We start from the raw sequence: 57,671 nt of genomic DNA on the forward strand, positions 1-57,671 counted from the left end.
GCGGTGTTTGGCGATACCACTCGATGACGAGTTCGGGTGCCTCTGGTCCGGTGGGTGGATCGATGCGGGTCGGGTCGAAGGTTGCCTGTAGTTGTTTGGCTGCAACGTCATCCGGAACATACTCGATTGTCGTGATATGTGGAACGCGTTCGAGGACATCTCGTTTCAGTTGCTCGTATAACTGTGCATTCGGATTTCCGCCTGGATGTGGGACGGACATCTGTCAGTTACTGGCCTCGGCACGGTCTGCGCTTGGGGCCAAAAAGTCCCACTCACGAATTGCAAATCCGACGATCTGGATTCGCTGTTGGAGATGCTCCCACTCTCGAGCGATTGCCCGTCGCTGCGCTTCTTCATCCGAGCTAAGGGTTTCGTCTGCAATCGTCGCCCGCAATTGATTCGGTGACTCGACTGCAAATGTCTCTTCCCAGTCCCGGATTTGGGCTTTCATCTCGGACAGCCGATCGGTTAATTCCTCAACTGTCCGGTGACCATCGCGAAGTCGGACGGCCTCTTGCATTGCCTGTCGACGATAGTCTGGAGAGTAGGTCGTGTGAGCACCACTCTCATCGCGGCGGAGCACGCCATCATCCACGAGTCGCTCAAGGACACGTTTGGTCGGCTCGTGTGACCACTCTGCCTCCGAGGCAATCCAATTCACGGTACGGGGTTCTGATACTTGGCGAGCCACCATCCGGACACGGTCTTCACCGGTCGTCTGACGCTCCATGAGCCCTGTGTCTGGTTCCTCTGAATTCTTGTCCATGTCTGTACGTATGAGTTGAATCTTCATATAGTTTGAGGGTAGTTCGACCTATATCGAAACGCTACAGATAGACCGTTCTATGAAAATCAGTGAGATCGACGCTCACCGGAGCAAGTGGTGCTAATCTCACGTGCCGATATCGGTCAGTATGAATGAATAGTGCTAATCGCACTTCTAGAGCCAACATAATACGATCTCGACGTGTGCAGAACGGACTCTCTCGTAGCAAGGGTCGAAAGGAGACTAGATCGGTCAATCGAATCGGTAAATCGCAATCCCATTGTGATTGCATTCTGGACACTCGCTCGTTTCGACTTCAACCGTGGTTCCACACTGGCGGCACTCAGCGATGACAGTGCTGTGCGACCGGCCAGTGAGTTGCGTCAGGAGGTCTTTCATGCGAACTCCGGCCTGTAATTGGTCTGTTGGTCGTCGATGACGTGGTTACAGTCCTCGCAAACTGTTTCGATCACGTTGGTAGTGACCAGGCCGCCACATCTGGGACACTGGTTGGTTATTTCGCTCGGTACGTCTTCGTCGAAGCCGGTTGCGTAGCTGTCGCTGCGTATCATCGAAATCATTCCTCATCGAGACGCTCTCAGTGGAACGCCCTGCACCCCTCAGGGGGCGAAAAAATCACTGTAGTATTGTTGTTCGAGAGTACCGGAAGAATGCAAATGAAACGGGGCTCTACCGTTCTGGAAATCAACTTACCGCGGCTAGAGAGAACAGTATTTGAATTATATATCCTCCTGCACCAACTAAGAATGAAAGTAATGCGAAAAACAACGGGTACTTAAGTTCATTGTTATTCTCATGATAATGTTCCAAAATATCTAGCTTTTTATGTAGTATCATATTTAAATACTCGCCCTCAGAAATAGAACTATCAATCACTTTCTCTTCAAACTCATCTTCATGAATGTTTTCTTCATGACTTCTATTGAAGAAATATACAAACAAAGAAATAAGAATTGATGTGACAATTAAAAACGAACCAAATATGAAATAAGGTTGGTCAAAAGAGAATAATCTATTGGGAGAACTTGTCAAAAGCACGAAAAGTGCTGGAAAAAGACCGTTCAAACCAAGCAATTGGAGCGCTCGATCATTTATTTTTTTTTCATATCTGTTGTATTCTCTGTCAATTTCCTCTCCAATATCAGTATTCGCTTGTTTTAATGCTTCAATGTGTGAACCATGTGGTTCTTCTCCTGTGTTCATAGTACGATCACTCTCTCCATAGTGACGTAAAAACTACCCAAAATTACTATCATTTTTTCACATCATTAATAAAGTCCCAAAATTGATTTCGGATACTCATCAAACATTTGGAAGCCATGAGAATCAGACTGGCCCAACTCCAAGAGAAGAGTGTACTCCATGATCTTCAGCACGCGGAAAATCTCGTCACGATCCTCCATGGTCGTGCTCGGTGAGGATTTTGGAATTCGCTATCTAGCGCGACGAATAGTATATCCTCTCATCGAAATACAGTCTCCCTGACCCGAACGGGCCACCGATCGAACCGTACGACGAGACGTTAACAAACGCATCTATTGCAACCTGGAGAGCGTGGGCGGCGGATATCATCGACGAATTCGGTTGACCGAGGATTCCTTCGCAACGACGTTCACCTCTTTATCCACGGCGGAAAGGCCTATTACAGTGAACTTTGTCCGTTTCTCGAAGACGAACCAGTCACCGTTTCTCTCCCAATAGAAGGGCTGATGATAGGAGAGATTCTTGCTTGGCATAACGACCGATATTAAACGAAACTGACGTTATTGCTCCTCACTGGCTGGGTCTGGAGTGGAGTTCGTGGCACTCGCTGAATCCTGCATCGGGCGACCTTGCATCCCTACCGACTGACGAAGGACTCTATCGAGTTTCACATCCCGACCACGACGGTCAACCGGTACTGCACGAACCCCGATGGGTTTGCGTACTCCCATTTATCCGAATCGACAGAGAGTCACTGCGGGTCTACGTCGAGCCACGCGGTGAGTTCTGTTTCGGAGGGTGTCTTCCACCGCTGCTTCAGTGTGCTGAGCGCAGGTGGAGACCGAATATTCACCCGTTAATTTAGCATATCTTAGAATTATTTTTATCTCCTGTTAAAATTAATTATTCGCTGCCCTCCTACTCTTTCCACAACTCGGTGATTCGCTCTTCGACCTCGTCGAGGACGAGCCGCAGCACATCGCGATGATCGGTCGGCCACGAAGCGTCGTCGGTGGGCGTCGGGGCAGCTGGTGGGGGATGGAAATGGTCTCGGGTGTTGTGAGGGTTCGGGTGGCGATCCCACCGACATTCCCAGACGTATTTTGGGTACACCTCTCGGTAGTGGATTTTGAAGTCGTCGTTCGTGTACCAGCGAACAGTCAGAGTCGCCTCCTCCACGGGTTTAGGATAGTACGATGGTGCGAGTGTCACACGGAGTTCAAAATGTCCTCTTGCGTCCGTGATAATCGCCTCTGCGACCTGATTCGTCGCTTGGAGACGTGTCTGGAGGAATTCGAGTACTAGGCGGTCGATAGGCGCAGGGCTCCCTCCATCCCCTGTGGGCGGCACCATCGATGTGGCTATCCGGATACCTGTTCGGGCTCGGTGCTCGCGCGTTGCAGGCGGGCGCGTCCGTAGCGCCTGCGCTCCTCGCGGTCGCTCGCCCCGGTCTCCGAGGTCGCTGTACACGTCGTCGATGGTTCGATCGCTGCTCACTTCCGCAGCGTCGTACGTCTCTTCGTACGCGTCGATCCGCGAGGTCAGTCTTGGACATACTGCTGGAGGTCTTCGACGGGGTTGTCGACCACAAGTTGGTTAATGCGATGCCACTCGAAGCAGGCGTTGTTGCGCTCGTACGCGGCCGGTTCCCATGAGCGAAGCAAGCGGAGACAAGTGAGACGGAGTCTCGCGTGGTCGTGGGATACCGAGCGGCCAAGGGCTTTCTTGGTACTTATACAAACATTCTGTCATGAAATCTTCTAAGCTAGTTGCCTTTTGACTGGTTTCTGAATTGCAATATGGATCTCCGAGAACTTCTAGCGATAGCCAATCTTGATCAAGATCGCTTCCAGGACGTGGTGTGTTCAACCAAAATAAGGCGATCCACCTCTTGGACGAATTTCTCACTATACAGATCTCCTGTGACGGTCATAGTATACGACCGAGATATCAATCGTGCTAGTCACGTAAAAATTCATCTCCAAGTAACAGAAACTAATGACTATGTCCATATCAGATCTCAGGCGAGAAATTCGGGAAATACGGGGAGTAACACGAGTCGCCGAACTCGCCGAAGGCCTTCTATTGATCAACGGGACGAAGACAGGACTAGTGGTATATGGGGGATCTAAGCAGACAAAGACTCACTCCGAGACACGATTAGAGGTAATCGCGGAGGAGTTTGACACAGCTGACTACTTGTTAGCGTCAATTGAGGGTGTAGCCATTGTCTTGGAGGGCACACTCAACGACTTTGAAATATCGTATCTCCCAACCTATACAGGTGATATCGGACGGGAGAACCTAATTGCGGCTGTAGACGAACTAATACGCTCCAGTGTGAAGCGAGAGACTCTTCCGATAGACTATTTCTCGGAAACTGAACGCGACGACGTCCTCGAACTCTTTGAACAAGTACTGACCGCAAACTTAACGGCTTACTACACTCCGCAGCCGGTTGCACATATTGCGGCAAACTGGGCAACGGCTGGAGAGCGAACATCCGTGATCGACACTGCATGTGGAAGCGGCGAACTACTCACCGCAGCAATTGACGCGATCGGTGAACCGTCGTACTCCCTAGGCATCGACCAGAATAGCCTTGCGTGTGCACTAGCCGAGACAAGGATCCGTGAACGGAAGGTTTCTAATTTCCAAATTAGTGGCAATGATTTCTTCGTTATGTTCGACGAGATAGCTCCTAACACTCAACGCTCTCTTGGTGAGTATGTTGCTTCTGACGGCGAGCCCACGTCGATTCCAAGAGACGGGTTTATTTTATCAAGATGAATGGAGCAAACCACGCCAGTAATTGATTTGACTAACTTGGTCAGGCCGACTATTCCTCGTATATGTACGCTGATCCCGCATGAGCCCATTCAAACCCGTTTTCATCAAAGGAAGCTCCAATAAGGGCCGTTTCGCCACCAGAGTCAAGAGCAACTGACAGTCCGAAGCGATCATTTTCGTCACCATCATCTGCGGTAAGCTTAGTCGTTTGGCTCCACTCATCATTGCGCTTCGCAAAGATATACGCCGAACCCGAGACAGCCCCGTTGTCATCGTCTTCGGAAGCCCCAATGAGGGCGGTCTCCCCACGGTCGTCAATTGCAACCGAACTGCCAAAACTGTCGCCTGGGTTGCCATCATCTGCGGTGAGGGTGGTCATCTTGCGCCACCCTTCATCAGTCTGCGTAAAGATATATGCCGAACTCCTCTCCGACGACTCGTTATCATCATCAACGGAAGCCCCAATGATGGCAGTTTTGCCGCCGCAATCAAGGGCAACTGAACGACCGAAGGCGACGACATAATCGCAATCACCTGCGGTGAGTTTAGCCGTCTGAATCCACTCATCACAATCTTTGGTAAAGATGTATGCCGCACCCGAGTTACTCCTGTTTTCATCGTCACGATAATCCCCAACGAGTGCAGTCCTACCATCGTTGTCGAGTGCGACTGACCCACCGAATGAATCGTAATCAGTCTCATCATCTGCGGTGAGCTTGGCCGTCTGACTCCACCCTGTATCAGTCTTCGTAAAGATGTACGCTGCGCCCGAATAACCCCCGTTGGGGTCGTCAATGGAAGCACCAATGAGTACAGTTTTGCCGTCACAAGCAAAGGCAACTGAAAGGCCGAAGGCGAAAACATGATTGTCTTCATCTACGGTGATTTTAGCCGTCTGGTTCCACCTATCATCAGTCTTCGTAAAGATATATGCCGAATCTGTATTACGGCCATTGGCTGCAACAAGAGCGGTTTTACCATCGTCATCGAGTGCCACCGACCAACCGAAAATATCGCCTGGATCGCCATCATCTGCGGTGAGTTTAGCTGTTTGGCTCCACTCCGAATTCATCTTCGTGAAGATGTAGGCTGCGCCCGAGTCCTCCCCGTTGTCGTCGTTATTAAATGCTCCAATGAGTGCAGTTTCACCATCGCCATCAAGAGAGACAGAATAACCAAATCTGTCGTCTTCAGCATTATCGGTGGGGACAAGTTTGACGAGTTGCTCCTCGACGTCGGTTTCCAAGCTGTCACGAGTGTTCGAGGTTTTTAATTGGCCAGCAGGTGTGGTCGAGTTCTTTCCTCCGGCAACACCTCCGAGTCCGAGGGAAACAACCCCGCAAAGTCCAGCTAAGAAGGATCGACGGTCAACGGGTATGCGAGATTCGGATTTGTCTGCGTTGGTGAACGGTGCGGTCTCGTGTTGGTTATCGCGAGATCTCATAGTTTGAAGCTATAACCTTCTGTAATAAGTTTTGTGATAGTGGAGAGTATCAAAATTTCAGATTCAGAATTCGGAATTTTCCAACACCTGGTCACTGGTATTTTCGCGCACTGGTATTCAGTTATATAGTAAACTTTTTGAGGATATTTCCCTCCGGGGATGGCTCACCCCTATTATGATGCTGGTCTGTCTATTCTCTATAAATTACGACCTCGTTCCGTATGGGCGCAATGAACTATTCAAAGAGTTACCCGAGGAGATCACCGAACTCCGCGATACATCGCAAGAGGTTGCCGAACTGATGGCAAGCAAAATACTGAGTCGTGCGTACAGCCAGGTCAAGTTAGTCGGGCTCTCGATTGATGTCAAGGGAGCACTCTACCATTGGGATACGCTGAATCCATCCTCATTTGCGTCGTTAGCACCGTTTGATGAACGCGAAGTGGACAGCAAGAATTCAGTCATCGTGTGGCGATCTTCTGATGAAGATCAGTCGGACGACTTTGAAACGTGGCTTGAGCCGCGACTCGATGGCTTAGATTGGGTTCATTCGGACTATTCGCCACTCAATCGAAATTAGATCACTTATAGAAGAGAATTGTATCGTTTCGCCTCTCTTGAATCCACTTCCGGCTCCCCGATCTGCGGTCGAATGGTTGTCGTGTTGATTTCAGGGAGTGTATAACAATATTCAATGCGGTCATTGGATGAGTTGCGAGCGTCGTCGGGGCCTCCCTGGTGCCATAAACTTGCCCCGCGGCGCTCGGGACAAGCATTGCAAACTGCGTGTTTCATGGCAGACTTCCGGACGACTGGCCGTGACGTCATTCCCACCACGGCCATCATGGTTCCCCGGTGGGGAAATCCGATGTGAGAACGGGTTGCTTGTTGGTAGAAGCACCATCGACGCTCCGACTCGTGTCGTCGATGGCGGCCACTTCGTGGCCCCGGTGGTTCGAATCCACCCCCGTTCGTATGGCTAGAATCCATTTTCCTCACCACCTCCTGTTGCACTAAGCAGTTGTGGACACATTTGCTACCGGCAGAAGGACGGCAGAGGGTATTGATTCGGCTATACTCGAAGCTCTCTCAGCACGACTCACCAGAAGTACGCATTGAATCTGCTAGGTATGCCGTCGCGATTCATTCTGATCGAACCATCACCATGTCCGAACCGAGTACCCAGGACGTCGCTGCCAATAGCCGATCGAGAGGTGCCAAATTCTTGAAGTCATTGCTCTTCACTCAAACAGTGCAGTATTCTTTACAACAGGGTGAGGAAGTGGAGAGGACCGACAAACTAGTATCCGAACCGCACTACTCCTGTAGTGAGGATTCCTGTTCCCCAGTCGAAACCGTCACCAGCATTTCCTTGAGCAGCGTGTCAACCTGCGGTGTGGCGCTGTAGGCGGCTTGCTGAGCGGATTGGTCATACTCGATTATCCCTGCATCAGCGAGTTTTGGGAGATGGATATGATGTACCGCGATTTCTGTATTCGTTTCCCTTTCTGCTGGGTCTAAGTCACTCCCTTGTGTAAGCTCCGTCACCAACGTAGAGGTAGACAGGGAAGACTCTGTGTTGGAAAGGCATTGTAGGAGCGCCCGGCGTTGGTGATCGGCGAGCAGCTCGTATAACTGGGAAATCTGTCCCTTTGTGGTGCTACGATCGCCAATCGCGTGTCTGTCCTCGTGCATACGTGACCCTCAATTGCCCACATATATAACTATTATTTCTAGCTATCTTGTTAGATTGCGAAATAACCAAGAAATGGTGGGAAATATCGCTCATCGACAGAGTGGGTTGTGAGATACCGCAAAATAGACGTTCGATACTAAGAAAAGAGCAATCGATGGAGCTGGCGATTAGCTCTCATGCTGCTCATCGGCACCCGCTTCGCTAAAGTGAAAATGGTCGAACGGCTGAACATACCGTGAGCGCATGATCTCGGAACTCTCGACCGTGATCCCTGACTCGTGGAGTGTGTCCGTGATACGGGTGATATCTTGGGTACTCGTGCCAACCACTTCCACGTAGATATTTCGTCGCCCAACCAACATCTCACGCACATCGACGACACCCTGTATCTCGAGCAGTTGCTGGACGTAATCGGCGCGCTCGGTTGCTGGCACAGTACAGACGAACAGGACACGAAGCGGGAGATTTGCTGCCTCGTAGTCGAATTATAGACAAATTATCAATATTAAACTTATTCTGTTCTATTATTTCTAAAGTAAACTCTGATATTTATCGGGGTGCATGGTAATTCTTAACACGATGGGGGCGGCAGCGACGAAATAGGCTGATTAACAGTGACGGAACGACCAGACGACAATATAACGAACGAAACGCCAATCAACTACCAGAAAAAAGCTATCCTTCCAGTACTGGTGATTTGCTTTGGAGTTCTCATCCATGCTGGACTCACCACTAGCACCACCACTGTCAGTTTTGCCGCGATAGTGCTTGGGTTCTTGTTGATGGTCGTCGGACCGTTCAGGAGCTGTTATGTTTCCAACAATAAGGATGACGAGTCCGACAATAGAGAAAAGATGGTAGAGTAAGTGGGACTTTTCGTATATAGCCGTCGAGAGAGAGCAAGCACCCCTGTGATGGTTTTCCTACATCTAACGATCAGGGAGTTCGGGCAAGGTTGTGAGTGGGACAATCGATGATGAGTTCAGGGAACTGCTTTCACCGATGGCGTGAATAAACGCTCTGCACTTTCACTTGAGACTAGAGTTCACTGTCTCATTCTGACTCCGTTGTCTGTAGAATAGTTGAAAAAGGGCTACTAGTTCGGGTCACTGAAAACAATATACTTCGGGTGATTCGTGAGTCCGAGTTTCCGGCAGTGACCGCTCGGTGGGTTGCAGTGCGTTTAGGATGAAACAGCGGCCAGTTCATCAGCGGCTTGAAGAGCTTCATGGGTGGAGTGAGGTGGAATGTGGGAAGTTGAGTCCGCGGGTGGTTATCTGGTGGTATTCGAATAATAGTCGTTCTGAAGCTGACAGAACAATATAACATACTGTGTAACTACCACCAGTTTGAGTGGGCGCAGTTACTAATGCACCCACAATATTGATTGTGAGCGGATTTGGCTAACACCCATTCGATGCTTGTACGGTTCGTGTTTTTCCGTCATCCGCGACCTGATGCTCACAGGAGGGTTGACAGTCAGTCGGTTCAAGCACTCCAAGCCATCCTGATACAATATCAGTGGCTCCACTGACTGCGAAGTAGAGTTTCCCATTTGCAATTGTTGGTGATAGACCCGGAGCACCTGCATCCACGGCAGAACTCCAACGTTCTTTGCCAGTTACTGTCTCAAGAGCATAAACGATATTTTGTGGGGGATGACTTCCCGACGGGGGCGTCCCCGGACAACTGTAATACCGAGCGGCGACGTAAACGGTATCCCCTGCGACCGTTGGTGCAGCATCTACATGTGCAGGTGTTTCAAATCGCCAGCGCTCGGCACCGGTTTCCCGATCGAGGGCATAGACCGTTCCTGCTGCATCTATTGGATGATCCGCATTATCAAGGAATGCGCTAAATGATGAGCGTGTACTAACATAGACATGGGAGTCGTCAACAGCAGGTGCACTGACATACGGTCGATTGCCTTCACCCCGGGCACGAACAGTCCTTTCCCACTGCTTGCTTCCATCTGTGGCCGAATACGCATAAACAGATAATGTCTGACGGGAGAACAACCCTCTCTCATAACTCCGATTTCCATCGGCGTCATCGCTCGTAAGATAGAGTGTGTTTGGAGTCACGGCGGCGTCCATCCAACTCTCTGGAGCAGGAACCCGCCACAGTTGTGTTCCATCAGCTGCATCCCGAGCAATGAGGTGAGTAGTCGGATCTCCACTGAGTGTTTCAGGGGATTGAGTAAACACGACACCATTGACGAGCCCGAGTAATTGTTCATTTAGTTCGCCGGTCCAGATCGTTTGTCCCGTTGTGGCATCAAGCGCATGAGAGCCAACATAAACTCGGCCATCACTGGCGTCAAGTATCGGAGGACGGACAATATCCTCTCGGAACCATTCGATAGTTCCGCTCTGCGCATCTAAAGCATAGATACCCCCGTAATTGTAATTTTCCCGTTCGCTTTCTTCTGAATGTTGTGATCCGCTAAAAAAGAGTCGTCCTCCACTAACTACGGGAGCGTGACGTGGAAAGCCAATACGAGTATTTGATTCTGGATTGTGCCTACGAATCCATTTTAGGGCACCTGTTTTTTCGTCAAATGCAGTAATATACCCAATCCTTAATACATAATCAGTCTCCCTTCCGATATAAACCGAACCATTGCTAATCGTAGGGCTCCCAGAGAGTTCGCTCGCCCCATAATTAGCTGACCATCCTGTGGTCACATACGGACCTCTTGGACCGTTGGTAGATGCTATCTGAGTTCTATCAACATCTTCACGAATACTGTCCTGTGAGATAGGGTTCTCATTCGTATCATCTGTCGCCAAAACTGGTGCAGTGTATTTGGCTGAAACTCCAAGTGCAGCTCCTCCTCCGATCATTTGAAGGAATGTACGTCGATTCACCATAGACGGATATTCGATTATCGAATCCCGTAATAAGCTTTCTGACAGAGAATGCTGCTTCTACATCGTTGTATGCGATTCAAAATCATCCATTCTGCCATATATGTCCCCACTCGGTCGAGGGGGCCCACTGGTGTCTCAGGTGTATCGTCGGTCGTTGTATCCGCGCTTTCCGTCAGCGTTCGCTGGTTGGTGATATCCGAGACCGGCACTTGGCGTGCCATAGATGAAAAGTACTGAGACGGTGGTTAGTTCGATAGTTCTTTTCGTCCGGTTCTTACGCATGACCAGCACGGGAAGTCACCGAGGCCGTCGCAGTCACAGTCGTCTGGTTCGGTTTCATCTTCGTCCTCGGAGGGGAAGGCGTTGAGCGTCCCGTCGTCGGTTGCGGTTTCGACGGCGGCCATGTGCTTGCAGTAGGCGTTGCGGTGGACGTGATGCGGGCACGTACAGGCCATCAGTTCGTTGGTCACGTCGTCGATGGAGACCACGTATTGGTGGTCTGCGGGGTTCTCGTGGCTCTCGTTGATCACTTCGACGAGTCCGGGGACATTGACGTCGAAGGAGAATTGTTCCCACTTTGTGCGTTTCTGTGCCGTCTCGTCAGCTTCAAGGGCTGCGGATTGCTTTGTACTCATGGTCTTTCCGGGTTTAGGAAGACCGGTGCCGGGTGTTAGAGCACCCGGCGCGTTTCTACACACGCCCGAGGGCACCGTTCTTCCTACCATATCCTATGTGGGATACGGTATTAAAGATTTCGGTATCCCATGTAGGAGTTGGTATTAAGTAGGTGGCTGCGATACTATGGGCTATGACCGAGAATGAGAGTGAACGGGACGAGCAGGGACGATTTGCGGAGCAAACGAGTGATGACGATATTCTTCGAGTGATTCGTGAGTCCGAGTTTCCAGCAGTGACCGCTCGGTGGGTTGCAGATACGGTTGGGATGAAGCGGCGGCCAGTACATCAGCGACTCGAAGAGCTACATGATCAGGGTAAGTTGGAACGTGGGAAATTGAGTCCACGGGTAGTTATCTGGTGGATTCCAAACAATGAGGAATAGATGGTCGGGGAAGAATCATCGATGCAGATACTAGTCCGGAGTTCGTTCAATTGATTGGCAGTCGGTTGTTTTTGCAGTCATTTAGTCGTCGAAAACTATTAGCCAAATGATAGTCTGGATCAAGAAGTGAAGAAAACCATTCTCGCACCGGGCCCAGGGAAGATCGATTCAGAAAAAAATCGACGAACCACCAAGCGCTCTGGCTGTTGCGATCCATCACTCGGACCATATCCAATTGGAAATCTCAGGGACGGGATGGACGAGTGGCGATCTAGAGGCCCAGGCACGGAATATTTTCGAGCTGTTTGAGCGATTCGTTTCCGAGTTCGACGGAGATATGCGGAGTATTGTTCGAAATCGGATCCACATTCGAGAACCACATTTGACGGCAAAGAATCGCCGTCTCATTCATGAGATTCGAGCCGATTTCTTTACTCGACCGTACTATCCTGCGAGCACGTTCGTTGAGGTTTCCGATTTAGCGCATGATGACGCTTTGATCGAAATCGAAGCTAATGCAGTGATTCCGAACGATGATTGGGAAGCGGAAGTTCGGATGGACGAGTGATAATCAGTGAAATGAACAAGGAAATTGGAGTGTCGCCAAACTACGACCAGCGGACGTTCGCATCGTCGTCGAACGTATAGTACTGTTCGTACCAGACGATCTCGATGTCATCAATCGACACGTCGTCGTCAACAGCGTAGATGACTACCCCTTCTTCGGTGATTCCGGGTTGAAGTTCGGCCCATTCGTAAGCTTCGAACTCCTCACCGATGTAGAGATCCGGATTGTATTGCGTGTTGTCAGCAATTGCTTTGACACTGAAGTCATTCGGTCCGTACGCCGGTTCATTTCCGGTGTTCTCCGCGGTGACTGTTACGAATAGCCACTTCTCGCCCGGCGGTGCATCGTAGTCGCTGTAGCCGTCGTAGTACGATTCTTCAAATCGAAGATCATCCACAGTGATCTTCATACCGTTCGTCATCATGTGCGTCTCGCCGAATGAGAGAGACCCTGTGTTCGACTCTGTCGGCGACGAGTCCGAGTCGTCTGACCGATCAGTCGTTGTCGATTCTACCATGGTCGTGGTTTCGGATTGCGTGCTCGTCGAGGTTGGTTTTGCAGTAGTGGACTTCGGAGTGGTTGTCGTCTGGGGCTTAGGCTTCGAGCCGAAGTTGACTTGTCCTTCCCAGACATCAACGAGATCATCTCCAAGGACATCTTTATCGAGGAGTTCGACGCGAATATCCTTCGTACCGTAGTACACCTGGAGATCGCTTTCGTCAAGGTGGATCGTGTAGGTGCCGGACTCTTTTTGTGGGAGTTCCTGTGTCTCGATAATCCAGTCACCATCAATGTCGACAGCGAGTGCTGGTTCGCCAGAGCCATCCACATCAGTATCTGGCATGCGTGTATCGACGGTTACTTCCAAATCGAAGTTCTGGAGACCAGAACTGTCGGAATTCGGTTGTTTGTTGATGATCTTGACGTCAAACTGCCGATTCGTGATAGTCGTGTCGACAGTTGTCTGTGTCTCAGTCGTTGTAGTGGTTGCTGTCGTGGTTTCAGCGTCGGCAGTCGTGTCGCCGGAGCAGCCGGCGGATACCACCATCAGAGCCACGAGAACGAGAGTGATGCCTCTAGTGTAGGTGCGGTAATTCATAGGATCTATGACCAAATATAGAAACGTATAGTAAGGATATAAACTTACCCAGAGTGGAAATATAACATAGAACAGGATAAGGGAATAAAGAACCACTACACCCACGCCATGATTCTCCTGTCGCTGGGTTGGTATGGTCAATCACTATCTGATGGAGGTAGCACTCTCAAACAAAAGAAGCCATGCAGAGCGTGATCTACGTACGCTGTCGATTGAGTGACGTTATTCGGATTCCTCACTGGTACGCGCATAGAGCAATTCACTCTCCCCATCATCGTAATCGCTCTCCGGACCACCGATGATGAGATCTAGCTCTCGAGTGATACCACTGACCGCAATCGTCTCCGGATAGCGCCCATCATAGTCGAATTGGTCTATGCCTCGTAGGTTTCGAATGCGGGGACAACATCGACGTCGCTCTCTCGTGTGACTTCCTTCGTCGGGTTTACAAAACTTCCCGTGAGCCACGCACTGCAAAGGCAATCTTCGTTGACTTCGAGTGCATCTCAGATCTGTGGCCACGTTGGCTTGCGTTCGTTATCGCCCATTGCAGTGGAGTATTGGGAATTGGTTACTGTGAGACAGGCACCAAGTCGCGATGCCGGAACCAGACCTCGATTTCCTCATCATCGGTTTCGATGCGGTAGCTCTAGGCGTCGAGTTCGCGCCCAGTCTCGTCTCCGAGAGTATCCTGCAGGACGTCCGTGATGGTGCATTCTTTCCCATGGTGTTCACTATCGGGATCGGTCTCGGAGACGTAGGCTTGTACGTCGTCGCCCGGTTGGAACGGAACCCTCGCAGAATTGAACGTATCTCCAACTATCATAGCCCCTCGGAGGTTTCGTCTGTAACCGTCAAGTTTCGTTTCGGGGTGCGTGATGATGAGGTTCAACCCAGCAAGGATGACCACAGCCACGGCGGCCAACCCGAAATTCAGCAGTTAAATCGTGACTTCTTTCTCCGACTCACCCGCCTCGAAGGAGACGACCGTTCGTTCGTTCGCTGTCGCCAGTGTGACCTCAACGGGGTGGGTCGAGTCAACGGCTACGCGAATCACCTGTGAGGGGTCGATTCCGGCGTCTTCAACCCACACCGTCACCTCGGAGACACCGTCCAGCGTCAGGTCAAGCGCGTTCTCCGCAGGTGGGTTCGCAATTGGGTCCTTCCACGCGGTGCCACGCTTGAGGTGCGGTGTCGGTTCGGTTCCCTCGCGTTCGTAATCCGCTTCAATCGGTGGGGCCTCACCGAACCCACGCGAACGAGCGTCGACACGGCCCGACTCCGCGTCAGCGGCGACCGTCGCGTCCGACACCCAGTACGCCCCATCGTGGACGAGTCCGAACTGTTCGGCATCGTACTCGGGAACCAACGGGTAGACGACACGCGTTGGGTGCATCGGAACGGTGGCGTTCCCGAGGAAGTCACGGGCCGGCCTCCACTCGTCACGGAAGGCGAAGGTGAAGTGGTCGTACTCGGGGAACACGTCGAGTTCGTGGCGATAGCCGAGCTCCCGCAGTCGCTCCTCTGTCGCCGTGTACACCGGCGCGGGAACGAGCTTGTCAGCACCTCCGTTCCACATACGAAGCGGGAGGTTGCGGAATCCATCGAGGTACTGGGGCGTGCTTCCCTCATACGGTTCGGCTTTGAAGGCACCACCGGAGACGGCAAACGCTCGCGCGAACAGACCCGGGTACTGCCCGCCGAGCCGGAACGTCCCGAACGCACCCATTGAGTACCCACCGAGGGTCACGTGGTCGGAATTAATTGCATACCGTGAGCGGACGTCGCCCCACGCCTCGAAGACGTCGAGCTCCGCCTCGTTCAGGTACCACCCTGCTGGCCCCCTCCCGTGTGGGGTGAGGATGAGGGAATCTCGCTGTTCACCCAGTTGTCGGAGGAGGTTCGGACTCAGGGTGGCGTACTCGCTGTACGTTGACCCGAGTGAGTGCAGGTGGAGATGCATTGCGGTCGGCGTCTCAGAGTCGTAGCTCTTCGGAACGTACAAACCGTACTGCTGGACCCGGCCACGAAGGATGTCGTTCTCTGCGTCGACACCCGACCCGATATCGTAGTGCGACGAGTAGAGACGCGTCTGAAATCCCGTCTCGGGAAGTCGGCGCTCTTCGACGTGCGTCTTGACCTTAGCGAAGTCGATGTCGGCGTGGAACTCGCTGATGTCCCGGGCCGCGAGTGCCGTTGCCTGTGCGTGGTCGCGCCAGTGGCCGTACCCGATGCCGCGAGAGCCGGTCTCCGTCGCATCGTCGAGTTGTTCCTCACCGGTTTCGCGGTCGATGTTTGGTGCGCCGACCGGTTCGTCGAAACGGAAACCGACATTGAACACCGGCGGGGGTGACGACTCGTGAGCCCCACCGGCGTGTGTCTCATCGGGGAGTTCCTGGATAGGAACGAACAATTTCTTGGCGGGGTCGAACAGACCGACCACGAGGTAGTGGCGCCACGTCTCTTCGTCCGGGGTGAGAGGGACCGTCACGTCGATCTGGTTCCGAGCGAGGTCGACCTGTGAGTCGACTAGTTCACCGTCGAGTTCCGCGCCGTCACCCCACGTCACGACAACGTGGTCGAGCGACAGGTCACCGAGCGTCCCGAGGCCGTACCCCCATTCGTCCGTTCCCGTGGTGCCACCGGTGTCGATGCCGATGGCTGCGGCAGCGATGCCCGACTGGGTCATCGTGTTGAGTGTCACGCGGTATCGGAGATTGTCACCCTCCGTCGTCGCTCGAAATTCGAGGAGGTCGGCAGCGTTGTGGCGGTACGTCTCGGCGTCCGTCGGGTAGACCACGTCACCCGTCATCACCCCGTTGTCGCCGTATGCCGAGGCATCGTTCGGTGCGGGTTGTGGCGGCGCGGCCGTTTCCGTCGTGTTCGCGCCGTAGTCGTCGTAGACGTAGTCCTGATACTGATACTCACCCTCGGAGTACCCCTCGGTCCCTGCGACGAGCAGCGGCTCGGCACGCCACGGTGGGGTGTTCTCGAACTGCGGTGCCCTTGCGGGCGGTTCGTAGAGAACGTCTGGCCCCTGTTTCGGGCCGGTTCTAGAACTCGCCGCGGCAGGTTCGGTCAGTGGTTCGGACACACCGACGCCGAGCAGGCCCCCTGCGACAGCTGTCTGGAGGAGCCGTCGACGTGAAAGAGTACCTCGGATGTTCGACTGACCAGTTTTGTCATGGTCGTTGTGGTCGGTCATACGAAGGTATCACGATGTATAGTATGTAATTTTAGTGGCTGACGTATCTAGTGATCGTCATTTGGTGCGACGGTGGCCAACCCCCTTGTCACGATGTGTATCGTTCTCACAAAAGAGGACGTTTCGTCCCATACTCCTATTGCTCATGTGTAGCTCATTGTTGATGGGCCGTTGTCTTGCGGTTCACTCCGGGCCGCCCTGAACCAGAACTTCACACGAAAGACGCTCAGAACGTTGATTGTAAGTCTCGATTTGGCGACAATGGCTGTATCAATAATCACCGATACCCTGTTGCACGTTCAAAATTAGTTCGCCGGACGGGACGGGTGGACTGAAACTGACCACTCATCGGCGGTGCTGACCTAATGATGTTCTGTTTCTTGATCATCTGTTCTAATTTAGTGGCGGTCTGAGATGACTTCGGTGAGCAGAGCGTGCCGAAAAGAGTTGAAACCAAGCTATGACTCGGCTTGATTGGGAAGTCAACCGACATAGTATAAGTGTTAGAGAGGATTCAGTTGTCACAACCTCTCCCTCTACGCGGCTTCTGAAGATAATCTCATCAAGACAGCACCGGCTGTCGATTTCGCTCCTCAACCGAACACAGATGGCGCTCACAGTCACTCGACACTACGTCAAACGTACGACCGAGAGGATACCCAGTAATCCATGGATTCACACAGAGGTTTCGCTACCTCGCGGATGACACCACCCTAGAACACTTTCACAGGGAGGATGACGGACGTCCAATTAAAAATCGCTCTGAAGTCCACTGATTCCTCATCTCCCCGTGAGCGTTCGCTGGTCGGAGAGATGCGAGACCGTCAATTGAGTGCTATCGATAAAAAGGCTGAAGCGATGGTTCGTTCGGCAGATCCGTCCGTCCCGTTCGCACGCATGGCCAGCACGGGAAGCCACCGAGGCCCTCACAGTCGCAGTCTTCGGGTTCGGTATCGTCTTCGCCCTCTGGTGGGAAGGCGTCGAGCGTTTCCTCTTCGGTTGCGTTTTCGACGGCAGCCATGTGGGCACGTGCAGGCCATCAGTTCATGCGTCACGTCGTCGATGGAGACTGTGTACTGGTGGACTGCGGGGTTCTCGTGGCTCTCGTTGGTGACTTGGATGAGTCCGGAGGCATTGACGTCGAAGGCGAATTGGTCGGCCTGTGCGCGTTTCTGTGCCGTCTCGTCAGCTTCACGGGCTTCGACTGCAGTGGAATCAGCCACCGTCGCCTTCTCCTCTACAACTAATAACATAGGAACCAACCGCTAGTTGATGCGTGTCGCAGCATTCACCGATTTGACCGGACCGGATGGTGTCTCGATTATTGATCAACCAACACCTGAACCCGATAGGGGCGAGGCTGTGGTTGCAGTTGAGGCGTGTTCGATCAACCGTCACGACCTCTGGATTCTCGAAGGGGACTCCGCGATGGTGGACACGGACGATCTGCCGTTCATTAGTGGTCTTGATCTCGCTGGAACTGTCCAAGACATCGGCGAGGATGTCACTGAGGTCAAACCGGGTGATCGTGTGGTACTCTGCCCAAACGAAACCTGCGGGGTATGTCGGTATTGTCGAGAGGGCCCAGAAAATCTTTGCGAGGATTTCTCTCTCTACCACGGTGGCCTGGCCGAAATTGCTCGGGTTCAAGCCGACCGCCTCGTCCCGCTTCCTGACGACGTGGGGATGGTCAAGGCAGCGGCTCTCCCAACGGCCTACTTGACTGCCTACCATATGCTTCGCCGAGTGGAAGCCGGACCAAACGACCTCGTGTTCATTCCAGGTGCAACCGGCGGCGTCGGTGTGGCCGGTGTACAACTCGCGGCGATCCATGGTGCTCACAGTATTGGGACGTCTTCCTCCCAAGAGAAACTCAGCCACCTCGAATCGCTCGGCCTTGACTACGCTATCGAGAGCACCGAACCGGACGAGATTCGGGATGCAGTCACTGATATCGGCTCGGTTGATGGGGTACTCAATCACCTCGGTGGCGCATATACTCAGCTTGGGTTGGACGTCTTGCGGCGCGGTGGTCGGATGGCGGTTTGTGGGCGAACAGCTGGTAGTACGTCCGAGATCGATATCCCTGATCTTTTCCTCGGTCATAAACGTGTCATCGGGAGCACAATGGGGACGCAGGGCGATTTGGAGACACTGGTTGGACTTGTCGCCGATGGTGCGCTCACGCCAGAGGTTGACAAAACATACCCACTTGAAAAGACTGACGCAGCGTTCGCGGCGATGCAGGATCGTGAAAGCGTCGGAAAGCTCGTCATCACTCCCTAGTCGTTTCTGTTCAATGGTTTATTACCTCACGAGAGCACTGAGATGAGAATTGTATCGTTTCGCCTCTCTTGAATCCACTCCCGGCTCCCTGATCTGCGGTCGAATGGTTGTCGTGTTGATTTCAGGGAGTGTATAACAATATTCAATGCGGTCATTGGATGAGTTGCGAGCGTCGTCGGGGCCTCCCTGGTGCCATAAACTTGCCCCGCGGCGCTCGGGACAAGCATTGCAAACTGCGTGTTTCATGGCAGACTTCCGGACGACTGGCCGTGACGTCATTCCCACCACGGCCATCATGGTTCCCCGGTGGGGAAATCCGATGTGAGAACGGGTTGCTTGTTGGTAGAAGCACCATCGACGCTCCGACTCGTGTCGTCGATGGCGGCCACTTCGTGGCCCCGGTGGTTCGAATCCACCCCCGTTCGTATGGCTAGAATCCATTTTCCTCACCACCTCCTGTTGCGCTAAGCGGGTGTGGACACACCTGATCTTGAGTGAAGATAGTTGCTGTGAGTCGATTTTTACACCAGAGTGTCGTCTCAGTCAATCAGGGAGGTTCGAAACGATATACCTCTCATGGCCCAACACCTATCAATCCACCAAACCAGTCCATCCGGCACTATCTAGTTAAGCCAGTTTGAGAAGCGAGCAGTTCGTTGATTTAGTGCTTTGCTCAACCAAGAACTGCTCAGCGAGATGTTAGAGACCCCCGAATCTTGAATGTTGGGAGCGTGAGCGGACGGCGACGTTGAAGAGATGCGAAGCATCTCGTTCACCAACCAGAACGCGACGCGTTCTGGTGACGCCCGTCAGGGCGTTCGCCGTCCGGATCCACGCGACCGGTTGTTCGCTCAGAGAAACACAAGCGATTCTTGCGCTTCCGGCGTGGAACGGTCGCATCAAGAGATTTTCCAATGAGTACATCGAATTGCTGACAGCGTTTCGAACCCGTCGTCGGCGACGCCGAGGCGGGTCGCGGTCGACGAGACCGCTATCAAAATAAACGGGGAATGGTCTTGGGTATACGCTGCAATAGACATCGAAACGAAGCTGCTTCTCGACATCGCCGTGTTTGATCAGCATGGTACTGATCCAGCGGCTGCGTTTCTGTCTGGACTGGCCGAGAAACACGATCCTTCAGACGCTGTGTTTCTCGTCGATGGCTACGGGTATCGGCCTTGCCACTAGTAACTATCTTTATTGCGAGTTCAACAGATGTTTTTCCTGACGGAGAAGTTTCAGGAATAGGCCGCCAACCACTGATCGATGCTGAAATCTATTCCGCTCGGCTGTCTCCGTGTCATACCAATCAGCAAACGGTACTCGATCGTGTGACTCATCCAAAAATCGCCACAACGGGTCGATCAACTGTTCGAAGTCCGATTCGTCATCAGCGAGTGTTGCTGCCCATAGAAGCCAGTCGGCTTTCGTGTATGTTTCTCGATTGTCCAGAGGAGTTCCGTACTTGTTCTGTTCTTCGAGATATTTCACTACCTCTCGCTGAGCAACATCGTCATCGAACAAATTCAGATCGAACAGGTTGTTCCACACTAAATTATATTTGAGACTCCACGTTCCAGGCCTGTCGAAGGTCAACCGGAAATGCTCACCATCATCGGCATCGTGAGTCCAGTCTTCGGCCATCTGATTTGCGAGGGTCAGATACTTTTCTTGGCGGTCTTCATCGCCACGAAGTCCGCATAGTATGCCGTAGCTCGCAATACCAAAGATGGCTTTTAAAGAAAGATTTGCGTTGTGTGCGAGATGTCCCGCGAAGTCATCTGTACAGAGTTGTTCACCCGGGTCGAAGCCGTTCTCAACGAGATACTCTGCCCACTGTGTGAGTAACTCCCAGTTCTCATCTGCAAACGCTGAGCATCCGTCGCGGAGACAGATTGCTGCAGTTATGATAAGTACGTTCCCACACTCTTCGATCGGCATCTGATTCTCAAGCACCAGTTCGCCATCCACAGTACGATACGTTTGGCCGTTCGCTATTGGATACGTACCGACGTCGTGTGGTGCGAATTCGTATGGCCAGTCATCAGTTCGAGCATAGCGGAATATCGGCCGAAGCATTCCTTTGACGAGATCGGGAGCATACAACAAGAAGAGTGGAATTGAAGGGTATGTCACATCAACCGTCGCAATGCAGCCGTTGCTGAAACATTCCTTCGAGAAGAAAAGCGGCGTATCGTCGTATTCAACGAGTGTGTGTGCGGCTATTGCCTGACGATATGCGAGCGCCGTGATATCTGCGTACGATTCTCCACCTGCAGAGCGACACCGTTGTCTCAATACTGAGTCGAACTCTGCACATCGTTCGCGGAGAGTAGGATAGTCCACAACAGCACTAGTGAGCATCTCTGTCACCGTTCTCCCGTTGCGTCGCCAGTAGGGCTGGAGGTGGTCTTCGAAATATTCGATAGCTTTTCGTTCGTCATAGGCAATCGTAAGGAACGTTTCCTGTTTGGACGTCGGGACGACGTCCATATCAAATACACAAGCCAGTACTGGCGGTGCATCGCCAACTTCGGTAGGTAGGGTAAGCGAGTCCGACTGAGACAGCTGACCAGTCGACGCGAATGTATCGCGAATATCTGTTGTCGAGACAATCATTTCTGTCGCCAACTCACACGGAGGGAGAAGATACAGATGCCCCCAGTCGATGCGTTTGTCATCGCCACTATGGGTGAGTATTTCTTGGGTCGTCGTCCCGATTTGGAGTGCTTGGCCGACATCTGGAATAGAAATTCGGTTTGATTCGATGGCTTGTTTCCTATCATCGACACACCACTCACCAGTTATATCGAAATATATCGAAATGTCATGATTCTGGTTGTCTATCGAACTAGTATAGAATGATACATATGTCGCTGGGCGAGCGAGAATCTCGAAATCATCGAGCAGGAGGGGTGATATGAATTCGACCTCGAGTTCAACACCACCTGCTCGAAACGAATAAAATGTCGTGGTCGGTTGAACGGTTAACTCTGTTTGGTCCATCGTTGGAATTTCCCCGTGTTCGCCGGCAAACCGGTAGGGGTGACCGTCGATGACCGCAAATCCGACGAGACCGTTCTCCGCTCCAGTCCAATGGGTGGTTGTCGACTCACCAAGGTGCTCTGTGGGCGACCAGACACTGAAATAGGGATGATGAGTAACGAGAGGCACAGCTGGTGGTCGAAGCGAACTCATATGTAGTGAAATCAATAGTAACCGTATAAATGTACCGAGTGTGAGTCGGCTCAGATAACGTCCACTAGAGGCCCCGTTTATATTCGACGAACGTGTGATCCTGCATTACAGCAGTGCGACCACCATCGACGAGAAGACTCGTCCCGGTGATGAAAGCGGCTTCTTCACTCGTCAGGAATGCTGAAGTCGTTGCAACGTCCTCGGGAGTTCCGATGCGTCCCATCGGATGCATCTCTTCGATTTCCTCACGCTCATCTGCAGTCAGTTCCTCCTGCGTCCGACCCACTTCGATCCAACCAGGATTGATCGTGTTCACGCGGATTCCGAGCGGTCCGAGTTCGAGCGCCAGTGCGCGCGTCATCCCGTTGATTCCAGCCTTCACTGCATTGTATGGGAACAGCCCGGGCATGGTGAGATAGGCGTGGTTTGAGGACATATTCAGAATTGCACTACCAGCAGGCATATGCTCGACAGCGTGCTTTACACACAACCAGAACGAACGGAAATCCGTCTCCAGAACGAACTCCCAATCGTCGATCGTTGCGTCAGTTGCAGTCGTTTCCGTTTGCACACCAGTGTTGTTCACCAGAACGTTTATACGACCAAATTGGTCGACCGTTTGCTCGATGAGCGCTTCGATTTCTGCCGGCTTGCGCATATCCGCTTCGACAAATATCGCGTCACCGCCATCCGAGCGAATCGACTCGGCAACGGCTTCGCCTTCCTCTACCGACCGACCGTTGACCACGACCGTTGCCCCCTCGCAAGCGAGACGCCTGGCTATCCCGGCGCCAATCCCTTTAGTCGACCCTGTGACGATTGCGATGTGATCGGTGTGTCGTACTGAAGTGCACTCAGTCATCGCTTCCTTCCGGTAGCGAAGTCGATTCTCCCGTTTCAGTGTATTCGCGGAACAGTTTGACCTCTTCCGGTCGGTAAGGCGTGCCGTCCTCGTGAAGAACATCGTGAAACCACGTCTCGGTGTCCTCATCCTCGATGGCTTCAGCAATCGACGTCTGTGCCGTACTCCACGGGAGGTGTGTCTGTGTTTTCCCGTTCACGAATCCCCAAGTGTAACAGCCGATATTTTTCTCTTTATAGTACGGTAGATGCGTGCGAACGTGGTTGTCTCGGGTGCGTGCAAGCCATTCCGTGCAGAGAAGTGGCCGGTCGTATTCTTCGAGGTCATCGAGGCGTTCCTCTGTGAACGATAACTCACTGTAGTCGTGAAACGAGATAATGTCCGAGTTGTCACTTCCGATTTGATTTTGTCTGGTTCGGTTTGGATCCCAGTTGACCCCCGCGGTGACTGGTTGTGTCGGATCGGCCTCACGCACCCAGTCGAAGGATTCACGAAGGAGTGGAAGTGTCTGCTCACCCATTTCACTGTTACCGGGTTCGTTGTACACATCCCATATGAGGACTCGCTCATCGGTCCTGAACGCACTAACGATGTCACGGACGTAGTCGGCTAGTTGCGGCCACGTTGCGCGATCGACCGCCTGTTCATGGCCGGGACTTGGCGTCCATTGGCTGTTGTGCGTGTTCGGAAGTGGCTCTTTCTGCGGACCGAGGTACGGTTCGTCTCCAGAGAACCCAACATCGTCGAAAAAGACGAACATCGTCGATATGCCATGGGAGTCAGCGATATCGAGATACTTCTCCATGCGCTGTTTCAGCCCGTCCGGATCATCCTCCCAAACGATGTACTGCAGGAATACTCGTGCAGTGTTCATTCCGATAGCACTGGCCCAGCGAAGTTCACGGTCGATGGTTTCTGGGTCGAACGATTCTGATAGCCACATCTCGGTCGGGTTGACTGCGGTACTGGGCAGGTAGTTACACCCGACAAGCCAGTCTTGTTTATCATACCAGTTCCATGCTTTCTCTTTGCTCCAGCGGTTGGTTGTCATAGTTTGTGAATATCTGTGTTGAGCCGTCTCAGGGTAGGTCTTGCGTACGATACAGTGGGGGGAATCGAATCGACCATGATTACCATTCGGCGACGCTGCCGTCATTGTGCCGCCAGATGGGATTGTGCCAGTCGACGTCTATCTCTTCTCGCTCACGGACGTACTCGATATCGATGTCAATGCCGAGACCCGGGCCACTAGGCAGGTCGACATAGCCTTCATCGTAATCGAAGACGGAGGTATCAACGAGGTAGTCTAAGACGTCGTTCCCTGTATTATAGTGGATGTCGAGGCTCTGTTCTTGGATGAGTGCATTCGAGGCAACGGCATCGACCTGCAAACAGGAGGCGAGCGCTATCGGTCCGAGTGGACAGTGTGGTGCCATCGCAACGTCGTATGCTTCAGCCATTGCAGCGATCTTGTGTACTTCTGTGATGCCACCGGCGTGTGAGAGATCAGGTTGGATGATATCGACCGATCCGTTCTCGAATACCTCTTTGAAATCCCACCGTGAGTACATTCGTTCGCCCGTCGCGATCGGAATCGATGTTTGTGCGGTAATCTCGGGGAGTATATCATTATGTTCTGGTAAGACCGGTTCCTCGATGAAGAAGGGGTCTGCCGGTTCCAGTTCCTTCGCCAGACGCTTCGCCATTGGTTTCGTGACGCGACCATGGAAGTCAACGCCAATGTCGACCTCGGGACCGACACGGTTGCGCACTTCACGAAGTCGATCGACAGCATCTTGCACCGCACTCGGGTTGTCAACACGTCGAATTTCGGGTGTTGCATTCATCTTTAGTGCGGTGAAGCCGGCGTCGACTTTCTCCGCCGCCGCCTCGCCGACATCATCAGGACGGTCGCCACCGACCCACTGGTAGACGCGAACCCGGTCGCGTACAGGGCCACCGAGCAGGTCATACACTGGTGCGTTGAAGTGTTTGCCCTTGATGTCCCAGAGTGCCTGGTCGATGCCCGCTATCGCCGACATGAGGATGGGACCCCCTCGGTAGAAACCACCCCGGTACATCGTCTGCCAATGATCCTCAATTCGAAGAGGATCCTCACCGAGCAGGTAGGTATCAATGAGTTCTTCGACCGCGCTACGGACGGTGTGAGAACGTCCTTCGACAATGGGTTCTCCCCAGCCGACGGTGCCATCACTCGTCACGATGCGGAGGAACAGCCATCGCGGTGGAACCTCGAACAGTTCGTAGTCTGTGATTCGTGTCATGGTTGTGTTTGTCCTTTTGATGCTGAGAGATCAGTCACACGCAATGTGATCGATAAGATGGTCGAACAAGAGTGTTCCCACCGGTTGCTCACCATACGCCTCTCCGAGCGAGAAGGTGGACGTACACACACGACCGTTTCCGACCGAGCGTATCACGAGTGGACTACCCCAGTTAGCGATCCATCCTTCGACGTATTCGACACAAATCTCGTCGTGATCTGTATCCAGTTCCGTCGCGAGCGCGTTCGGGTAAATTCCGTCGAATGCCCAGTCAAGTCGTTTGCTCCCGGTTAAATCCTTGATGAACGGGGTGTTGTGTGCGTATAGCGACGAACAGAGATTCCAGTTTTCCCCTTCGGGCAATTCACGATATTCGAACAGGTCGTCTCTCGGTGTCGTCTCATGTGCTGGCGGCACCAACAGCACTCTTCCACCAGCCTCGGCAAAGTCTCGGGCGGAGGCGTCGAGTGTGGAGACGACCGCGAGGTCAACGTCGTCGTTCAATTCGCGAGTAACTTTGTAGCACGAACCGATGAGTCGGTCGGCAACGTAGTTCTCCTGCACGAATACGGTAATGTCTCGGTTGGGGACACGCGCCGGGTTCACAACAGTAATCGGCTCTTCATTGGTTGCCGTTGCAGTTTCCGCCGTGAACGTGACCTGTAGTGTCTGTCTTTCATTTACGTCCACATCTGGTACAGTCACTGGAATCGTTCGTGTTCGTGACTTCGCGTGCGCATCGACACCGACATCAAGCTCACCATGATCGAGCGTCTCGTCGCTTTCGTCGTCGATCAATCTCCACTCGACGATTCCACTGTGTGATTCACGGCCGTCGTTGACGACGGTAATATCGACCGATAGTTCGTCTCCACCCCACACCGCATGGTGTTCCGGATCCGCCGTAACGAATAATGAACTATTGACGGACGCGAACTTATCATGGAACACTTTCTCTTCACGGCAATAATCAAGAAGGCCATTGAACTCCCACTCGATATCCGTGAATTCGGTGATGATGTATCCCGAAATGCCGTCGTGGACGCGCATCTGTTCGATGAGATCTTTCACCGAGAGATACTCGCGCCATTGCCACGTCTCCGCGAAGTCTGTCAACCCGTCGAACTTCTCCGGGAGAGCTGTTTCATCGAAGCGTTTTTTGAACCCGGCGGGAGACCGAAGGTTCGATTCGAGGTGAACCTCCCGTTCGTTGGTGGGTCGATCAACAGGTGTAAGAAACGGATGATGATACCATTCGGGTTCCTGACCGTAGAACTCTTCGAGCGCCTCCGTATCGGCGAGTCCCCAGGTCCCAAATTCGGAGATGACAACCGGTGTCGTTTCGGGGTCTGTGTACGTTGCGGCGTAGTTCCCTTCTGGATGTGCCGTCATGTTATCCAAGTCATCGCCCCACGCTGCAGCGCGATCCGGACTGGCGAAGTAGCGGTGATAATCGTTGATATCTGTCGCGACATGTGCCCACCCGGAGTTATCGCAGACGAGTCGAGTGGGGTCCCACCGTTTTGCCGTCTCGTACAGTTCGCCGAGGTATGCCTGTTTCTCTTCATCATCCCAGATGAACGGTTCATCGTGGTGGTGGCCGATACCCCACTCCTCGTTGTAAAGGCTCCAGATAACGACGCTCGGACGATTGAAATCACGATTAATCAGACCGCGCAACTGGTCCTGAACTTCTCGCTTCGAGCGGTCGGTGTACCGCGAGGGGTTTGCGGGCTCTTCCCAGACGAGCATTCCCATCCGGTCTGCAAGTTCGATGAAATCGGGATGGGCAGGTTTGATATGTTTTCGCAGGAGATTGAAACCGAGTTCTTTAGCGGTACGAATCTCGTGCTCGAAGAGGTCTTCCTCGGATGGACGATACAGCGTCTCCGGATAGTACCCTTGGTCGAGTGCACCGCGGATGTACAGCGGTTCGCCATTAAGGTGGAAGGTACCATTCTCGACGCGAATACTCCGCATCCCGAAGTAATCTTCGTACACGTCGGTCGATCCCGAATCGTCTTTGAGCTCGATTTCGAGGTCATAGAGAACCGGATCTTCCGGGTGCCAGTACTCTGCATTCGGTATGGGGACTGACTCGACAGTTGGTGTCCCAAGTGAAACATCGTACTCGACGCTGTTGACGGTCGTCCCCTCATGGCTAACACGGACGGTTGCCGTGAGCGAACCATCGGGAGCGATATCATCGGCAACGGCGGTGAACTCGACGTGCGCAATGTCATCTTCGAGGTTCGGCGTAACCCGGGCGTTGGCAACGCGGATGTCCGGTCGAAATTCGACCGAAACATCTTGCCAGATGCCGCTCACCCGTCTGTACCACGGATCGCCTTGTTTTCCGTGGGGGATTTGGCTGAGATCATCAGGGTCTTCGACCCGAACGGTAACGACATTTTGTCCAGCTTCGAACGCTTCAGTCGCATCCACTTCGAACGGAAGGTATCCACCACGATTCGTCCCACATTTGACGCCATTCACCCAGACAGTCGTGTGGTAATCGACTGCGTTGAATCTGAGGAAGAGCCGCCCTCCATAAGGGAGCGTGTCGAATTCGACTGTTCGCCGGTACCAAGCGATACCGGTGTAGTCACTCAAGCGTTCGTTTTCCTGCCACGCGTGCGGAACCGAAACCGACTGTCGGTCTGTTTCGGGCCACGTGGTAGTGCTTTGCCACTGTTCTTCAACGCCAGTATCGTCTCTATCGGGACGAAAGTCCCAGCGTCCGTTCAGCGAAACCGCCGACCGGTTTGCCAGACGAGTCTGTGTGTTATTGAACGTCATTATCGGAATTTGTGACGAGTTGTCAGGTTTCTCTCGTATCGCATTTACTCGGATTAGTCGTATCAAGTTTACTGCCAAGGCAGTTGTTAGAGGAGAACGAACCCCCTCGTCAGATCGTTCCCTCCACTCTGTGGATCGGCGTCTCTGTCGAAGTCGTCTCAGCCAGGTCGTCCGTCAGTACCTCCACATGGTATGAGAAGGCCAATGCAGGGAACAAGAGGACGAATCCGATCGTGAGCAATGCCGTCGCCACGAACAGTATCGCCGTCACTACTGCAAGCGAAACCGTTGAGACTGGTTGAGATGCTACCCACATGTAGCCACGCTTGGTCGCGGCTAGGGGTGACTCACCGTCGGCCATCGCGATAAACGCTGGAATCAGCGCAATACCGAGATAGCCACCCGCGTACATGCAGACTGCGGCAACGACCATCGAGAGAGTACCGAGCGGTGTCCCGGTTCGTAGGTAGAGCGCCGCTGTCGCGACGAATACCAGCGGCACGAGTGCAAGGAGCATCGCGTGGATGCCGTTCGTGCGAACCACGGCGACGGTACGCGTACGGTCAATGGTACCAGTCTCTCGAAGAGAACGCACGACGCTGTATGCACCGAGGGTAGCTGGGCCGAGCGTGATGACTGGGAGCGACACGAAGAACCAAACGATGCTCATGATGATCAGCGTTGTGCTGTGCTGATAAACGAACCGAATGGTTCGTTTGTGAGCTGGCGTGTCCGGGTCGTTCGCGGTATCATACTCCACCATTATCCGGTCGTCCCCTGCATTTGAACCGCGTTCACCAGATGCTCTTGCAAGATGAGGAACACAATGAAGAGCGGGGCGGCCGCGATAAGCGTCCCCGCCATCTGGGCACCAGGTTGGAACACCTGTGTCGGTTGCATCGTGACGATGCCGACTGGCAGTGTGAACGATGATTCACCCTGAAGCACGATGAGTGGCCACAGGAACTGGTTCCACGTATAGACAAACGTGTACAGCGACAATGCTGCGATAGCTGGTTTCATCAGGGGCAGGACGATCCGTGTGTAGATTTGGAAGGTACTGAAGCCGTCTATTTTTGCTGCCTCGATGATCGAATCCGGGAGATCCTGGAAGAACTGGGTGAACAGGAAAACGCCGATGGGCATCGCACTGAACGGCATGATGACGGCCAGGGGGCTATCGACCAGACCGAAATCAGCGATAATGGTGTATAACGGCACCATGTTCGCGTATATTGGAACCATGAAGCTCGCGATGATCACCGTGAAGATGATGCGCTTGCCAGGCCAATCGAGCTTGGTGAGCGAAAACGCGATCATCGAGTCGAGAATCACGACCAGCAGCGTCGTCGTTCCCGCTATGATGAGCGTGTTCACCATCCACTGAATCATGGGTGCTTCCCGAAGTATGATCGTATACCAGTTAAACGTGAATTCAGGCGGAATCCAGTACGGCTGTTGTGAGAACGCGAACCGTTCTGGCTTCAGTGACGTCGATAGCATGTAGATGTACGGAACCAAAAACAAAAATGCGGTTCCATACAGTGCTGCGTAGAGACCTGCTGTTCGTACACGTTTCGATTCGATAAGCCGTCCGTTTGCTGTACTCATTCGTTGTCACCTCCGATGAAGTAGTAGTTGACGAGCGACACGGCCACAAGTACGAAAAAGAGGAAGTACCCGATGGCAGCGCCGTATCCGAACTCCTGTTCGCGAAACGCCATTCGGAACAGATACATCACGAGTGTTTGCGTCGAATTTCCGGGCCCACCGTTCGTCATGATGTACACCTGCCCGAAAATCTGGAACGATGCGATGAACTGCACGGTCATAACGAACATGATCGCAGGACGCATCTGCGGGAGCGTGATATCCTTGAACGCGCGCCAGGCGGTCGCACCGTCGATACGTGCGGCTTCGTACAATCTATCAGGCACCCCTTGACGGGCCGCCAGCAGGATGACGAAGTTGAACCCGACGGTCCACCAGATCGTCGCGAGCGCGACCGCTGGCATGGCGAACGTGAAGCTATTCAGCCATGATGGTGGATTGTTCATGAGGAACCCAAGATAGTAATTGAGCGGGCCGTACTCGGGTGAGTATAGTTCAGCCCAGATGAGCGATACGACCGAGACAGTCAGCACGTACGGGCTGAAAAACACCGTCCGAAGGAATCGTTTTCCCTTCACGTTTCGGTTGACGCCCAACGCGAGTGCTAATCCCAATATTACGAGGGTCGGTACCGTTAGCACGACAAACACCACAGTTGCACGCAGCGCTTTCCAAAACATAGGGTCTTGGAGCATCCGGGTGTAGTTATCGAAGAGGATAAATTCCGACTGCGATGGCGCAAAGGCGTTCCAGTCGTACATACTCATGTAGAACCCCTTCAACAACGGGTAGAGGAGAAACACCGAAAATACCAGCAGGTACGGGAGAGCAAAGGCGATGCCGTCACGTGTCTCCTGGTCAGTGACGTCGATACCACGGAGCCGATCCACGATTGGTAGCTTGCTTTTTGTGGACATTAGTATCGTCTCGCGGTTATCATGCCTTGAGGTTCTTCGTTACCTCATTCGCGGCCTTCTGGATGCCCTTCTTGGCGGTGGTTTGGCCAGAGTAAATCTGAGCGATTGCTTGATTTACCGGACGTTTATAGTTCTCGTTGTTTTTCGTGCTGGGCATATATGCGAGTTCACCAGCTTCCGCCATCTCGGAGAACGTGGAAAGCGTCTTTTTCCATACCGTAGCATTCCGTAGCGTGTCCGAATCGAGAACCTTCTTGGCTGCGGGGAGGTGACCGGCATCCGTTCCCCAAGTGGTGCTGTTCTGTGTGAGCCACTCGGCTGCCTTCACAGCAGCTTCCGTATTGCTCCCACCGTTCGGGACGCCAATCGTGTGGCTGTTGGCCCACGTCATCTTCTGTTTTTGACCCGGAGCCACGAACGGTTTGGTCATTCCCCAACTATAGTCCTGTTCTTGTAGCACACCGTAGTACCACGTCCCATTGATGGTCATGGCCATGTCGCCAGCACGGAATGCCTTCGTCCCGCGTTCAGCCGTTGCATCGGCCTTGTCCCAGTTCCACTTGTTGGAGATGTTGCTGTAGAACTCTCCGAGCGCGATACCATTTTGATCATCGAACGCTGCTTTCGTCTTGTCTTCGTTGAGGAATTGTCCACTTCGCCCGCGTTGCCATGCGATGAACTGCCGGACAAAATATTGATTATACGGATCCGGGCTAAATGCCAGTTTGTCCGTCTCTGACGAAATAGTATTTGCTGTTTGCTTCAGCTCTTCGAAGGTCGTCGGAGGCTTTTCGGGATCGAGCCCTGCTTGCTTGAAGATGTCTTTGTTGTAGTATAGCCCGTTCGGATGGGTGTCTAATGGGAGCGCAAGACGCTTCCCATCAAATTTCGTTTCACTCCAGATCGAATCGACATAGGCGCTCGACGTATCGTCACTGAGCAAGTCACCGAGTGGCTGCAGCGCATCTACGAATCGCTGAATTTCGGTCGTGTGGAACACTGCAAGGTCTGGCGCGTTACCGCCAGTCATCGAAGTAAACAACTTGTCGTAGTATTCTTCGAACGGTTGCCGTTGCCGTTTGATTTGGATGTCGTCGTGTTCTTTGTTGAATTGGTCTACCTGTGACTTCATCGCTTTTCCGTCGCCGCCGGAAAAGAGCGTCCAAAACTGGAGCGTCGTCGTACCGCCTGAATTGTCACCATCACCAGACCCACCACTATTGGTACAGCCGGCGAGACCAGCGATTCCTGTTGCCCCTGCTACTTTCATGAAACGGCGCCTACTCGACGCAGTTCGTCCTAGCGGCTTGCGAACCATCAACACATACCGATGGAGACCACCTATATAACATTTTTTATCATGTATTCCACAAACAAATCAGTTGTTTCTTTGATAAGAAAAACTTCCTCGTCCTCTGTGGAACCGATCCGGCGATAAAACCTGAACGAACAGCAGCTCGAAACCGTCATAATTGTTGAGAAAAGCCTATATATGATATCGAGAAAGCCTGTCACGGTAGCAAATGAGTAGAGTAACCTTCGACGAAGTGATCAAAAGATACGACGATGTCTTGGCTGTAGAGGACGTAAGTCTCGAAATCGAGGATGGAGAGTTCGTTTCTCTCCTTGGGCCATCGGGATCCGGCAAGTCGACCGTTCTCCGAATGGTTGCTGGCCTCGAAGATATCTCCGGAGGCACCATCAGTATTGGTGACCGAGTTATCAACGATATCCATCCGCGAGACCGCGGTATCGCCATGGTCTTTCAGAACTACGCGCTGTATCCACACATGACGGTGCATGACAACCTCGCATATGGGCTCAAGCTAACAACAGATATCGAGGAGGATGTCATCGACCAGCGAGTCGAAGAAGCCGCAGAAATGCTCGGCATCGAAGACCACCTCGATAAGAAACCTGGTAATCTCTCCGGGGGTCAACAGCAGCGCGTGGCAACTGGTCGTGCCATCGTTCGCGAACCCGAAGTGTTCCTGATGGACGAACCGCTGTCGAATCTCGACGCAAAACTGAAGATGCACATGCGAACCGAGTTACAGCGTATTCACGATGAACTCGGAACGACGACCGTCTACGTTACCCACGATCAGGAAGAAGCGATGACGATGTCGGATCGCATCGTGATCCTCGCTGACGGGCATATCCAACAGGTTGGGACGCCCGAAGAGATCTACAACAGTCCAGCGAACTTGTTCGTCGCAGACTTCATTGGGAGTCCGGCAATGAACTTCTTCGACGTCACTCTTGACGGCTCATATCTCACTGGTGATGGCTTCGAGTACGGACTATCCAAAACACTTGCGGATGAGGTCAGGGCATCGACAACAACTGCTGATCTCGTCCTCGGAATTCGACCAGAAAATGCCCACATCGTAGACACGCTCGGTGAGAATACTATCGAGGCGATCGTAGATGTCGTCGAACCTGTCGGAAGTGACAATTACATCTACGCAAACGTGGAGAGCCAAGAAATGACGATTCGTGTCCCGGCAAGTGTGAAGCCCACGGTCAGTGACACGATCTACATCGAATTTGATGAAAGCGATGTCCACCTATTTGATGCTGACACTGGAGTGAACGCGTTCACCATAGAAGGACGCGCCGTCGATCGCGCAGTCGAATCGACATCATAAATTCACGGACAGACATTGGTTCTCTCACTCGACGTAAATCGAGTTCAGTTCGATAACGTTTGCAGCGCCTTTCACGAGCTCAGGGATTTCATTCTCGAACCGTTCACCTTGCATCCGACTTTTTGGCGCTGCGACACTGATCGCCCCGTAATTCGAATTGTTTGCACTAGAGACGGATGCCGCCACACACCGCATTCCTGGTTTCGCCTCCTCCATGTCGATGGCGTACCCACGTTCTCGTGTTGTTTGGAGTTCGGAAATAAGATCGTCGACCTCAGTGATCGTCTGCTCGGTGACCGGCGCAAGGCCACGACGGTCGGCGATATCCCTAACCCGATCTTCTGGGAGTTCTGCCAGAATCGCCTTCCCGAGCGCACTATGATGTAATGGTTCACGGAGCCCCGTCTCGTGAGATGTTCGAATTGCTTCCTCACCGTGTGCCTTGTACAGGATGACGTTCCGGTCGTGTTCCATGACACTGAATAGCGCAAGTTCGTCGCTTTCGTTGGCGAGTTTGTCCACTTCTTCGGCGACGAGGTCAAAAATACCGGTATTGTATTTGACGCGCTCACCGATATCGAGGAATTTTAGGCTGTTTTGATATTTGTCGTCTTGTTTGACCACGTATTCTGCTTGTTCTAATTGAACGAGATATTCTACGACGGTGTCCTCGGACTTCTCGGTAGCCTCCGCGATTTCCGCGGGTGTTGCACCATCGAGTCTATTCAACGACTCGATAATTTCGAACGTTGGCTGCACCTGAGATGTTTCTTTCGGGATGGAATGATAGTTTCCGTCTATCTTCCTGACGCGTCCTCGATTTGCTAACGTCGCTAGATGCCGGTGAACTGCGCTTTTCGAGATGTCCATCGCTTCTGCGAGTTCAGTAACTCCAGCCTTTCCCACTTCATCGAGACGGTCGAGAATTGCATAACTCGTTTCGACCGTCTGTACTGTCCGACCCGCGTTCCCATTTTGGGGACGATCTTCCATGAATTTCCAATCTAGTCCATAGACTATATATTTTCGCATAATTGGAACAATATCCACCTATGTTTTTCACAGGAGAACAAATAGTAAATGAATGTTCATGATGTTGAGTGGTCTGATAGAGGACTTAGGAATCGACGTGGAAATGATGAGAAGTTCCAATAAGGGCCTCTCACCCTCATTCTGATTCGTTAATCGAATCCAAGGTCTGCAGTGCGTTGGCTACGTCCTCGGGTGTAACGTCTATTCCTTCGTTTCCCATTGAACCTTCAGAATCGCACGCAACATGACCAACCCTCAAGAGTTCTTCACGAGTCGGATCGATGCTATCGATGTCCCTCAGTGAAACTGGGAGACCAACTGCGTCCGCGAAAGAAATGATATCCTTAATCTCTTCCTTCGGGTATGCTTCGAGTATCAACTGAACTAATACTCCTACTGCCACTTTTTCGCCGTGTGTCGCATCCGAAATCCCTGAAAGCGTAGTTAGTCCATCATGGACGGCGTGGGCTGCTGCAGTGCCACCATTCTCGAAACCGAGTCCGCTGAGGAGAATAGTCGCCTCGGTTACGGCCTCAACGCTCTCTGTAACAGTATCCTCGTTAACAGCGTGAACTGCGTCTTCAGCGTTTTCACGGAGCAAATCATAGGAATAACGCGCTATGGCTTTGCTGGCATACGTCGGACGAGCGCCATGTATTGTTCTCCCCTCGTTTTCCCATGTCGCCTTGGCTTCGAACCATGTTGCAAGCGCATCACCAATTCCCGAGATGAACCAGCGAGTCGGTGCGTGTGCGACGACGTTCGTGTCAACAACCACGAATGACGGATGGAAATCGTGGCGGTGGGCTCTTTCAAATGTTCCCTCTTCAGTGTATATGATCGAGAGGCTACTAGTTGGGGCATCAGTCGAAGCGACAGTCGGGACTGATCCAACCACTTCCCCAGTACGCCCACAAACGGCTTTTGCCGTATCGATGGCTTTTCCACCGCCAATCCCAATGATGACATCAGCATTTCTCTTACTCGCAACATCAGTGAGCCGGTCGATTTCACTAGTAGAACATTCTCCAGTGAAATTCGATCTTTCCATGGTAGTAGTCACGTCATTGAAACTCTCCTCTACCGAATCACCAACAACCTGCCACACGTCCGAGTCGCTGATGATTAGCGCTGATTTGCCGTGTTGGAGTGCGAGCGGACCGACTCTCTCTAAAGCCCCCGGCCCCTGAATGTAGCGATCTGGTGAAGCGTATACACGGTGCATAGGCCCTAATTCGACTACAAGGGTAAATACTCTTTCAACTGAAACGACAGATCGACGGTATAGATTGGTCAACCAGTATCGTTTGCTACGAGAGTCAGTATTTTTCGGATCGTACATCTCGGTTCCACTCACCAGCGATTTATTAGCGCGCTCTTTTCTGGCTTTGGATGGGAGAATTATTACAGTACCATTACTGTAATGAAAGTGTACATCTTTGGAATTGTAAAATAGAGTTGATATTCGTCTCACACCCATTACAACACTATATTTGTAATCAGGGGTTTTCGCATCTCTTGATATAGGTATCTTAATAAAACCCCTCAAGATAACAAATTCGGCCAAATGTGGGGGTTAGAATATTGGAATTGTCTGTAAAAACGTCCGTTTATCGGATATTATTCACTTTTACAGAGGCCGTTAGAACTTTTTACTCGATTATTGTAGTACTTTGTAATGGATAATCTCACTGAGATCTCGATTGAAGAACTGCAAGAGACACTCGACGAAGTAGAGGGGAAAAAGGCGACACAGCGGCTAATAGCCGCAATTGCATATAAGAACGGGATTACTCAGACGGAACTCGCAGAATGGTACGGCGTACAACGGCGGACGATTTATAATTGGCTCCAACGTTTCAAAAGCGAGTCACTCGAGCAGGCTGTCGCTGATAACCATCGGTCGGGTAGACCGCGTAAACTCGACGTAGACCAACATGAAACGGTACAAAAGACATTGCAATCGTCACCGAAGAAAGTTGGATATGCCGAAGAAGTGTGGACGCCTGTACTCGTCCGTCAATACATAAAAGATACATTTTCTGTAGATTATTCAGTTTCAAGCTGTCGGCGACTGATGAAAGAAACTGTGCTCTAATCTCGGAGACTAAATCGTACAACCACTGAAGCTGACAGGGATGACGAAAAGCAGTCTTTTGACGTATCTCCGGATGACCACGGCAAATGGACAGTATACTAATCCATCGCGATCGCATGACCTATTTACGAATTCATATCACAGCGAGTTGATAAAAACACTATACAATACTGCTTGTATTCCAATTCTGATATACCCGAACCTCGTCCCAGGGGAATAGCCTAGTAAAACTTAACTGTTCAGATTATCAATATATACGGGGAATGTTCCGGAAATGGTATGAGAAACTACTTCTGATAGTATCTTAATAGGCGTTCCAATCCGCATGCGATGCCATAGAGAGTGTGAACGCCGTGTACCGACGGCAATTGTCCGGTAAACATGCTCGCGTGACTTGGAATCGTCCACGAACTCGCAGCACGGCATTGCGTAAAGGAGACATCAGCCATTCGGTGGAGACAATTCGCATGCTCACCGAAGACATCCGCACGAACCGTATCGAGACATACGAGGAGTACGTTCCGTGGTTTCGAGTCGCTTGGATCCCTTTTCTTGGAGGACACGGTTCTGTAGATACAAATCAATATAAAATAATCATTGATAATTGCTTTAAAAGATGAAATGTAGGATACGGTCTAGTTTAGCTCCTCCTCGACAGGCGTTCGGTTATTGAGCGATTGATGCGGTTGCTGATGGTTATAGTGATCGAGTTGGTACCCACGGGGTAGTTCTACTTCCGCTTATACTGCCCACAGGAAGTAAATCACCCAAATCAGGCGAATTTGAAAAATCGATCTCGCTGCCGTCGCACGTTCTACTTCGGTTATAGAACTAATCAGTCATCCCGAAACGGGCCGAAATTCTAGAAATCAGACTGTTTTTTCGCCCTCTTATTCGGAGTAGCCGGGTGAATCACTGAACTCAGCAACAGTTGGGACGCTAAATATGTACTACGAATTGGACAATGATCGACTCAACAGTGCCCGAGAGAGTCTATTTTCGCTTATGAGATTAGCTAGCGGTCTTGGCAGAGTTAGTGAGGATAAACTGTGCTAGTACCATCACCACTTCCCCGTCTGGTGAGCAACTTCCCCGTCACTCGAATCTATTTTGTGCGTAGCACGTCGCTTTGACAGGAGTCCACCAAGTGCACCACAAAGGATCGGATAGGCGAGACCCAGGAATATCGTATAAATCACGTCCGGTGCAGCTGTGACAGGCGCATTCGCTGCACTTGCCCTAAATAAAAAGGAACCAACAAGAAACAACGGAAAATAGCCCGCAACAATACTCGCACCACTATTCCGCTCTCCATTGGCACCCGGCGTATTCGCATACTGGACAGTAAGGTACCCGGCGCACGTCAATAGCAGCGGTGGGATGAGATATACCAAAAGAACTGGTCCACCGACTAGGCGAAGCAGAGACTGATTCGTAAACCTCGCTAATCCATTGACTGTATCCGCTGTTGGGAGATGTATCGGTACAAAATGTGCATTATAGAACAACCAACCAGAGACAGTCCATCCTGAGGGCGATGAGCCGAAAAGTTGCGCCAGGGGCGTTGCCGCAAGATATTTTCCAGGAATTTTGATTGCCAAGATCGCACTGGTGTGACTCGCTGTAGTGGCGAAGGTTAGAAAGTAGCCGATGAAATACGCGGAGATCCCAGCGGGAACACTCCATCGAAGGGGGAGGTGAGCAGCTGAGACCCGATGAGAGTGCCTATCTCACTGTTACAAACACGTCTAAAGTTGGGCAGGAGCTTCACGCCAACGGGACGCTCACGGTGAATAACCCCTCGCAGATGACCAATGAAACCATTCGTATTGCTCCCGGAAGTGGAGGAATTCTCGTACAAACAGAGAAATGGCGTGTGAGTGTATCGGACACCACACCATCACAGACGGCGACTAGGTCAAGCAAAAATTGAGATGGGAGACCATTGATCTCTTTTGTAGAGGACCACGGTGTAACAGGCTCATAGATACTGCTGGCCTCAAACGTGTAATGAAATACTAGCGTTCAAGTTGATTTCTCTACAATTCGGCCATATGTCGTATCAGTTGAATCCGACTGCAATCTCGGTAGATGAGTGTGAACGGATTCAGCGATTCGACAACGATGGCTTTTCACCCAGCGAAATCGCCGATCGAGTAGAGCGGTCTCCAAGCGCTGTATGGTATCATATTCGCGGCAAGTGCAGCCATGGGAGCAGTTCGTCTATTCGGTGTCCTCATTGTGAACGTGCCGTCGAATCACTCGGGAATCACATTCCCTGCTCCGAATGATAGTCTTCTTCCTGTACAGTGTCGGCGACGAAGCCGTGGCATAGAAGGTAAAATCATCGCGCGAGAAGATCTTTGTCCGTACGAACTGAGCACAGATCGATTCGAGGGTCCCGGGGTGTAGTTACTTCCGCTTATGGATTTAGGCGGCAGAAAATCGCCTTCCCAGGTGCAATGATATGGACACCACAGCTGAGACCAGTGTGCACCGCAATCTCGCACGTTCTCCGCGGAGAGACAAACGGATACGCTATGCAGACTGTGCAGACGCTCCTGAAGCCGAACGGTTCAGATTATACCCATAGTGGACCAGCCTACTGTTCAGGAACGAATAACACGCCGGCGTCTTCGTCTATCTCACCCCCAAACAGGATCGCTAACACGAAGAGCAAGCCAACGACTGCCAGCACCGTTCTGAGAGCCATATCGACTGGTTTTTCCATACCTGCTGACTTCGACACGTCTGGAATAAGCTTTCTGGAACCAGTAATCGGGGAGTGAGTTCGAAGCTTCAATTGTCGATCTTGCGCCGCAGAGGAACAGTACTGACGGCTGGGTTTTCGTCAAGTAACGCTCGCACATAATTTCGATGGGTACCTCCGGGGGCCCTCCACTTCCGCTTAGTAAAATATGCGGCAGTAACCTAAACACCACCACTTCCATTGTAAAACACCGTCTGAAGGCCCATAACCCTGATACCCGGTATGAAGGACATGCATAAATCATATACAGCTATACCAAATCGTAGGTGTCAGTTTCGGAGGATGGAGTGTTAGCGCGTGTTTTCAGGACTTATCGTGGCTCGGACGGCCCACATTGGTGGGGCATCAACTATCTCTCTCGGTGAGATGCCATCGAATGCACGAAAACAGCCTGAAATCCGACCTCTCGCAGTGTGTCGCCACTCACGATGGGCGATCCGAGTCGGTGTACAGCGCTAATCCGGCGGAAGTAGCGCTGAGCAAACCAACTCGACGCACTCACCAGCTGTCAGAACCGGGGCGTAGTCCATCTCTCCACCGACACCCGCTTTCAACAGGAAATCGGTGAGCCGCCAGATGTTATGCAGCAGTACCGCGAACACGAAGTAGAACCACCGAACTCGGTAGTCCTTGGATGAGGTCTTCGCTAGGAAGTCGTTCTTGATGCTCTTGTACTCGTTCTCGATTTGCCAGCGACGGCTGTATCGATGACAGAACGTCTCTGCTTCCTTGGGGCCGACTGAGAGGTTCGTCGCAAAGACCGCTATTCCCTCACCTTTCGTTGAGGGAACATACAGAAACTGTATCGCGTGTGAGCCATGCTCGACGTGGACAGACGCCGATTCAACGGCGACCTCCTGCCCATTTTCGTCCATCGTCTCGATGGCCTCTCGCTCAGCACTGTGAACCCGCTTCGGGATAAGGTAGTTCACATCGAGGTTCGAGAGCGTCTGATACACTGCTTTCGAGTCAAACTCCCGGTCGCACAGCACCATCTCGATGGGGACGTGCTCCTGTGCACGTCGAACGAGTCGTCGGACTACACGATGAATCCGATTCGGCGGGTTCTCGTCCCACGAGGAGCTCTCACGGACGGGTTCAACAGCGAGAATCAACGGTATATTCCAGCCGACAATCGAGAGTGTGGCGAATTTGAATGCTCGACCTTCACCGTCTTTCGTCCCGCTGACCATCGGCATTCCTTCTACGTTACCAAAGTAGTGAATGGTCGTAATATCAATCGCTATGGTGACTGGACGGCGAAACGAGGATTCCGATTGAATTACCGAGAGGAGTCGTTCTGTCGCCTGCTGAAATCCTTCGATTAGACTCTCCGGGTCGAATTGCTTGACTGCACGGAGGTGCGTGTCACCGTGAGGGCCGTACTCTTTTCCCCGACGGAATTTGAATCGAGCCGCACCTTGTGACGTGCCACAGCCGACCATTCCAATAAACGCCTGAAGCTCGAAAAATCGCGTATCTTCGTACGTCACATTCTGAGCTCTCCCAGAGTCGAACGAACTGAAGCCGTGCTCACGAGCGAGCCGTGTCGTTCGGTAGATCTCTTCATCGGAGAACTCGGTCGCATCCTCCGTTGATTCAGAACCATCCTCGGACAACTGTTTTACTTCCTCAAGTGGCCGGGCTTCAGGCACAGAGAGCACCTCATTGTAGATTTCCTTGACCAAGCAGTGTGCGCTGGCGTAAATGAATCCACGAACATCGTCGTCGAAGCGGTTACGCCACGTTCGCGAGAGGACTGACTCATCGGGGATGCGTTTGAGCCCGAATACGTCCGCAAGTTCCGGGTGTCGTGTGAGGGTGCGATAGCTGTCCCCAGTGACTTCCCGGTAGAGGAAGAGCTTGAGCATTCCACGAAACGAGTACGGTGCGGGATGCCACTCCGGGTAGCCGTCTTCGAGCGTCTCGATCTGAAGCTCAAGATCGGTGAGTGCAGCACAGAAATCCGTACCTTCACGGAGGTGCTTGCGGAGTTCGAGGGCAGCGACAAATGCGTCGGTCAATCGGCGGCCACGCTGTTCCATCGGTTTGTCTTACCAATAAACACTATACGGTGGTGATGGCTCTTTCTTTGCACTGCTCACGGGTTCGGCTTTTTTGGAACGCCATACTCAAGAGTAAAATCCGTCGTGACTCTCACAATAGAAGGGATAATAGCTCTTGCGTAAGGGTGTTGATCCTCATAGAGGTGGGTTGAGTCGCCCCTTTCTCAAATACTTTCAGTCAATACATTAACCTTCCTTGATTCAAGAACGGCCGTTCTCCCATTCAATTTTCGGCTCGTAGTCGAGTTCCCCAACCAACCATCCCAAAATTAATTCAACATTTCTAGATCAGTGGCACATAGTTCGACGTGATGTAGGGATCCAGAATATTCGGAATCACTGTAATATAACCCATACAGGCACTGTCTAGATAAGGACGAGCAGGTTGAAGAGCTAGTGATTCATGCTACTCTCAAACCTGCTCAAAAAGAGTTTAGAGACGGCTACGCTTGAATGTTGGGAGCGTGAGCGGACGGCGACGCCCGTCAGGGTGTTCGCCGTCCGGCTCCACGCGACCGGTTGTTCACTCAGGGAAACAAAAGGGATTCTCGCACTCCTCGGCGTAAAACGGTCGCATCAAGCAATTTTCCAATGGGTTAATCGGGTATCTGACAGCGTCTCCGACCCGCCGTCGGCGACGCCGACGCGGGTCGCGGTTGACGAAACCGCTGTCAAAATTAACGGCGAGTGGTCTTGGGTGTACGCTGCAATAGACATAGAAACAAAGTTACTGCTCGATGTCAAAGTGTTTGATCGGCATGGGACCGATCAAGCGGCTGCGTTTCTGTCTGGATTGGCCGAGAAACACGATCTCTCTGACACTGTGTTTCTCGTTGATGGCTACGGCTATCGGACTGCCCTCTTTCGAATTGGATTGAGCGGTCACCTTGACTATACCGAGCGAAACCTGATCGAAAAATGGTTTCACACGCTCAAACAGCGTATCGACCGCTTTCATACCTCGTGGGTGGGCAGTCGGCCGAGCGTTCAGCAGTGGCTTGAACAGTTTGTGCATTACTATAACCATCAGCGACCGCATCAATCGCTCAACAACCGAACCCCTGTCGAGGAGGAGCTAAACTAGACAGTGCCCCCATACAGGATCAGTGTGCTAAACTGTCAAAAGTGTAGCCCAGTAACGTGAATTACTTGTTCTCTCTTTAAGAGATGGTACCAACCTACAATGTACGAAACGAAGCACGCATCAATCACTTGTCAACCGAACCCCTGTCGAGGAGGAGCTAAACTAGACAGTGCCCACCAATCAAAAACTCTGATTCAAGAGAATATTGCTGCTATTGCTTACAGGTTCCCCGATCGATTATGAACTCACCATCCGGGTTTAAAGTAGGAATTAAGCCAAAACAAGCTGCGTCAATTTTCTTTTCCTCTGTAGAAAATTCTGTCCAATTGGTGTTTCTGTCAATTCTGACATAGAGGGTGAATGACTCCATTTTCTCCGGCCATTTTCCTTGTATTGTTTTCTGATCAATTCCATCAACCTCGTCAGTTCCCTTTAACGAATATGTGTCCCAATGCTTTATTTTATCATTAGAAATAATAAGTAAGTTAAACGAGCGTGGTTTAGGATTATGATTTTCAAGTTGAACATATTGCAGTTCCATTTTCTGTCCGAAAGATTCTAAACTAGAACACCCAGAGAGACTGGTGATCCCTCCAATTGCCAGCAGCGACAGACAATCTCGTCGATTCATAGTACGTAGAACTAATTAAAACATGGTAAAGTTACTGGTCACGTAAATTTAACATAGTTCCGCTTATGAATTGGAAGAGTTGAAAGTCCTCTAGCGGTGGTTTCTATGAGCAGTGAAAGAAACAATCTCTCTCACGTAATTGAAGTTGTCGAAACGCTAGGTGAAATTCACATAGGGGCTCAATTGCGGAACACGTACATCGACGACGAACATGGTTAGAAAGGACCTACGTTTCGAGGAGATTCGACTGCTGCAGGAGCTGAAGAAAATCATGCTGATGAACGCCTCGACTGGCTCTGAGTTTTCAGCGTCACCCTTGTACTAGAGATGAGTCTGTTCTGGTTGTCCTCACACTAAACTGAGATATGATTCATTGGGTGAGAATGTGAAATCAAGGCACGCATCAAATTCATCCTCCGAAGTTGTGAAGTTGCCCTAGTTCGGAGGGCAGATTTCTGTAAACGGTCGTTCGGCACTATTCTTGTGTGTTAGACTGCTGTGATCCGTAGCGAGATTGCCGATAACGCTATGTTAATCGGTTTGTGGGTGATGTCACCTCTACTCTGATTTGGAGGAAATACTGGGTTATTCGCCGAATGAATGCTCTGATTTCACTTCATTTCAGAAAGTAGTGAGTTGACAGAAGGGACAGTACTCCCAGATGAACGTGTAGCGAGATTCGAACAGCTACTGGATGAAAAATCCGAGTTGGAGCTCACAGAGACGATGGCCACGGTCTGTGGAGTACATATAGCATCATTTCGTGTATACCTCACCATTCTCGATTCTCCACATAGCACGATCGCTGAAATCGCGGAAATTCTCGACCGTGATCAGAGTACGATTGGTAAGCAACTGCAGCCACTATATGAACAGGAGTTGGTCACTCGGTATCCACGCACTGTCAGTAGTGGTGGTGTCAGGTATTTGTATGTTGCTCAACCACTTGCAGAAACCACGGAGTGGCTACAGCAGGAGCTGGACAGATGGACAGATGCAGTCATGGCACAACTATCACGACTTGGCGCAAACTAGCATATGGGATAAGTTTGGGTATATCGCTAATTGCGATGTGAGAAGTTCGTCCGATGTTCACAATTCGTAGAGTTCGTTGAACAGCCTTGTTTCTCGCCTCTGAGCCGACGTAAGAAGACCACGTACTTTGAAAGTCGTGCGATGTTTGCGATTCGTACGAAGTTTACGATTCGTAGGAATCGTACAGTTCACTAGAATAGCTTTGTTTCTTAGCCCCTGAACCGACGACGGCAAGTCTCGTAGCTTAAGATTCTCGCGAGGTTTACGATTCGCGGGATTCGTGCGATTCGCGTATAGCGTTTATACAATCCTGATGAGATGGTTGGAACAGAGGCACTCGCGAAGTTTACGAACTTCGAGATTCGAACGATGTTTGCGATTCGTACGATTCGTAGAATCCGTTAGGGGCAGCTCGTCTCTCAGCTTGTGAACTGGTGAAGGAGATTTTGTACAGTGAACCGTCTCAGGGTCAAGTCCCGAGGGTGAAGGCCGTACGCTCCACCTGTAGACTTCGTACGATGTTTGCGATTCCCGGGATTCGTACGATTCGCACATAACATTTATACAATTCTGATGAGATAGTTGGAACAGAGGCACTCGCGAAGTTTACGAACTTCAAGATTCGTAGGATGTTTACGTTTCGTACGAATCTCACGATTCGTGAAGATCGTGGAGTGCAGGAGAATCAATCATGGCAGAGGAACACAACAGCGGAGAACCGCGCGCCGTTTCTGTCGGCGTACTCAAAGGCGGGTTCGGAAAGACAACGACGGCGATTAACCTCGCTCGTGAGTTAGCTCATCGAAACGGCTCAGCTCTCGTTGTCGACCTCGACGACAACGGCCACATGAGCCAGAACCTCGGATTCACAGAGCAGTATAGTGCCGAAGAGAATCATGCCGAAGCCGTTCTTATCAACGGAGAGGATCCAACGCAATACATTCAAACAGTAAGCCACGGGCTCGATATTTTCCCTGCCCACGTGCAACTCGAAGACGTCCAGAGTGGGCTAAAGGAAGCGACAATGGGAACGACACGACTCAAGGAGAACCTCATCAATCCGCTACTCGGTGACGAGTACGAGTACATTGTGGTCGACTGTCCAGCAAATCGCGGGAAGTTGAACGACAACGCCATGTACGCAACAGGGAACATTATCATCCCCCTTCGCGCAGAGAGCGGATATGAAAGCGGGCTCTCTAGCACTGTTCAACGGCTCGTTCAAGAAGCACGGCAGTACTTTGAGTTGAACATCCTCGCGATTACACCCACGGACTTACAAGATCGTATCGACCAAGATACCCGCGACCGGTCGCTCCTCAAGGAGATCAACAATCGGGATGGTGTTTCAAAGCTCGTACCGAACTATGCACGAATAACCAATGATGAGTGGGAAGCGATCGATCAAGGGAAACAAAACGGTAATCTGCCGGGGATTCGACACCGAGCGGCGATCGATCGTGCGCACGATGAAGGCGTTCCACTTCGAGACTACGATGAGACGTGCGATCAGCTCGAAGCCTACGACGAACTCGCTCAAATCGTCGAGCAGGGGGAGGTGGTGCACAAATGACGGCGTTTGACGATCTCGAAAATGCAATCAACGAGGGAGCAGAGAAGACATCAACTTCGAGCAGTTCGTCCGAGTCTGAGGATTCTGAAGAATCGCAAACATCGAACGAATCGCACGAGTCTCACGAATCGAAAATTGCAGAAGAACCAAAAGATCCACGAAAGACACCTGCATTCGAGTTTTCTTCAAATCTACGACGGAGTATCTACACACGCGAAGAATCGTGGCAGGAATTTGAGGATGCACGAGATCTAGAGATGACGCGACAGTTGCGGGATGCAGGCGTTCGGAATCACGAGAGCCGTGAGGTTCACGATGCGATGGTTCGGTTAGCGGCGAAAAATCCCGAAGAGATGGCACAGTTAATCCTTGACGCACGCGGTATGGACGAAGAACAGTAGCTGGGAAGCGCTTCAGCACATTCTAAAAGCTCGTCCTCGGTCTGCCAAACACACAGACGGCCTGTGTCATCTAGCATATCAAAGATTGCAGTCTGCATTCCACTATACGACTTCTCAAAATTGACGTTCGTGTCAACTTCATTAGGGACTATGTCGGAATAGTCACACTGGAAAACCCACGTCTTTGTGAAATAGATCTCTAACGCAGTGAAGTACCCCTGCTCGACAAGAAAGCCACCACGATCGTGCTCGGTTACACCGACAATGTAATCGGTATAGTCTGCCAGAAGTCGGAATGAGCGTCGTTGATCAGAGGATGTCAATCACGAACGTAGCGACCAGATAGGCCGTCAGGTTACTAGTTGCCGATGGCTGGCACAACTTTCGCCGTTTCTCAGGGCCAGCAACAAGCCATGTTGCTTAGGCATCCCTGGGAAGAACAACGGGCATCCGATCATGAATTGGTTCGATAACATCGTTTGCCTCGGTCGTCAGAATCGTCACCGTACGCAGTGATTTGACGTCCTCACCCTGCCACTCATTCCAGAGACCAGCCATCGCGAACGCGACGTCATCTACGTGAGCTGGTTGATTGCCCCGGGTTTCTCATTCGAGACGACCTCAAGTGAATCAGCAGGTGTGATATTGAAGCGAGGTCGATAGCCTCCATCGGTGACGACAGGGGCGTAAAATCTGTCTTCAAGGTCATTCTGCGTGATGAAAAGCGACGTTTGCCTACACATACAACTTCTAGGCGGACTCGGTCGAAAAAAACTCGTAGTTATAGTCGTTTAATCTTTTGAGTGTTTAAACATCGTGCGAATCGTGAGAATCGTGAGAATCGCAGACATTGCAGGGGTCAGAAAATTTGCGAAATACGCTTACATACCAGTTCTCTGCTGATCTAAAGGAGAACATACTCGAGAATAGAACGTTTCGAGGTTAGTATTGAATACTAATATCGCTGGTATAGATAATTTGAACCATCAACAGCCTTCTTGAATGTTCAACGTAGGATCAACTGTTTTGAAGGTCAGACACGATATTCTGCTTCGTTTTTGGCTGTTCAAATACAGTATCGAGAACCATATCCGAGTCGCGCAAGAGGGAGTGTTCCCGATAGCTCCCTTCACTCTTGCCACCGCCAGTATGTCGATTTTCAGTGACGTCACTAAAGGCCCATTCCTTCAACAGTTCCAGCACTCGCTGGTGACTGAGGGGATCAGTTCCCTCACTCTTACAGACGTCTTCGTACACACGGTAGATCTCGCCTGTGCTGAATGCTTGTTTCAGGGAAGATTTCTGGAGATAGGCGAGCGCGAATAGGACATATTTCGAATGGGGAGTCGATCCTCGAATTAGCTCTTGGAACCGCGACATTTCCGCATAATCCTGTGCTGCATCGACATGCTCCTCTGTGACACTAGAATCGCCATTCCGAGCAGCCAGCTTTCCAGCGCTCGAAAGAATTTCAATTGCTTTCCGTGCGTCACCATGCTCACGTGCGGCAAGCGCTGCTACGCGTGGGATAACACCATCTTCGAGAACATCCGGTTGGAATGCATCTCGCCGTTTGTTCAGAATTTCACGGATTTGCCCGGCATCATACGGATGGAAGACGAGTTCATCGTCTTGGAAGCTGGACTTCACACGCTCGTCGAGATTCTCGTAATACTCGATCTTGTTGCTAATCGCAACGACGCCGATATAGCAACCCGTTTTACCACTCTCTTCGGCTCTCGAGAGTTTGAATAATATCTCATCGTCACCCAGTTTGTCGATCTCGTCGATGATAGCAATGAGGACATCAGCGTCGTCGAGGAGCGTATAGAGGTAATCCATGTACTCACTCGATCCGATCCCCTTATCTGGAATACCGAGTGAGCGAGTAGATTGATATTCAGCTTGTTGGGAAAGAGATCGAGCAACGCGAGTAATGGTGTTTGCTTGATCGCAATCGATATAGGCAGAAATGAGAGAGACGTCATTAGTTTGGGCGATCGCTCGAACACGTCCTGTGACGTGTCGGGAGACTAGCGATTTTCCCGACCCCGTTTTCCCGTATACAATCGCATTTCCGGGTGGATCGCCGAAAACACCTGGTTGGAGCAACTCCTCTATATCTTTGATTTCCGCGTCACGACCGACGATGCGGTCGCTGTCAGGAACATGGCCAATTCGAAGTAGCTCACGACGCGCGAATATAGAGTCATTACGCTTGGTAAGTGGATCGTCAGCGAGATCTTCTGGATCCGGCGTGGGGATAGGATCGTTTGGCACGTTATTACAACTCTTCAAGAAGGAACATCTTAGTTCTACCGCTCCCCCGTTTTCAGTGAAAAGAGTAGAACGAGTATAGTGAGTGTATGAATATGGACGATTGGCGGAGAAAAAGCGACGAGAGACACCCCTCATTTTCAGTGAAACCAATCGAGTGAGTGGCTACTCTAATCGACTCGAATACAATAACTTAAAAGAAGAGGAATGGCTTCATCGTCAGACACCACGTTTTCAGTGAAAAATACGACCACTGCAACCAACTTTCCCTCTCATAATAGCGATACCTATATTGCTGCTACCCATAGGTACTTATTATACTTTCTAGTTAAACTAGTAGAGTAGTTGAGAATCAGCTAGCGGTTCTGTTTTCACTGAAAACGAGGGGTCTCTCTAGTGGAATGCGTTCGATTTTCACGAGATTAGAAACCGACTCCTGTTTTCACTGAAAACAAGGGGTGTGGGGATTCGTCGGAAGTGTTTCTAAAGAAGATACAGCGAGAGTTCCACGGAGCACCCGGCTCGTGGTACTTCACATCAATAGCTACGTGAAAACTATAGCCGATTAAATCGGTACTACTTGCCCACCCTCATCAGACACCACTGTTGCAAGTGAAGCTAGAAAGAGAGAGTCTAGTAACAAAACAACAGTGCACAATTAAAATTAAAGCGTTGACATATTGTCTGACACACCACCTGTTCAAGTGAAAACAGGCGATATACAGCGTTTATCCGCTGAATCTCCAGGAAGTGTTGTAGTCTCCGTGAATTTGTCCTCTTCGGTCAGTACCGACAGTCACTCATGAGTTCACTTGCAGCAGTGGTGTGCGACTGCCTCTTTTGTTAGTTATTTGAACGAGTTAGTTCTCTCGTTCAGTTGTATCCGTGGTTTAGATGTATTTCTCATCCCCTCCCCCTTTCTGCGATTAGTTTCACTTGCAAGAGTGGTTCTCTCTGGTTCCAGTACTCTATCTGAACTGGTCATGCGGCGATGTTCACATGCAAGAGTGGTGTGTTCTGCTCATGGAACGTTGTTTTCGTTCACGTGCAAAGGTGGTGTGGCCTCGCTAAGTATCGCAAGTCGAGGTGGTGCTCAATACTGTCGCGTTAAGGAAAAAGGCGAGAGAACGGCTTGCTTGTTTAATATCCAGGGCGACGCCAACTCTAACCCCACTATGGCAGGTCAGCGTTTCGAGGTCACGACTCACTTGCCCCTTATTGCGATTGAGTAGTCGTGCAAAATCACGAACTGACGCAACTTCGTTCTCGGCGAGGTAAGTGATGAGGTCACGGGCACCTTCCATTCCACCGTATGCATGCGCCCGTTCCATCTGTTTTCGACGAAACACAGAGACGGTTTCGATTACCGCAAAGGAAGTGACGAAGACGTTACGGAGATTCGTATTTCTCTCGTGCTTCACGTTGAAGCGCGAATGTATCGACGGTCTTGATTCGGTCACCGTATCCATGCTTTGTGAGTGCGAACTCAATTCCACGGCGAGCAGCTTTATCGGCGGTGTAGACCGTTACCGACTTCGCTTTGTTTTGATCGAGGAGTTGTGCTGCGACGCCACCGATTGCAGAGTCAGCCTTTTCCACCGTATCGGCGTCCTGTTCCGTTGCAGTAGCGATGTAGCGCTGCACGATATCCATCGTACTCGAAACGACCGGATTCGAATACGCAATCTCATCCGCGAATGTGGCCCACCCACGATCCAGTGCGAGATCGATCGGCTCATCTGCTGTCGTGTATCCTTCCGGTCAACCACCCAACTCTTCGTACACTTTTTGTGGAATTGTGAACACGATATCGTGTTCGTGGGCAATACGCTCTAGAAGCGCGAATCGACCGGACTCAGGACGACCAAAAGCAATGAAGAGATTTGTATCGGCGATATGGGCTTCAGTATCCGGGATAATTGAGAGGGGCATTTATTCGGAATGCTCTGGGAGATCCTCGTTATCAATATCTACCTGTGCGTCGATTGCATCGAGATCCAGATCGTCCTGGGCGTCCGGCTCTACATCGACAATGATCTCACGAAGTTCTTGAAGGATGGTTTCGGCCTCAAGCACGGAGAGATCTAACTCACGAGCCATGATTCGTGACGTCATCTTGCCTTTGACGTACGCACGTGCATACTCTGTCGCAATTGCGAGACCTGCTGTGCCATGCCGATCACGGTAGAGGTCGAGATTTTGATTGTCCGTGCTGCGGGCAAGAGCGGCGATCAGTGTTGGTGTGATTTCGTACGAGCCCTCATCAGCCGCAACAGTGATCGAGAGATGCGGCGCTCGATAGCGATGGGGCTGCGTCTCAGTCACGCGTTCGAGCAAGCCCATATCGGTGAGCCGATTCACATCCTCGTAAATCGTCGTCGAGGAGCTGTCGAGACCCGCTGCAAGTTCATCGACCGTTGCGGTATCACGTTCCCGAACACGTGTGTATAGCTGGGCAAGTCGCGGATGGGTAAGCACATCCGAAATCGCAAGCATCGTGTCGATCGGATGGGTATCGCGTTTGGTTGCCGCCATACTTTCCACTTTCCGCGGAAAACGTATAGTTCTGTCGCAGCCTCAAACGTGGGTTACCTCAGCTTGTACGAGGGAGTGGCCTGTTCGAGTTAAGATGACCGGCACACCGAGTAGGTTGCCAATTTCAAACTTGTTCACGTCGAATCGCCACGATATCTGCTGCCACTCGTTCGGATTCCTCTGCCGCAATCACGAGCAGATTTGGCGCTGGCGTACAGGGTGCTCGGTCACCAACATGAAAGCCAGCATCTGCAGCACCGGGGAGTTGCACCTGATACCCATTGCCTGCAATTTGCAGTGAAGCGTTTGCAACTCGGTGGATCGAGACAGTGTCGAGCGCGGCGGAGGTCGCGAGTTCGACGATATTCTCATCGGTAATGCGGTCAATGTCGATGACGAGAAGGAGACCATCGAATGCAAAGACACGGATAGTGGCAAGACGGATGTTCTCATCGTCGGTCTCTTCAACGAGTCTAGCGGCTCGGGCTGGTTTTGTGACCTGGAGTGCGAGGCCATCCCCGGAGCGTTTGATTGCGTTGGGCATTGGTGGTTAGTATAGTTTACTAACCTAAGAAGATTCGCCTCACCTCTTGAGTTTTGATTCTGTTCTGTTTCACCCCATACTGGATAGAAACTGACTTCAGTTCGCATATTCCAGTCGTAAATGCAGCTCGTGTACCCCACAGACGGCATGGGATCTTGCACTCTTTCCAAACCCATGCGTCCATGCCGTCTGTATCCCAGTATGTCACGGGACTCTCCTCAGTGAGGGGCAACGTCTCCTCCAAGGGTTTACGTGGCGAATGCGCGAATTGGTGAGTACCAATGGTTGGACAGGGAGGTTCACCACTTTCACCCCTTGCGCAAGAGGCTCTTGACGCGCTCGTGTCAGCACTGCCGGATGAGCAAGAATTCACCTACGAGCAAGCCTATGCTGTCTTGGTTGAGAACGAAGATCTTGGGCGACCGGGCGCTGAGGATATCATCGAACGGCTGTACAATAAGGGCCATCTCTATGAAGTTGAAGGGAAGCTTCGACTCACTGATTACGGATCTACGCAGTAACGAGCGTGTTACTACCCAGCGCTCACGAATTGGTACCCATTCGTTGTAAAGAGGGATGTGGCGGGGCAAAGACGGACCAGGAGTGATGGCGCCAGATCCGGAACTTGTCAGAGCGGCCTCGCCACATGCTAGATAATGTCTTACACAATTAAATGCTTTGTGGTACGCAAAAAACCAAGCAGGTTGGCAGATGAGTTCGTGGAACAAAGCTTATGCATGCTTGTGAAGTATTTTACACTATGACTACCGTTGTAAGCTCCGATGATTGGCCACTCTTCCTTCTGTGTCTTCTCCTTGCAACGGTGTTGTTCTTCCTCGGCCCTGTAGCATTCACCGCCGTCGCTGTCATCTCCATACTCATCTACATATTCAGACGAGAGGCCCGTGCTGGCTACGAGGCCGTGACTCTTTTTAGCTCACGCCAGGGACACCTTCGGCCATCTCCTCCATGACGCGATAGCCGTCGTTCTTGTACGCTCAGCCGTAGTGGGTCGCACCTTCCCGATAGCCTAACCGTGCGACCATTACGTCGTTCGTCTTTGCGACGTTCTTCGCGTGCTCAAGGACGTTGAGGTACTTGTCCTCGACTTGCTGGCTCTCGGCGCGTTTCTCACGGAAGTTGATCAGTTCGGTATTCTGTTCCGAACGCTGGACCGTCTCGAAGAGCTGACGGCCTGCATTCGAGGTTTCCGCGGTGAGTTTTGGCGACCCATCGATCTCGTGACCCTATTCGATAAGCAGAGAAGAATTACTTGTTCCACGAACGTCTATTCTCCTATGCCAAATGGACGCTTGAAGCGGTTTCTCGAATTCCTTATCATCGGAATTCTGTTTGGGGTGACTGAAGACGTGCTTGCTGTCGTCATAACGACAGATGCAGATGTCACACCGGAAATGCTCCTGCTAATCGTTCTTATCGCAGTTCCGTTTGCGGCGTTTTCTGAACTTGTTGTTGATCATCCCCATTTCATTCACTTTGACCGATTAGCAGACTGGCTCAAGACCCGGGATGAGCCGAGTAGGAAGTCTGGCTAATCTCGGAGCCGACGGTGCCTGCTTCGCAATTTCGAATCGTAACAACACGCCATTAGTTATTTTCTCCTCTGAATGCTGCGTAGCCACTTGATAATGTATTTCCCTACAGTTGAATTCATGAAATTAGTCCCCACCGGCATGTCTATCTCTGATATCTCACTGATCGGTTATGAACTAAGCTCCACACACTTTTGCACGACCGTGGTGTGTCAACTCTATGGTTGTGCGGATTGGGGGAGTTGGTGTCGGAGGTATTGGCTACTTGGAACTCCGCTTATTCGCGAGTATGGACGACGTGGCTATCGTAGCAGGTGCAGATACGTCACCGGGTGCTCGTGCCGTGTTCGAATCCGAATTTAATGTTCCGGCGTATGAGGACTACCAAACACTCCTCCGCGAACATAGCGGGGAGTTAGACGGGATATTGATCGCAACGCCACATGCATATCACTACGATCAAGCAACTGCCTGCTTAGAAGCAGGCATCGACGTCTTGTTGGAAAAACCCATGACAATCGATGTGCGAGATGCTGTCGATCTCGTTGAAACAGCACGACGCCACAACCGTATTCTCAAAGTCGGGTACCAACGACATTTCCATCCCGTGTTTCAAATGATTCGACATCTCATCGCCAGCAACCGTATCGGCACTATCCACACGATTGCCTGCTATCTCGGGCAAGATTGGTTCTCGTCACACCAAGGAACATGGAGGGCTGATCCAGAAATTTCGGGTGGTGGGCAGTTGTACGATACAGGGTCGCATCTCATTGATGCACTCTTATGGGTAACGAATGGGATTCCTGAGACAGCAACTGCTTCGATCGAATTTGCAAAGCCGGGAATCGATGTGAGTGCGGCACTCACGACTCGCTTACAAGTAGATGATGGTACGGCTATTGGGAGTGTCACGGTGACTGGTGATGGTGTCGCAATGGACCCACGCGAGGGGTACGTTATCTGGGGTACACGCGGAGGTGTCGTGTATACAGGAGATTATCTGCATCTCGAACACAGGGGTGCAACCAGATACACCGTACCAACGGGAACAGAATCGAACTTCGATATCGCGACGAGACGGAAGGTGGCAAACTTCGTCACCGCCATCAACGACGGCGAACGACCGGTTGTTTCGGACGACGCCATCCAGGTTACTGCATTGACTGAAGCTGCGTACATGGCTGCGGCCGAAGAGCGCACAATCGACGTTCAGGATCTCATTTCCGAAGTGTCGGAAGCGTGAAGCCAAACGGTTCGAAGAATGTAAATCAGCTTCCAATAACCATGAGCTTCAACCAAACACTCTGATCGTTGGATATAGGACGTGCTTCGGTCACTGGGTTATTGTCGACCTCTATATCTCACGCGGTATTTACCATCCCACCATCTACGATTACCGATTCACCAGTCACGTAACTCGCAAGATCACTCGCCAAGTAGAGAGCTGTTTTCGCGATATCGTCCGGTGCTCCGAATCGACCTAAAGGAATCAATTCGCGCATCTGTTCGCCGGATTCGGTACCAACGATTGGAACATCATCTGTCGTCATCGCTGTCTCGATAACACCCGGATGAATGACGTTCACTCGAATACCATCCGCTCCAAGTTCTGCGGCGAGCGAGTACGTGAGCAGTCTAACTCCACCTTTCGAAGTACAATACGGTGAGAGATTGCTGTATCCTTGGATTCCTGCGATGCTCGAAATATTCACGATGCTGCCGCCACCGCTCTCGCGCATCTGTCGTGCCGCCGCCTGCGATCCGAAGAACGCACCATTAAGATTGATGTTGAGGAGCTGTTGGTATGCCTCTGGATCGATGTCTGTCACCGGACCGTTCGGGCCGACAATTCCTGCGTTGTTTACCATCACGTCGATTCCTCCAAATTCGTCAACGGCCATCTCGACAGTTTCCTCTACGTCTGCAGGATCAGAGACGTCACATTGTGCGAACACTGCTTGTGCGTCGGTTTCCTCAGTGATCCGTTCGTGTGTCGTCGCACCATCCTCGCGCGGGTCTTCGCGAACGTCTGCAACGACGATATTTGCGCCTTCTTCAGCGAACCTGTGTGCTATTGCTCGGCCGATTCCGCTTGCTGCACCCGTTACCACGGCTGTTTGTCCCGCAAGTAACCCACCCATACACCGCTGAACAACGTCAGTTGGTGTGAGTGTTACTGCCGTCTGTTGACCGTGATCGAAGAAATATTATGATTCACGTTCGGTCTACTAGAGTTGAACCCCGTATAATGTATTCAAAATAAACCGCGACAAGTACTTAGGAGGCTGATCTCGCGGTACAACATGAAGGTATCCGACGAAATGTCGTTGTCACACTATTCTTCTGGTGATTCCGATCGTTTAGGACTCTCAAATGACTGTAGCACATCCGGATTCAGTCTAAAGATGAGGTTCATCACGTTGGAGGTCTAGCTGTACTATCATGCTCCGCATGCTCTTCTCGGCAATCGGCATCATCGAACTACGTTCGCCAGAAGCACTCATCAGCCGTACCGAACAGCTTGCACTCGAGAATCCAGATGACTGTGAATTACGGTCGTGGGTTATCCCTGGTGCGCGGATTGAAGGACTCCTCATCTTAGTTTCCATGTGGCGAAGCGATCGCTCGTATTCTACCTTCAAGCAATTTCTCGGCGCTATTGGACTTCTTGCACTGGCGTTCCCACGTGCCTATGTTGACTATGGAGCCGAGCTTGCGTACACTGATGCCAGCAACTGCCGATGGAAACCGTGGGTGTACGTCGGGACCCGATTGGTCGGACTAGTATATGTGATCATCGCTCTCAACGAACTACGGACCGACTGATCTGGATGTGGATTATGGGCTGCTCTGTTGCTGGAACCACCGAGCGATTTGCCGACTGAACGCGTCATATACTTCTAGTCCGCTCTGGAGAGTCTGATATACCTCGACGTAATCAACCCTCCCGTATTCATGAGCCAGAACGTTCCGAAACCCGATCGCTGCGACGAGTGTATTCATCGTCCCCTCGTCGATGACCTTCTCTTGGCCGAGAATGCGAACTGCTTCCTTGGAAGCGACACCATCAAAATCAAAGTCGTGTGTGGCAATGTGTTGAGCGAGGTCGGAACACGCCTGAATCGCATTCTCGAACATCCGCTCAACGGCGCGTTGCTCAGTCGTATTCGTGAGGAGTTCTGTGCGAGTAAGTGACTGTTGTTTCTCCTTCAGTTCACCATGGTACTGCTCGATTTGTTCAAGCTTTGTTGAGACGACTCGTCCGTCAGCCATGAAGGCCGTCCTCTGCAATGCGGTCGATCACGTCCCGCTGGTGGCGACGGATATCGTCGCGTTGCTCTGCAAACAGCGCTTCTGTGTCCGTTTTGAAGTCGCGGAATGCGTCTTCATCACCACAGAGGAACTCGCCATTGACGGCGTCGTGTGCTACCTCGAGTGGCAGTGTTTCAATATCTGAGACATCGATGAACGGGGCGTCCTCTCGTTGAAGGTCGCCCGAGAGGAAACAGAGCTTTTGGAATCGCTCGTGAGAGGAGAGGCTCTCGTTGAACTTGACGGCGAGATCAAGGTCGGATGACGGACGCGAGTTGCTAGTGAGCTGCGAGCCGAATACCACAGCGAACTCGATATCCACGTCGCGGCTGAGCGACTCTTCGAGAACGGCGAGCAACTCCGAGTGTCCGTCAATCGAGTCCATACGTAGAATAATGACGGTTCACCACTAAAGAATTCCGTTGGTCGGAGGGTGGAACCCAGTGGCGAAACGAGTTCTTCGGCGGGATCTTCCCACAGTTACTGTTGGTCGCTTTCTCCCTACTCATGCCGTTCTCGACTCTCGTTAGCGGGAGCTGTCGATTACAACGTTGTAATAGAGGGGGGCTCGCGAACGCGACCCCCTCCATTTCGCAGAAATAGACGCACTCCACCGTAACCAACCGATTACTACCACCATGCGTCACCGGCAACGCGGTGTGAATCTCGTGTGGTGGTGTGGTTCGAGCGGGGGTTCTCCGAACCCCCGTGATTACAACGCTATAATCAGCGCCCTCCGTTCCCTCCCGCGTTCGCTTCGTGGGCTCGCATCCATCCCGCCAGGTCAGGATGGGCGAACGTGATTTCGATGTGGTGACCACCAACGCCCATGGCGTCGTCGATCGACAACGTCCGTGACTCTTTGTAGGTCACGCCGGGCACACGCTCGGCCATCACTTCCATCACCCGATAGCCGTCGTTCTTGTACGCACAGCCATAGTGAGTCGCAACCTCTCGATAGCCTAACCGTGCGACCATCACGTCATTCGTCTTGGCGACGTTCTTCGCGTGCTCGAGCACATCGAGGTACTTGTCCTCGACTTGCTGACTCTCAGCACGCTTTTCGCGGAAGTTGACGAGTTCGGTATTCTGTTCCGAACGCTGAATCGTCTCGAAGAGCTGACGGCCCGCATTGGTTGCTTCCGCGGCGAGGTTTGGCGACTCGTCGTCAACACTCTCTTCGGTCTCGTAATCTCGCACAAGATTGATTATACGTGAGACTGACGCCCGGACCCGACTGTTCTTCTCTTCTGCGTCGGTGAGGTCGTCGATCGCTTGCAGGATGCAATTGACTGGTCGGAAGCGATCACGGGGGAAGAGTCACTGCTGTCCCACCAAGCGTTATGGTGCGTCGCCATTTATGTGTGAGAGATTGCATTCCGGGATCTGGCTTGACATCCCGTGTAATCCGCCTTTGCTCCCA

General features: G+C 51.7%; 53 protein-coding genes and 6 pseudogenes (2 of these 59 cut by a window edge). 17 read left to right on the forward strand and 42 right to left on the reverse strand.

What is annotated here, in order from left to right; genetic code table 11:
* From ACN2TU_RS24060 to ACN2TU_RS24080, 5 genes are all read right to left on the reverse strand, one after another.
* Positions 1-220, reverse strand: partial view of a hypothetical protein gene (locus ACN2TU_RS24060; protein WP_435159055.1) — the beginning only. Its footprint begins 224 nt before the window's first position; only the first 220 of its 444 coding nucleotides appear in the window; its start codon is at positions 218-220; its stop codon lies beyond the left edge, outside the window.
* Between the two features lie 3 nt (positions 221-223).
* Positions 224-766: a DUF7342 family protein gene (locus ACN2TU_RS24065; RefSeq protein ID WP_435159057.1), complete on the reverse strand. Its 543-nt coding sequence runs from the start codon at positions 764-766 to the stop codon at positions 224-226.
* Positions 767-1,161: 395 nt separating this feature from the next.
* The gene (locus tag ACN2TU_RS24070; RefSeq protein WP_435159059.1) at positions 1,162-1,338 is read right to left on the reverse strand and encodes a hypothetical protein; all 177 of its coding nucleotides are present in this window, start codon (positions 1,336-1,338) and stop codon (positions 1,162-1,164) included.
* 133 nt (positions 1,339-1,471) lie between these two features.
* Positions 1,472-1,990 carry a hypothetical protein gene (locus tag ACN2TU_RS24075; protein ID WP_435159060.1) on the reverse strand — a complete coding sequence of 173 codons (519 nt, stop codon included), beginning with the start codon at positions 1,988-1,990 and terminating at the stop codon, positions 1,472-1,474.
* Between the two features lie 918 nt (positions 1,991-2,908).
* A complete protein-coding gene (locus tag ACN2TU_RS24080) occupies positions 2,909-3,343 on the reverse strand; it encodes a toxin-antitoxin system TumE family protein (RefSeq protein ID WP_435159295.1) in 435 nt (144 codons plus the stop codon).
* Positions 3,344-3,994: 651 nt separating this feature from the next.
* Between ACN2TU_RS24080 and ACN2TU_RS24085 the strand changes: the two genes are divergently transcribed.
* Positions 3,995-4,780 carry an N-6 DNA methylase gene (locus tag ACN2TU_RS24085; protein WP_435159061.1) on the forward strand — a complete coding sequence of 262 codons (786 nt, stop codon included), beginning with the start codon at positions 3,995-3,997 and terminating at the stop codon, positions 4,778-4,780.
* Between the two features lie 49 nt (positions 4,781-4,829).
* Here ACN2TU_RS24085 and ACN2TU_RS24090 read toward each other — a convergent pair whose 3' ends face one another.
* Positions 4,830-6,224: an FG-GAP repeat protein gene (locus ACN2TU_RS24090; protein WP_435159062.1), complete on the reverse strand. Its 1,395-nt coding sequence runs from the start codon at positions 6,222-6,224 to the stop codon at positions 4,830-4,832.
* A gap of 175 nt (positions 6,225-6,399) precedes the next feature.
* Here ACN2TU_RS24090 and ACN2TU_RS24095 point away from each other — a divergent pair, with 175 nt between their 5' ends.
* Positions 6,400-6,804, forward strand: a complete 405-nt coding sequence (locus ACN2TU_RS24095; RefSeq protein WP_435159063.1) for a hypothetical protein — start codon at positions 6,400-6,402, stop codon at positions 6,802-6,804.
* A gap of 737 nt (positions 6,805-7,541) precedes the next feature.
* Here the strand turns inward: ACN2TU_RS24095 and ACN2TU_RS24100 are convergent.
* The 4 genes from ACN2TU_RS24100 to ACN2TU_RS24115 form a co-directional block, all read right to left on the reverse strand.
* Entirely contained in the window at positions 7,542-7,919 is a 378-nt protein-coding gene (locus ACN2TU_RS24100) for a DUF7344 domain-containing protein (RefSeq protein WP_435159064.1), read from the reverse strand.
* A gap of 168 nt (positions 7,920-8,087) precedes the next feature.
* Positions 8,088-8,354 (reverse strand): hypothetical protein, encoded by a 267-nt coding sequence (locus ACN2TU_RS24105; protein WP_435159065.1) that lies wholly within the window; start codon positions 8,352-8,354, stop codon positions 8,088-8,090.
* A gap of 969 nt (positions 8,355-9,323) precedes the next feature.
* Positions 9,324-10,793, reverse strand: coding sequence for an outer membrane protein assembly factor BamB family protein (locus ACN2TU_RS24110; protein WP_435159066.1), 1,470 nt, complete (start codon positions 10,791-10,793; stop codon positions 9,324-9,326).
* A 245-nt stretch (positions 10,794-11,038) separates the two neighbouring features.
* Entirely contained in the window at positions 11,039-11,428 is a 390-nt protein-coding gene (locus tag ACN2TU_RS24115; protein ID WP_435159067.1) for an SWIM zinc finger family protein, read from the reverse strand.
* A gap of 173 nt (positions 11,429-11,601) precedes the next feature.
* Between ACN2TU_RS24115 and ACN2TU_RS24120 the strand changes: the two genes are divergently transcribed.
* Positions 11,602-11,853, forward strand: coding sequence for a hypothetical protein (locus ACN2TU_RS24120; RefSeq protein WP_435159068.1), 252 nt, complete (start codon positions 11,602-11,604; stop codon positions 11,851-11,853).
* A 235-nt stretch (positions 11,854-12,088) separates the two neighbouring features.
* Positions 12,089-12,421 (forward strand): RidA family protein, encoded by a 333-nt coding sequence (locus ACN2TU_RS24125; protein ID WP_435159069.1) that lies wholly within the window; start codon positions 12,089-12,091, stop codon positions 12,419-12,421.
* 40 nt (positions 12,422-12,461) lie between these two features.
* Here the strand turns inward: ACN2TU_RS24125 and ACN2TU_RS24130 are convergent, their stop codons facing one another.
* The 4 genes and pseudogenes from ACN2TU_RS24130 to ACN2TU_RS24145 all read right to left on the reverse strand — a co-directional run bounded on the left by ACN2TU_RS24130 (position 12,462) and on the right by ACN2TU_RS24145 (position 17,746).
* Positions 12,462-13,469: a DUF4352 domain-containing protein gene (locus tag ACN2TU_RS24130; protein WP_435159070.1), complete on the reverse strand. Its 1,008-nt coding sequence runs from the start codon at positions 13,467-13,469 to the stop codon at positions 12,462-12,464.
* A gap of 622 nt (positions 13,470-14,091) precedes the next feature.
* A pseudogene (locus tag ACN2TU_RS24135) lies at positions 14,092-14,346 on the reverse strand (DUF8139 family protein).
* 114 nt (positions 14,347-14,460) lie between these two features.
* Positions 14,461-16,725, reverse strand: coding sequence for a hypothetical protein (locus tag ACN2TU_RS24140; RefSeq protein ID WP_435159073.1), 2,265 nt, complete (start codon positions 16,723-16,725; stop codon positions 14,461-14,463).
* An 835-nt stretch (positions 16,726-17,560) separates the two neighbouring features.
* A complete protein-coding gene (locus ACN2TU_RS24145) occupies positions 17,561-17,746 on the reverse strand; it encodes a hypothetical protein (protein WP_435159075.1) in 186 nt (61 codons plus the stop codon).
* Here ACN2TU_RS24145 and ACN2TU_RS24150 point away from each other — a divergent pair.
* The 3 genes and pseudogenes from ACN2TU_RS24150 to ACN2TU_RS24160 all read left to right on the forward strand — a co-directional run.
* The gene (locus ACN2TU_RS24150) at positions 17,745-17,972 is read left to right on the forward strand and encodes a hypothetical protein (protein WP_435159077.1); all 228 of its coding nucleotides are present in this window, start codon (positions 17,745-17,747) and stop codon (positions 17,970-17,972) included. The two genes, ACN2TU_RS24145 and ACN2TU_RS24150, sit on opposite strands and share 2 nt — an antisense overlap.
* Positions 17,973-17,997: 25 nt before the next feature.
* Complete coding sequence (locus ACN2TU_RS24155; protein ID WP_435159078.1) at positions 17,998-19,011, forward strand: alcohol dehydrogenase catalytic domain-containing protein; 1,014 nt, start codon at positions 17,998-18,000, stop codon at positions 19,009-19,011.
* Between the two features lie 696 nt (positions 19,012-19,707).
* Positions 19,708-20,187, forward strand: a pseudogene (locus ACN2TU_RS24160) (DDE-type integrase/transposase/recombinase); the annotation flags it as partial.
* A 21-nt stretch (positions 20,188-20,208) separates the two neighbouring features.
* Here ACN2TU_RS24160 and ACN2TU_RS24165 read toward each other — a convergent pair.
* The 9 genes from ACN2TU_RS24165 to ACN2TU_RS24205 form a co-directional block, all read right to left on the reverse strand.
* A complete protein-coding gene (locus ACN2TU_RS24165) occupies positions 20,209-22,209 on the reverse strand; it encodes a glutaminase family protein (RefSeq protein ID WP_435159080.1) in 2,001 nt (666 codons plus the stop codon).
* Between the two features lie 64 nt (positions 22,210-22,273).
* On the reverse strand, positions 22,274-23,071 hold the full coding sequence (locus ACN2TU_RS24170) for an SDR family NAD(P)-dependent oxidoreductase (RefSeq protein WP_435159081.1): 798 nt from the start codon (positions 23,069-23,071) through the stop codon (positions 22,274-22,276).
* The gene (locus tag ACN2TU_RS24175; RefSeq protein ID WP_435159082.1) at positions 23,064-24,122 is read right to left on the reverse strand and encodes a cellulase family glycosylhydrolase; all 1,059 of its coding nucleotides are present in this window, start codon (positions 24,120-24,122) and stop codon (positions 23,064-23,066) included. The genes ACN2TU_RS24170 and ACN2TU_RS24175 overlap by 8 nt, the downstream gene beginning before the upstream one ends.
* Before the next feature lie 79 nt (positions 24,123-24,201).
* A complete protein-coding gene (gene dgoD, locus ACN2TU_RS24180; protein ID WP_435159084.1) occupies positions 24,202-25,356 on the reverse strand; it encodes a galactonate dehydratase in 1,155 nt (384 codons plus the stop codon).
* Between the two features lie 30 nt (positions 25,357-25,386).
* Positions 25,387-28,155, reverse strand: coding sequence for a glycoside hydrolase family 2 protein (locus tag ACN2TU_RS24185; RefSeq protein ID WP_435159085.1), 2,769 nt, complete (start codon positions 28,153-28,155; stop codon positions 25,387-25,389).
* 109 nt (positions 28,156-28,264) lie between these two features.
* Positions 28,265-28,918, reverse strand: a complete 654-nt coding sequence (locus ACN2TU_RS24190; RefSeq protein WP_435159086.1) for a YesL family protein — start codon at positions 28,916-28,918, stop codon at positions 28,265-28,267.
* Entirely contained in the window at positions 28,918-29,766 is an 849-nt protein-coding gene (locus tag ACN2TU_RS24195; protein WP_435159087.1) for a carbohydrate ABC transporter permease, read from the reverse strand. The genes ACN2TU_RS24190 and ACN2TU_RS24195 overlap by 1 nt, the downstream gene beginning before the upstream one ends.
* On the reverse strand, positions 29,763-30,683 hold the full coding sequence (locus tag ACN2TU_RS24200; protein WP_435159089.1) for a carbohydrate ABC transporter permease: 921 nt from the start codon (positions 30,681-30,683) through the stop codon (positions 29,763-29,765). Before ACN2TU_RS24200 ends, ACN2TU_RS24195 begins: the two co-directional genes overlap by 4 nt.
* A gap of 19 nt (positions 30,684-30,702) precedes the next feature.
* Positions 30,703-31,953 (reverse strand): ABC transporter substrate-binding protein, encoded by a 1,251-nt coding sequence (locus tag ACN2TU_RS24205; protein WP_435159091.1) that lies wholly within the window; start codon positions 31,951-31,953, stop codon positions 30,703-30,705.
* 253 nt (positions 31,954-32,206) lie between these two features.
* Between ACN2TU_RS24205 and ACN2TU_RS24210 the strand changes: the two genes are divergently transcribed.
* A complete protein-coding gene (locus ACN2TU_RS24210) occupies positions 32,207-33,334 on the forward strand; it encodes an ABC transporter ATP-binding protein (RefSeq protein WP_435159092.1) in 1,128 nt (375 codons plus the stop codon).
* A gap of 24 nt (positions 33,335-33,358) precedes the next feature.
* Here the strand turns inward: ACN2TU_RS24210 and ACN2TU_RS24215 are convergent, their stop codons facing one another.
* Entirely contained in the window at positions 33,359-34,327 is a 969-nt protein-coding gene (locus ACN2TU_RS24215) for an IclR family transcriptional regulator domain-containing protein (RefSeq protein ID WP_435159093.1), read from the reverse strand.
* A gap of 175 nt (positions 34,328-34,502) precedes the next feature.
* The gene (locus ACN2TU_RS24220; RefSeq protein WP_435159095.1) at positions 34,503-35,933 is read right to left on the reverse strand and encodes a glycerol dehydrogenase; all 1,431 of its coding nucleotides are present in this window, start codon (positions 35,931-35,933) and stop codon (positions 34,503-34,505) included.
* Between the two features lie 111 nt (positions 35,934-36,044).
* Between ACN2TU_RS24220 and ACN2TU_RS24225 the strand changes: the two genes are divergently transcribed.
* Complete coding sequence (locus ACN2TU_RS24225) at positions 36,045-36,464, forward strand: helix-turn-helix domain-containing protein (RefSeq protein WP_435159097.1); 420 nt, start codon at positions 36,045-36,047, stop codon at positions 36,462-36,464.
* 287 nt (positions 36,465-36,751) lie between these two features.
* On the opposite strand, the gene ACN2TU_RS24230 is transcribed toward ACN2TU_RS24225, so the two are convergent.
* The 4 genes and pseudogenes from ACN2TU_RS24230 to ACN2TU_RS24240 form a co-directional block, all read right to left on the reverse strand.
* A complete protein-coding gene (locus ACN2TU_RS24230; protein WP_435159099.1) occupies positions 36,752-37,027 on the reverse strand; it encodes an alkaline phosphatase family protein in 276 nt (91 codons plus the stop codon).
* 498 nt (positions 37,028-37,525) lie between these two features.
* Positions 37,526-38,173: pseudogene (locus ACN2TU_RS27040) on the reverse strand (DUF7978 family protein); the annotation flags it as partial.
* 893 nt (positions 38,174-39,066) lie between these two features.
* A complete protein-coding gene (locus ACN2TU_RS24235) occupies positions 39,067-39,195 on the reverse strand; it encodes a hypothetical protein (RefSeq protein ID WP_435156799.1) in 129 nt (42 codons plus the stop codon).
* A gap of 494 nt (positions 39,196-39,689) precedes the next feature.
* On the reverse strand, positions 39,690-41,279 hold the full coding sequence (locus tag ACN2TU_RS24240; RefSeq protein WP_435159101.1) for a transposase: 1,590 nt from the start codon (positions 41,277-41,279) through the stop codon (positions 39,690-39,692).
* 424 nt (positions 41,280-41,703) lie between these two features.
* On the opposite strand from ACN2TU_RS24240, the gene ACN2TU_RS24245 reads away from it, so the two are divergent.
* Entirely contained in the window at positions 41,704-42,384 is a 681-nt protein-coding gene (locus ACN2TU_RS24245) for an IS6 family transposase (RefSeq protein WP_435159103.1), read from the forward strand.
* Between the two features lie 211 nt (positions 42,385-42,595).
* Here ACN2TU_RS24245 and ACN2TU_RS24250 read toward each other — a convergent pair whose 3' ends face one another.
* Positions 42,596-43,015 carry a hypothetical protein gene (locus tag ACN2TU_RS24250; protein WP_435159105.1) on the reverse strand — a complete coding sequence of 140 codons (420 nt, stop codon included), beginning with the start codon at positions 43,013-43,015 and terminating at the stop codon, positions 42,596-42,598.
* Between the two features lie 726 nt (positions 43,016-43,741).
* Between ACN2TU_RS24250 and ACN2TU_RS24255 the strand changes: the two genes are divergently transcribed.
* The 3 genes from ACN2TU_RS24255 (at position 43,742) to ACN2TU_RS24265 (ending at position 46,024) form a co-directional block, all read left to right on the forward strand.
* On the forward strand, positions 43,742-44,050 hold the full coding sequence (locus tag ACN2TU_RS24255; RefSeq protein WP_435159297.1) for a helix-turn-helix domain-containing protein: 309 nt from the start codon (positions 43,742-43,744) through the stop codon (positions 44,048-44,050).
* 691 nt (positions 44,051-44,741) lie between these two features.
* Complete coding sequence (locus ACN2TU_RS24260) at positions 44,742-45,623, forward strand: ParA family protein (RefSeq protein ID WP_435159107.1); 882 nt, start codon at positions 44,742-44,744, stop codon at positions 45,621-45,623.
* A complete protein-coding gene (locus tag ACN2TU_RS24265) occupies positions 45,620-46,024 on the forward strand; it encodes a DUF7970 domain-containing protein (RefSeq protein ID WP_435159109.1) in 405 nt (134 codons plus the stop codon). Before ACN2TU_RS24260 ends, ACN2TU_RS24265 begins: the two co-directional genes overlap by 4 nt.
* Positions 46,025-46,026: 2 nt before the next feature.
* Here ACN2TU_RS24265 and ACN2TU_RS24270 read toward each other — a convergent pair.
* The 7 genes and pseudogenes from ACN2TU_RS24270 to ACN2TU_RS24300 form a co-directional block, all read right to left on the reverse strand.
* Positions 46,027-46,320 (reverse strand): annotated as a pseudogene (locus ACN2TU_RS24270) (DUF8170 family protein); the annotation flags it as partial.
* 124 nt (positions 46,321-46,444) lie between these two features.
* Positions 46,445-46,588: pseudogene (locus ACN2TU_RS24275) on the reverse strand (SOS response-associated peptidase family protein); the annotation flags it as partial.
* 11 nt (positions 46,589-46,599) lie between these two features.
* Complete coding sequence (locus ACN2TU_RS24280) at positions 46,600-46,767, reverse strand: SOS response-associated peptidase family protein (protein ID WP_435159111.1); 168 nt, start codon at positions 46,765-46,767, stop codon at positions 46,600-46,602.
* 274 nt (positions 46,768-47,041) lie between these two features.
* On the reverse strand, positions 47,042-48,304 hold the full coding sequence (locus ACN2TU_RS24285; protein WP_435159113.1) for a Cdc6/Cdc18 family protein: 1,263 nt from the start codon (positions 48,302-48,304) through the stop codon (positions 47,042-47,044).
* Between the two features lie 1,386 nt (positions 48,305-49,690).
* Positions 49,691-50,233: pseudogene (locus ACN2TU_RS27045) on the reverse strand (PIN domain-containing protein).
* Complete coding sequence (locus tag ACN2TU_RS24295; protein ID WP_435159117.1) at positions 50,234-50,836, reverse strand: DUF7437 domain-containing protein; 603 nt, start codon at positions 50,834-50,836, stop codon at positions 50,234-50,236.
* A 124-nt stretch (positions 50,837-50,960) separates the two neighbouring features.
* Positions 50,961-51,380 carry a hypothetical protein gene (locus tag ACN2TU_RS24300; RefSeq protein ID WP_435159119.1) on the reverse strand — a complete coding sequence of 140 codons (420 nt, stop codon included), beginning with the start codon at positions 51,378-51,380 and terminating at the stop codon, positions 50,961-50,963.
* Positions 51,381-51,661: 281 nt separating this feature from the next.
* On the opposite strand from ACN2TU_RS24300, the gene ACN2TU_RS24305 reads away from it, so the two are divergent.
* From ACN2TU_RS24305 to ACN2TU_RS24315, 3 genes are all read left to right on the forward strand, one after another.
* Positions 51,662-51,901 (forward strand): hypothetical protein, encoded by a 240-nt coding sequence (locus ACN2TU_RS24305; RefSeq protein WP_435159121.1) that lies wholly within the window; start codon positions 51,662-51,664, stop codon positions 51,899-51,901.
* Positions 51,902-52,456: 555 nt separating this feature from the next.
* On the forward strand, positions 52,457-52,936 hold the full coding sequence (locus ACN2TU_RS24310; protein ID WP_435159123.1) for a hypothetical protein: 480 nt from the start codon (positions 52,457-52,459) through the stop codon (positions 52,934-52,936).
* A 217-nt stretch (positions 52,937-53,153) separates the two neighbouring features.
* Positions 53,154-54,179, forward strand: coding sequence for a Gfo/Idh/MocA family protein (locus tag ACN2TU_RS24315; RefSeq protein WP_435159125.1), 1,026 nt, complete (start codon positions 53,154-53,156; stop codon positions 54,177-54,179).
* A 118-nt stretch (positions 54,180-54,297) separates the two neighbouring features.
* Here ACN2TU_RS24315 and ACN2TU_RS24320 read toward each other — a convergent pair whose 3' ends face one another.
* Complete coding sequence (locus ACN2TU_RS24320) at positions 54,298-55,077, reverse strand: SDR family oxidoreductase (RefSeq protein ID WP_435159127.1); 780 nt, start codon at positions 55,075-55,077, stop codon at positions 54,298-54,300.
* A gap of 301 nt (positions 55,078-55,378) precedes the next feature.
* On the opposite strand from ACN2TU_RS24320, the gene ACN2TU_RS24325 reads away from it, so the two are divergent.
* Positions 55,379-55,762 (forward strand): hypothetical protein, encoded by a 384-nt coding sequence (locus tag ACN2TU_RS24325; RefSeq protein WP_435159129.1) that lies wholly within the window; start codon positions 55,379-55,381, stop codon positions 55,760-55,762.
* 12 nt (positions 55,763-55,774) lie between these two features.
* Here the strand turns inward: ACN2TU_RS24325 and hepT are convergent, their stop codons facing one another.
* The 4 genes from hepT to ACN2TU_RS24345 form a co-directional block, all read right to left on the reverse strand.
* Positions 55,775-56,209, reverse strand: a complete 435-nt coding sequence (hepT, locus tag ACN2TU_RS24330) for a type VII toxin-antitoxin system HepT family RNase toxin (protein ID WP_435159131.1) — start codon at positions 56,207-56,209, stop codon at positions 55,775-55,777.
* Positions 56,202-56,633 (reverse strand): nucleotidyltransferase domain-containing protein, encoded by a 432-nt coding sequence (locus ACN2TU_RS24335; RefSeq protein WP_435159133.1) that lies wholly within the window; start codon positions 56,631-56,633, stop codon positions 56,202-56,204. Before ACN2TU_RS24335 ends, hepT begins: the two co-directional genes overlap by 8 nt.
* Before the next feature lie 341 nt (positions 56,634-56,974).
* Positions 56,975-57,448: a hypothetical protein gene (locus ACN2TU_RS24340; protein WP_435159135.1), complete on the reverse strand. Its 474-nt coding sequence runs from the start codon at positions 57,446-57,448 to the stop codon at positions 56,975-56,977.
* Between the two features lie 106 nt (positions 57,449-57,554).
* Positions 57,555-57,671 carry the end of a bifunctional metallophosphatase/5'-nucleotidase gene (locus tag ACN2TU_RS24345; RefSeq protein ID WP_435159136.1) on the reverse strand. 864 nt of this gene lie beyond the right edge of the window, so only the last 117 of its 981 coding nucleotides appear in the window; the start codon falls outside the window, past its right edge; it ends in the stop codon at positions 57,555-57,557.

The organism is Haladaptatus marinus, assembly GCF_051194195.1.

What these genes read in the sequence shown, in the direction of transcription:
- ACN2TU_RS24065 (WP_435159057.1), bottom strand. Translation starts at nt 766, where the DNA reads ATGGACAAGAATTCAGAGGAACCAGACACAGGGCTCATGGAGCGTCAG.
- ACN2TU_RS24070 (WP_435159059.1), bottom strand. Translation starts at nt 1,338, where the DNA reads ATGATACGCAGCGACAGCTACGCAACCGGCTTCGACGAAGACGTACCG.
- ACN2TU_RS24075 (WP_435159060.1), bottom strand. Translation starts at nt 1,990, where the DNA reads ATGAACACAGGAGAAGAACCACATGGTTCACACATTGAAGCATTAAAA.
- ACN2TU_RS24080 (WP_435159295.1), bottom strand. Translation starts at nt 3,343, where the DNA reads ATGGTGCCGCCCACAGGGGATGGAGGGAGCCCTGCGCCTATCGACCGC.
- ACN2TU_RS24085 (WP_435159061.1), top strand. Translation starts at nt 3,995, where the DNA reads ATGTCCATATCAGATCTCAGGCGAGAAATTCGGGAAATACGGGGAGTA.
- ACN2TU_RS24090 (WP_435159062.1), bottom strand. Translation starts at nt 6,224, where the DNA reads ATGAGATCTCGCGATAACCAACACGAGACCGCACCGTTCACCAACGCA.
- ACN2TU_RS24095 (WP_435159063.1), top strand. Translation starts at nt 6,400, where the DNA reads ATGATGCTGGTCTGTCTATTCTCTATAAATTACGACCTCGTTCCGTAT.
- ACN2TU_RS24100 (WP_435159064.1), bottom strand. Translation starts at nt 7,919, where the DNA reads ATGCACGAGGACAGACACGCGATTGGCGATCGTAGCACCACAAAGGGA.
- ACN2TU_RS24110 (WP_435159066.1), bottom strand. Translation starts at nt 10,793, where the DNA reads ATGGTGAATCGACGTACATTCCTTCAAATGATCGGAGGAGGAGCTGCA.
- ACN2TU_RS24115 (WP_435159067.1), bottom strand. Translation starts at nt 11,428, where the DNA reads ATGAGTACAAAGCAATCCGCAGCCCTTGAAGCTGACGAGACGGCACAG.
- ACN2TU_RS24120 (WP_435159068.1), top strand. Translation starts at nt 11,602, where the DNA reads ATGACCGAGAATGAGAGTGAACGGGACGAGCAGGGACGATTTGCGGAG.
- ACN2TU_RS24130 (WP_435159070.1), bottom strand. Translation starts at nt 13,469, where the DNA reads ATGGTGGTATCCGCCGGCTGCTCCGGCGACACGACTGCCGACGCTGAA.
- ACN2TU_RS24140 (WP_435159073.1), bottom strand. Translation starts at nt 16,725, where the DNA reads ATGACCGACCACAACGACCATGACAAAACTGGTCAGTCGAACATCCGA.
- ACN2TU_RS24150 (WP_435159077.1), top strand. Translation starts at nt 17,745, where the DNA reads ATGTGGGCACGTGCAGGCCATCAGTTCATGCGTCACGTCGTCGATGGA.
- ACN2TU_RS24145 (WP_435159075.1), bottom strand. Translation starts at nt 17,746, where the DNA reads ATGGCTGCCGTCGAAAACGCAACCGAAGAGGAAACGCTCGACGCCTTC.
- ACN2TU_RS24155 (WP_435159078.1), top strand. Translation starts at nt 17,998, where the DNA reads ATGCGTGTCGCAGCATTCACCGATTTGACCGGACCGGATGGTGTCTCG.
- ACN2TU_RS24165 (WP_435159080.1), bottom strand. Translation starts at nt 22,209, where the DNA reads ATGAGTTCGCTTCGACCACCAGCTGTGCCTCTCGTTACTCATCATCCC.
- ACN2TU_RS24170 (WP_435159081.1), bottom strand. Translation starts at nt 23,071, where the DNA reads ATGACTGAGTGCACTTCAGTACGACACACCGATCACATCGCAATCGTC.
- ACN2TU_RS24175 (WP_435159082.1), bottom strand. Translation starts at nt 24,122, where the DNA reads ATGACAACCAACCGCTGGAGCAAAGAGAAAGCATGGAACTGGTATGAT.
- dgoD (WP_435159084.1), bottom strand. Translation starts at nt 25,356, where the DNA reads ATGACACGAATCACAGACTACGAACTGTTCGAGGTTCCACCGCGATGG.
- ACN2TU_RS24185 (WP_435159085.1), bottom strand. Translation starts at nt 28,155, where the DNA reads ATGACGTTCAATAACACACAGACTCGTCTGGCAAACCGGTCGGCGGTT.
- ACN2TU_RS24190 (WP_435159086.1), bottom strand. Translation starts at nt 28,918, where the DNA reads ATGGTGGAGTATGATACCGCGAACGACCCGGACACGCCAGCTCACAAA.
- ACN2TU_RS24195 (WP_435159087.1), bottom strand. Translation starts at nt 29,766, where the DNA reads ATGAGTACAGCAAACGGACGGCTTATCGAATCGAAACGTGTACGAACA.
- ACN2TU_RS24200 (WP_435159089.1), bottom strand. Translation starts at nt 30,683, where the DNA reads ATGTCCACAAAAAGCAAGCTACCAATCGTGGATCGGCTCCGTGGTATC.
- ACN2TU_RS24205 (WP_435159091.1), bottom strand. Translation starts at nt 31,953, where the DNA reads ATGAAAGTAGCAGGGGCAACAGGAATCGCTGGTCTCGCCGGCTGTACC.
- ACN2TU_RS24210 (WP_435159092.1), top strand. Translation starts at nt 32,207, where the DNA reads ATGAGTAGAGTAACCTTCGACGAAGTGATCAAAAGATACGACGATGTC.
- ACN2TU_RS24215 (WP_435159093.1), bottom strand. Translation starts at nt 34,327, where the DNA reads ATGGAAGATCGTCCCCAAAATGGGAACGCGGGTCGGACAGTACAGACG.
- ACN2TU_RS24225 (WP_435159097.1), top strand. Translation starts at nt 36,045, where the DNA reads ATGGATAATCTCACTGAGATCTCGATTGAAGAACTGCAAGAGACACTC.
- ACN2TU_RS24235 (WP_435156799.1), bottom strand. Translation starts at nt 39,195, where the DNA reads ATGGAAAAACCAGTCGATATGGCTCTCAGAACGGTGCTGGCAGTCGTT.
- ACN2TU_RS24240 (WP_435159101.1), bottom strand. Translation starts at nt 41,279, where the DNA reads ATGGAACAGCGTGGCCGCCGATTGACCGACGCATTTGTCGCTGCCCTC.
- ACN2TU_RS24245 (WP_435159103.1), top strand. Translation starts at nt 41,704, where the DNA reads ATGCTACTCTCAAACCTGCTCAAAAAGAGTTTAGAGACGGCTACGCTT.
- ACN2TU_RS24250 (WP_435159105.1), bottom strand. Translation starts at nt 43,015, where the DNA reads ATGAATCGACGAGATTGTCTGTCGCTGCTGGCAATTGGAGGGATCACC.
- ACN2TU_RS24255 (WP_435159297.1), top strand. Translation starts at nt 43,742, where the DNA reads ATGGCCACGGTCTGTGGAGTACATATAGCATCATTTCGTGTATACCTC.
- ACN2TU_RS24260 (WP_435159107.1), top strand. Translation starts at nt 44,742, where the DNA reads ATGGCAGAGGAACACAACAGCGGAGAACCGCGCGCCGTTTCTGTCGGC.
- ACN2TU_RS24265 (WP_435159109.1), top strand. Translation starts at nt 45,620, where the DNA reads ATGACGGCGTTTGACGATCTCGAAAATGCAATCAACGAGGGAGCAGAG.
- ACN2TU_RS24280 (WP_435159111.1), bottom strand. Translation starts at nt 46,767, where the DNA reads ATGTGTAGGCAAACGTCGCTTTTCATCACGCAGAATGACCTTGAAGAC.
- ACN2TU_RS24295 (WP_435159117.1), bottom strand. Translation starts at nt 50,836, where the DNA reads ATGGCGGCAACCAAACGCGATACCCATCCGATCGACACGATGCTTGCG.
- ACN2TU_RS24300 (WP_435159119.1), bottom strand. Translation starts at nt 51,380, where the DNA reads ATGCCCAACGCAATCAAACGCTCCGGGGATGGCCTCGCACTCCAGGTC.
- ACN2TU_RS24305 (WP_435159121.1), top strand. Translation starts at nt 51,662, where the DNA reads ATGGTTGGACAGGGAGGTTCACCACTTTCACCCCTTGCGCAAGAGGCT.
- ACN2TU_RS24315 (WP_435159125.1), top strand. Translation starts at nt 53,154, where the DNA reads ATGGTTGTGCGGATTGGGGGAGTTGGTGTCGGAGGTATTGGCTACTTG.
- ACN2TU_RS24320 (WP_435159127.1), bottom strand. Translation starts at nt 55,077, where the DNA reads ATGGGTGGGTTACTTGCGGGACAAACAGCCGTGGTAACGGGTGCAGCA.
- ACN2TU_RS24325 (WP_435159129.1), top strand. Translation starts at nt 55,379, where the DNA reads ATGCTCCGCATGCTCTTCTCGGCAATCGGCATCATCGAACTACGTTCG.
- hepT (WP_435159131.1), bottom strand. Translation starts at nt 56,209, where the DNA reads ATGGCTGACGGACGAGTCGTCTCAACAAAGCTTGAACAAATCGAGCAG.
- ACN2TU_RS24335 (WP_435159133.1), bottom strand. Translation starts at nt 56,633, where the DNA reads ATGGACTCGATTGACGGACACTCGGAGTTGCTCGCCGTTCTCGAAGAG.